Origin of the sequence: Providencia sp. 2024EL-00732 (genome assembly GCF_044006275.1) — a bacterium.
GTDB lineage: Bacteria > Pseudomonadota > Gammaproteobacteria > Enterobacterales > Enterobacteriaceae > Providencia > Providencia huashanensis.
The window spans coordinates 1-57,439 of sequence record NZ_JBIPDG010000002.1 but is presented as its reverse complement, the minus strand read 5'-3'; the positions used below and the strand labels follow the sequence as shown (position 1 = coordinate 57,439).

Genomic DNA, 57,439 nt, shown 5'->3' with positions numbered 1-57,439 from the left:
TGCATCATATAAACCAATGACGTCAGTATCACCCCAAAGACGAGTTTCTCCAGGTAGGGGCTCAAAAACAGGGGTATCATGGCTATCTTGAAAAGTGACGGATACCGCCCCAGTTTCGATGAGTTCATCGCCAAGAGCTTCTGCTTGTGGACCTGTTGAGTTGATGCGGATCTGTATCCAAGGCATATTTATCTCTTATGTTAAAATCTAATTTGTTGATGTCTTAATTGTGGGCAATTGTACTGGATTTTTGCCAAAAAAGTTACCTATCAAGAAGGCTATGAGGCTGAAAATTAGCGATGGAACGATAGCGTGAAAGCCCATAAGTTCTATCTTAAAGGAAGCAAAAATGGCATAACATACGCCACCGACAACCATACCGCAAATTGCCCCTGTACCATTGGCTTTTTCCCAATATAGCCCAAGAACTAATGGCCACAAGAAAACCGCTTCAAGACCACCAAACGCTAATAAATTCAGCCAAATAATCATTTGAGGTGGGTTCCACGCAGCGATCAAAAGCAAAGCCCCTAAGATCAAACTAGAACAGCTAGAGATCCGAGCCAGTTTTTTCTCATTTTTAATTTGCGTGGGCACTGCATTGAGGTAAATATCTTTTACGATAGTGGCTGAGGACTGCAAGAGCTGAGCATTAATAGTCGACATAATTGCCGCCATCGGTGCTGCTAAGAAAATCCCAGCGGCAAATGGAGGAAGGACTTGTACCATCAATGTTGGTATCACTTGGTCAGGGATGGTCAGATCAGGCAAAATTGCGCGCCCTAATGCACCCGCAAAGTGCATACCAAACATCAATATTGCCATCACGATAGTGCCTAAAATAATTCCTCGGTGAACAGCTTTGCTGTCCTTGTATGAAATACAACGCACCGCGGTGTGGGGTAAACCAATCACGCCAAAACAGACTAGAACCCAAAAAGAAGCTAAGAAAGGCCCACTCAGAATATCGTCAGCCCCTTCGGGCGACACTAATTTAGGGTCAATGGCATGCATTTTTTCGATGGCTGTAGGGAGCCCACCAGCATGGTAAATGATGGCAACAAGTAGGATCACTGTCCCGATAAGCATGACTAGCCCTTGCAATGCATCATTCAATACGCTGGCTCTGAAGCCACCAATAGCTGTATAGAGGGCGATAGATACCCCAAAAATTATCAAACCATAGGTATATGGGATACCAGCTGCTGTTTCTAATAGCCTTGCGCCGCCAATAAATTGCACTGTCATGGCGCCAAAAAAAGCAATGAGTAGGCTAACACTTGCAAACCAAACTAAGAAGCGGCTTTGATAGCGAGCGTAGAGCATATCGTTAAGGGTCACTGCATTATAGCGGCGCGCTAAAATAGCAAATTTCTTACCCAGTACGCCAAGGGAAAGCCAGATTGCCGGTAGCTGGATCATCGCTAAAAGTACCCAACCTAGACCATATTTATAGGCGGCTCCAGGGCCTCCAATAAATGAACTCGCACTGATATAGGTTGCGGTAATTGTCATTGCAAGGACAAAACCGCCCATGGAACGATTACCTAAGAAATACTCATTCAGAAATTCGCCTGTTTTCCGCTTTTTATAGGCATAAATTGATAACAGAAAGACGAGGGCAAGGTAACCGATTAATGGTAGGAGAACTTCAATCTGCATCATTCTCCTCCAGAGAGATATCTTTGAATATGAGCTTAACCATCATAATACACAGTAGAATAAAGATGACGGGCAAAATTAGGCATGACCATTCAAACCATAATGGTAACCCAGTAACTCCCATCGTATTGCTAGGAAGGTATGCACAAATAACCCAGCCTATCATATAGGCTATCGTTAAATAGAGTGACCAACGGGCCTCTTTATTTGATTGAAGAAAACGTTTGTCCATCCGTTATTCCTCCTCATTCTCACAAAAATAATCGGGGATTGTACGATAATCTGGGAGTGGAGTGTGAAAAATTCAGAGAAAAGCGATTAAAGGCAGTGATTTATTTAAGATGAACTTAGTTAAATATTGAGAGATAAAGTCAAATTAAGTAGATAAAATCTTAATAACCAGCATAAAAGACATAAAAATAAGGGTGTATGACGCAAAAAATAAGAATATAGAATTGTTTATTTTTAATCCTATTTTAGGGGAGGTAGATGCATTATGTCTTTTGAATGTAATGATCAAAAATAATAATGCGCCAGCCGCAGCTGCGGTTAGCATTAGGTATGAATGATTGAGTAACCCAGAACGCAGAAATAGCAATATATTTAGTGCTAAAACGAGTAGCGTTCGGCTCCAAGCTTGCTGTGTTCTTTCTGGTTGTAGTCCGGGGTCTCGCATTGCACTGCACTGCCTATAGTAAAATATATAAGAGTGCGAAAGAGGCTGCGGTCATGATAAACAATGTAATTAACAATAAAAAAGAAGTGTATTGAAGGGGTTTATCTTGCCGCATTGCTAATTCGTTTTGTTTCCAGCGATACAATGCCATCGCCGCAGTCAGCCCACCCGCCACAGCGAGCACTAATGCCAGTGCCATTTTTATCCATGGAAATTCGATAGATTGAAATAGTTGTTCGATGGCAATTGCACCAGCTAAAAAAGCCAACGCTGTTCTAATCCAGGCTAAAAATGTTCTTTCGTTAGCTAATGTGAATCGGTAATCCGGCGCTTTCCCAAGTATTTTCCAGTTTTCTTTTTTTATCGTCATTGGAATTCCTATCTTTTTTAGAAAAAGTGAGAAGAAAATCACAAAACATTAATGTAAGTGTGGGCTTTCTTTTTCTGATGATATATTAATCTAAATGTTATAACAATATAACAAAGCATTTTACCTTACTATACCGTAAGAGAGGATCTATGGATCTCGATAAAATATCAAAAAAAATTATAGAATTATCAGGCGGTTCTGAAAATTTCATTCACGTCACAAATTGTATGACTCGAGTGAGAATGACATTAAAAAATGAAGAAAAGGCGGATATTGCAGGTTTGAAAGCACTACCTGGCGTGCTAGGAGTGGTGAGTGATGAAACATTGCAAGTGATTGTAGGACCGGGAAAATGTAACAATATTGCTGACGCAATTAATCAACTACTATCTAACGGGGACTCTGAAAGCACTGTATTGCAGGATGATAAACCTGAAAGCGATGTATTAGCTAAAGCTGAAATCGCTAGAAATAAAGCAAAGAAAAAAACGCCAGTTAAAGCCGTGCTAAGAAGTATAGCGAATATTTTTGTTCCATTATTACCCGGCTTAATTGCTGCTGGTACTTTAATGGGGATCAATAACATTATTGTTAACTCGGCACATGCCGAGGCGCTAGCTCAGGGAATTCAAGCAACCGCTAATATGTCAGCAGCCCAAGTGGTTTTGCAACAACAAGGGTTGTTAGAAATAAGTACTATTATGGGGATTATTGCGAGTGGCTTGTTTAGCTTACTAGCTGTATTCACCGGTATTTTTGCTGCTAAAGAGTTTAAGGGAACTGAAATCTTAGGGGGGATTTTAGGGGCAATTACGATTGCGCCTCAAGTTGCTATTTTGGGACTAACTCCGGGACAAGGTGGGTTAATTGGGGTTATTTTTGCGGTTTGGATTAGCTGTTGGTTAGAAAAGCGGTTACGCCGCTATATCCCGAGTATGATAGATGTTATTGCAACCCCAACGTTGACAATCATCATTATGACTGCGCTTTTGCTATTTGGTATTATGCCAGTAGCTGGCGTTGTATCTAATGGTATTTTAGGCTCATTGTCCGGAATTTTACAGCATGGTGGCTTAGCGGCTGGTTTTATCTTATCTTCTTTATTCCCATTTTTAATTTCTCTTGGTTTACACCAAGGGTTAATTCCTATCCATTTAGAATTAATTCAAGCAACAGGAAGTTCGCAGTTATTTGCGATTCAAATCATGAGTAATTCCGGTATGGTCGGCGCTGCAATTGCCGTCTTGATAATGACAAAAGATCCGGTAATGAAACGTGTCGCTAAAGGGGCTATCCCGACCAGTATTTTAGCCGTAGGTGAACCGACTATCTTTGGGGTAAACATCCCAGCAGGCTTTGCATTTATCACAGGATCGATAGGTGCTGGTTTTGGGGGAATGATGATCGTCTTATTGGATGTAACAGCCAATGGGGTCGGAGCCGCAGGGCTATCCGCACTACCACTGATAGCGGATGGTAAATATCTCCAATACATTTTTAGTTGGTTAGTCGGTGCGAGTATTGCTTTCGTATTGACTTATGTTGTTGGACGTATCAGAAAGTACCAGTAAAAAGGAAATAACAATGAAAGCTGTAATGTTAATGTTTGATTCATTGAATAAACATATGTTGTCGGCTTATGGCTGCCAAACAACCATTACTCCTAATTTTGAGCGATTACGTAAACGCGCACTGAAGTTTGATAATTTTTATGTTGGCAGTATGCCTTGTATGCCTGCAAGGAGAGAATTGCATACCGGGAGATATAATTTCCTTCATCGTAGCTGGGGCCCGATTGAGCCATTTGATGAGTCGATGCCTGAAATACTGAAAAAACAAGGTATTCATACTCATTTAGTTACGGATCACAAACATTACTGGCGAGATGGCGGTGCAACCTACCACTCGCGTTTCTCAACATATGAATTTATTCGGGGGCAAGAGGGGGATAACTGGAAAGGTGTTGTGAATAAGCCAGTTGTTCATTATGAATCAGGTGAACCTGATGAAAATAAACAGCGTAAAATAGCCAGTCGTACCCAGCACCTGATTAATCAGCAATATATGCAGGATGAAAAAGATCATCCACTGGTACAAACAATTAGTCACGGTATTGAATTTATTGAAACTAATCACTCGGATGATAATTGGTTTTTACAGCTCGAGTGTTTTGATCCTCATGAACCGTTTTATGTACCTGAAAAATACCTACAACTTTATGGTTTATCCAATGCTCATTTTGATGGCTGGCCGCCGTATTATTTTGTCACTGAGGATGAGTCTAGGCAAAAAGTGATCCGTGGTTTTTATCAAGCACTAGTAACGATGGTCGATGCATATGTTGGTCAGGTTCTTGATATATTTGATAAATACAATTTATGGGAAGATACGCTATTAATTGTAAATACGGATCACGGTTTCTTATTAGGTGAACATGATTGGTGGGGGAAAAATATCATGCCACTTTATAACGAAATCGCGAATACACCATTTTTTATTTGCCACCCTGATTTGGATACCAATGGGGTATCAAGGCAGATGTTGGCTCAAACTATTGATATACCGGCTACGTTACTTGATTATTTTAATGCACCAATCCCTAAAAATATGCAAGGAAAAAGCATATTAGCTGGGCTTGCTAAAGATGAACCTATTCGCGAATATGCGCTGTTTGGCTACCATGGCTGTCAGATTAATATCACAGATGGTGAGTATGTTTATATGCGCTCTCCTGTTGTTCAAGGAACCGAGGGGCTTCATGATTATACTTTGATGCCAACACGTATAAACCGGCGGTTTACGCCTAAAGAGTTACAAGGAACAGAGTTATATGAGGGGTTTGATTTCACACAAGGTTGCTCAGTATTAAAAATCCCTGCAACGAGTGTGATGACAACAGACTCAGACCGTTTTGGACATCGCTTATACCATGTTAAGCAAGACCCGGCACAAACGTCACCAATCCTCAATGTGGCAATAGAACAGCGTTTACTCGAAAATATTCGTTTAATGATGTTACAAAATGATGCTCCTGAAGAGTTGTATGCTCGTTATGGTTTATCGAAAGAGCAACCAGTTTCCCTTGAGCAAATTGAACAAGAGCATAAGCAGGCTGGGGCAGCGAAAACTGCATTTGACCAATATCCGCTCACGCAGGAAGTTAAATATGGTGCGATGTCATTATTACAATATATCGAAACCCGTCATTTAAAGACGATAAAGGACAGGTTTATCAAACAATTAGAAGGTGGGTTAACACAAAAACAGCTAGTTGATTTCATTATTGATAATTTTCCAGTAGAAAACCATAATGAGCTTTTATACCGGGTAGCTCTGGAAATGCGATTAAAATAAATAAGAGCATTACCCGGTGGGCTAACATCGGGTAATTGTGATTAATATATGAAAAAACAACTAGATTATAGTACGCATTCAAAACCGTTATACGCGCAAGTGTATGATATTTTAGTCGATAAGCTAAATAAAGGTGAATATAGGAAAAACGATACTTTTCCGACAGAAGCTGAATTTCAAGAAATGTTTGGGATCAGCAGGATCACGGCAAGAAGGGCACTTTCGGAATTAGAAAAAGAAGGGTATGTAAAACGATCTCGAGGGGTTGGCACTCTCGTTATTCGAAATTCTAAAAAAGCCTATGCAACAATCCATACCCAAGTATTGGGGGCTGCAACACAAAGAGTAAAACGTAATATTATTTCGATAAACAAAGTTGCGGCAAATAAAGATATCAGTGAAATTATGAAATTGCCGGAAGGCTCAGTCCTGACCAAAGTGGAAAGGGTTATTACAAAAGGAAATAAACCGATTCAATACAATTGTTTTTATTTTCCACCTTGTATTGAAAGCATTACAGCAGAGGATTTAGAAGAGTCTATTTATCTTTTTTTAGAATCCAAAGGGCTAAATTCAAACCATTATACTGAAAAATTATCAGCACTTGTTCCAACAAAACAAGAAATGGAATTATTAGATATCGATGAGAAAACCCCCATATTTTCTCGTTGCCGTATTGACTACAACAAAGATAATGAAGCCATTTTATATATGGAAGGTAGTTATTTAAGCAACTATTACGAGTATAAAGTGAATGGCAGCTAAGATGTCCGTTGCCAAAACTTAAGAGGTTACTATGAAAAAAGCGTTTCACATAATGGCTAAGCCAACAAGTTATCAGTGCAATTTAAAGTGTGATTACTGCTTTTATCTAGAAAAAGAACACCAAACTGATTTTAATAGTAAAAAATTAAAATGTATGGACGACAATACATTACGTGAATATATTCGTCAGTACATTGAATTATCACCAAGCCATGAAATTGATTTTACTTGGCAAGGGGGTGAACCGTTAATGGCGGGGATGGATTTTTTCCAACGAGTGATCCAATACCAAAAGCGGTATGGAAAAGGAAAGCAAATCTACAATAGCATACAAACAAATGGGGTATTGTTAACCGCTGAATGGGCTAAGTTTTTAAAAGAACATCATTTCTTAGTCGGAATTTCCCTTGATGGCCCACAATGGCTACATGATATTTATCGAAAATCCAATTCAGGTAATTCGGTTTTTGATAAAGTTATCAATGCAATTCGCCTACTCAAAGAGTATCAAATTGATTTTAATATTTTGACGGTGATTAATAATGAGACGGCAAAATATCCAGAAGAAATCTACCGTTTTATTACCGAAGAACTTCAAGCTAATTACTTGCAGTTTATTCCTGTTGTCGAATATGAAATGAACAATAGTAAATTTCAACATTTGAGCTACCCACAAGAAGCGGGAGAGAAAACGCTAACCTCATGGTCAATAACAGGGAAGCAATACGGCGATTTTATTAATAAAGTCTTTGATATTTGGGTAAGAAAAGATGTTGGGAAGGTCTTTGTCCAGTTGTTTGATAACTCGCTTGCGGCTTGGTCTGGTGATATGCCTAGTTTTTGTGTTATGCAGCCGGCGTGTGGATACGGTTTAGTGGCTGAGCAAAATGGGGATATTTATAGTTGCGACCATTTTGTCTATCCCGAATTTAAACTGGGTAATTTATTAAGTAAGCCTCTCAATAAGCTAGTTTATAGTAAGCAGCAGCAACGTTTTGGCCAACAAAAACTCAACCTTTCTTCACTGTGCCAAAAATGTGAATTTAAGTTTGCTTGTCATGGGGGATGCCCAAAGCATAGGACAGAAAAAGTTGAGAATAAATGGCATAATCATTTATGTGAGGGCTATAAGGCAATTTTTAGCCACATTGACCCCTATATGCAATATATGGCGAATGAGCTACGTTTCCGTCGCCCCCCAGCCTCGGTGATGGATAATTTACACTTATTCCAGCGTGCTGCACCTATCGAAAATACAATCCCAATTCGCCATATTAATTAAATTCAATAAAAAATACCGCGCAGCTGAGCTTCGCGGTATTTTTTGACGATAAATAAAACGGGCTATTTCAAAAAATTATTCAGAAATACCCAGTTTTTTCTCCAGATAGTGGATATTAGTCCCACCTTTTTGGAAGTTTTCATCATTCATAATCATCTGGTGCAATTCAATATTGGTTTTAATACCATCGACGATCAGCTCGTTTAATGCATTTTTCATACGAGAAATGGCAATTTCACGAGTTTCACCGTAAGTAATTAATTTACCAATCATTGAGTCGTAATAAGGAGGTACAGTATAACCTGCGTAAATATGCGACTCCCAACGCACACCAAAACCACCAGGAGAGTGGAAACGGGTGATTTTACCTGGACTTGGAATGAATGTATTCGGGTCTTCAGCGTTAATACGGCACTCAACAGCATGACCGTGAACAATAATGTCTTCTTGTTTTACAGATAGCGGTAAACCAGATGCGACACGTAACTGTTCTTTAATTAAGTCGACACCAGTAATCATTTCAGTAACTGGATGTTCAACTTGAATACGGGTATTCATCTCGATGAAATAGAATTCACCGTTTTCGAATAAGAATTCGAAGGTACCCGCACCGCGATAACCAATTTCAATACATGCATTTGCACAGCGCTCACCGATATTACGGCGAATTTCAGGCGTGATACCTGGTGCTGGAGCTTCTTCTACCACTTTTTGGTGACGGCGTTGCATTGAACAATCACGCTCTGCTAAGTAAACAGCGTGACCCTGACCATCCGCCATCACTTGAATTTCAATATGACGTGGGTTTTCAAGGAATTTTTCCATGTAAACCATGTCATTATTGAATGCAGATTTGGCTTCTGCGCGTGTGAGGTTAATCGATGATTCTAAATCTTTTTCGTTACGAACCACACGCATACCACGACCACCACCACCACCTGATGCTTTGATGATTACAGGGTAGCCAATACGTTTTGCGATGGATTTATTCTTTTCTGCATCATTGCCTAGCGGGCCATCTGAACCCGGAACGCAAGGAACACCTGCTTTTTTCATCGCGTTAATAGCAGAAACTTTGTCGCCCATTAGGCGGATGGTTTCAGCTTTTGGACCGATAAAAATAAAGCCTGAGTTTTCAACTTGTTCTGCGAAATCAGCGTTTTCAGCCAAGAAACCATATCCCGGATGGATCGCTTGCGCGCCTGAAATTTCCGCTGCTGAAATAATCGCAGGGATATTTAAGTAACTTTTCGCGGATGCTGCAGGACCGATACAAATGGTTTCATCAGCCAGCAACACGTGTTTTAGATCGCTATCAGCCGTTGAGTGAACCGCTACAGTTTTGATGCCAAGTTCTTTACAGGCACGCAAAATACGTAGTGCGATTTCCCCACGGTTAGCGATAACAATTTTTTCCAGCATGGAGACGCCTCGTTATTCGATAACAACTAGTGGCTCGTCAAATTCTACTGCATCACCGTTTTGCAGCAGAATAGCTTTAACTACGCCTGCTTTATCTGCTTCTATTTGGTTCATCATTTTCATCGCTTCAACGATGCAAAGAGGATCACCAACGCTGACAGTTTGGCCAACTTCAACAAACGGTTTTGCTTCTGGGCTTGGTGCACGGTAGAAAGTCCCTACCATTGGTGAACGGACTTGGTGACCTGCAACTGCAGCTGGAGCCGCTGGTGCAGCCATTGCTTCTGATGGAGCAACAGCATTTGCTAATGCAGGCTGTTGTGCGACAGGTGCTGAGTAATATTGTTGCGGTGCTGCCATAGCCTGAGAAGCGGCAGAAATGCGGCTGATACGTACTGACTCTTCACCTTCAGAAATTTCCAGTTCAGAAATGCCAGACTCTTCGACCAGCTCGATCAGCTTTTTAATTTTACGAATATCCATGGATATGATTCCGTACTCTTATATTTGGATTGAATTAATTAGACGCACACGGTTAACTGCAGCCTGCAAAGCAAAACTGTAGCCATCCGCGCCTAGACCACAAATTACACCGACAGCTTGGTCGGATAAATAAGAATGTTGGCGAAATGGTTCTCTGGCATGCACATTCGAGATATGGATCTCGATAAATGGAAGACAAACTGCCAGTAACGCATCACGCAGAGCTACACTGGTATGTGTGAATGCAGCCGGGTTGATTAGAATAAAATCAACATCATTGCGGGAAGCATGAATTTTATCGATTAACTCATGTTCTGCATTTGACTGAAAATGGCTCAATTTTACCCCTAACTCATTGGCTTCCTGCGTCAGTTTGGAAACAATGTCTGATAGGGTTTTGCTGCCATAGGTACCTGGCTCACGCGTTCCTAGCAGGTTCAGGTTTGGCCCATTCAGGAGCAAAATGTGAATATCTTCTGTCATTATGCTGCTAACTCCGACGATATATCAATAGCCCGACAACATAACCCGATGTTGAGGGTTTGTCATCATTTATCATAAAAATAAATGTTTTTTTGGCTGACAAGGGGAGCCATTATAATTATTTCGTGGCATTTAGCAGCAAAATACTGGTCTTATCAGAGAAATTACCCGAATTTATTTTGTGAATTGTGCGGTAATCCTTATTTTTGGAGAATACCGCAGCAAATTTGTGATTAGGTACGTAGATTGACAAGGGTACGCCCTGTTACTTCATTTTTTAAGAGTTTTTGTGCAAATTCAGCAGAATCTTCCAGTTTAATCTCTGAACTGACGTGTTCATAGAATGAGGCTGGCAGTATTTGAGAAAGCCGTTCCCACACTTTAGGGCGGTTTGCCGCTGGGTAGTAAACAGAATCAACGCCCTGTAAACGCACATTACGTAAGATAAAAGGCATCACACTGGTTGGTAAGTTAAACCCACCGGCTAAACCACAAGCTGCTACTGCCCCGTTGTAATTGGTTTGAGCAAGAAGGTTGGCTAGCAATTCCCCGCCTACAGTATCAATGGCGCCAGCCCACAGTTGTTTATCTAATGGTTTGGCCGCGTGGGTGAAATCGCTGCGAGGTAATACCCTTTTAGCCCCTAAGCTTTGCAAGTAAGCGTTATTCTCTTCGCGCCCTGAAATTGCGACAACGTCATAGCCTAAAAGGGAGAGTAATTGCACGGCAGTGCTCCCTACGCCACCACTTGCCCCACTAACAATCACTTCGCCTTTATCTGGAGTGATGCCTGCTTCTTCTAACGCATTAACACATAGCATGGCAGTGAAGCCTGCCGTACCAATGACCATGGCTTGCTTCAAGGATAAATTTTCAGGTAATGGGGTTAAATACTTCGCAGGAACTCTCGCTTGGGAGGCTAACCCGCCCCAATGAGTTTCACCGACTCCCCACCCTGTTAATAACACATGCTGACCAACTTGAAACCTTGGGTCTTCACTGTGGTGGACTACCCCTGAAAAATCAATACCAGGGACCATCGGATACTGGCGTACTACGCCTGCTTTCCCACAAATGGCCAAAGCATCTTTATAATTTAACGTTGACCAGTGAATATCGACTATAATGTCTCCGGCTGGCAGCATTTCTGTTGTCAGAGATTGAATATTTGCGACAATTTTTTCATCTGCTTGATTTAGGACGAGAGCTTTCATCGTTCACTCCTAGTAAAATGATTAAATATGTCATGTAAAAATGCCGAAAATTTAACGGTATTTCATTGACGTAATAACGGTTCTTAAGCTATTAATAATGTAATTATTTTGTAAAAATTTATTTTTTTCTGGCATACATAGGCTTTTATCATGCAAAATAACGCATCGCGACTAATTCATTTTGCGTACTGATACAAATTTGCCTTATTTTTGGTAGATAATAGAGCTAACACTCGTGAAATTCATCTAATTTGTAGTGAAAATAACCAGTGAGTAGCAATAATAAAAAGATATCAATATTATTTGAACTTGTAGTCATAATTACTTGTCACACTGGGAATACAAACAATGGAGTATATAACAGCCAAAGAATAGGTTTTTTTACGTAATTTCATCTAATGATGGAAAAAGTAAAATAAATATCTATTTTTGGGGCTTTTATCTGCTTCGTTTTGATGAGAAGCATGTACAGTACAGTACGTGATAATAGATGAATTAACCATATTTTTAGAAGTCGCCCATTAACGCCTTGAGGCAGCTTCAAGTGGTTGGTAGAGTAGACGGGTTTATATTCGTCCCCAGCTTGCAGGATAACTCTTTCATTATGTTTAAAAAATTTCGTGGCATGTTTTCTAATGACTTGTCTATTGACTTGGGTACGGCCAATACCCTTATTTATGTTAAAGGACAAGGCGTCAAATTAAATGAACCCTCTGTAGTTGCTATTCGTCAAGACCGCTCCGGTTCGCCAAAAAGTGTTGCGGCGGTCGGTGGTGAAGCCAAGCAGATGCTGGGACGTACACCTGGTAATATTTCTGCAATCAGACCAATGAAAGATGGCGTAATCGCCGACTTCTTCCTGACAGAAAAAATGTTACAACACTTCATCAAACAAGTTCATAGCAACAGTTTTTTACGTCCAAGTCCACGAGTATTAGTTTGTGTACCAGTTGGGGCAACGCAAGTTGAACGTAAAGCTATCCGTGAATCCGCACTGAGTGCAGGGGCACGTGAAGTATTCTTAATTGAAGAACCAATGGCAGCAGCAATTGGCGCAGGTTTACCTGTATCTGAAGCAACGGGTTCTATGGTTGTTGATATCGGTGGTGGTACCACTGAAGTGGCGGTTATTTCTTTAAATGGTGTTGTTTATTCATCTTCAGTACGTATTGGTGGTGACCGTTTTGATGAGTCCATCATTAACTATGTGCGCCGTAATTACGGTTCACTGATTGGTGAGGCAACCGCAGAACGTATTAAACACGGGATTGGCTCTGCATTCCCAACGGATGAAGTTTATGAAATTGAAGTCCGTGGTCGTAACCTTGCAGAGGGCGTACCTCGTGGTTTCAAAATGAATTCAAATGAAATTTTAGAAGCATTACAAGAGCCACTGACTGGGATTGTCAGCGCGGTAATGCTAGCGCTTGAACAGTGCCCACCTGAACTAGCATCTGATATCTCAGAGCGCGGTATGGTATTAACTGGTGGTGGCGCGCTGCTTCGTAATTTAGATCGCTTATTGATGGAAGAGACTGGTATCCCAGTTATTGTTGCAGAAGATCCGCTAACTTGCGTCGCTCGTGGTGGCGGGAAAGCATTAGAAATGATCGATATGCACGGTGGTGACCTGTTTAGCGAAGACTAAATGGCCAGCTATAAGCAGCTAGTAAACCCTAGCTGCTTTGACTATTTTTGATCCTCTGACATTAGCGAAACTTAGCCACACATGAAGCCAATTTTTAGGCGAGGTCCATCCCTACAGTTACGCATTATTTTTGCGGTAATCATTGCACTTGTGCTGGTGGTGATTGACCATCGATTTGAGCCTTTCAATAAAATCCGTACTTACTTAGACACGGCGGTTAGCCCATTCTATTTTTTAGCAAATGGGCCACGTCAATTTTTGGATAACATCTCTGAAAGTTTCACCTCTCGCGAACAATTACAGTTTGAAAACAGGGCATTACGTCAAGAATTGTTGCTGAAAAAAGCGGATAATCTTTTACTAGAGCAACTTAAACAAGAAAATGCACGTTTAAGAGAGTTGCTAGGTTCGCCACTTCGTCAAGATGAACACATGATGGTAACGCAAGTTATCTCAGGGGCGAATACACCATATCGCGACCAAGTTGTGATAGATAAAGGCAGTAACGAAGGGGTTTACGAAGGGCAGCCTGTTATTAGTGATAAAGGTGTTGTAGGCCAAGTTGTCGGCGTCAGTAACTTCAATAGTCGTGTTTTACTCATTTGTGATACAACTCATGCATTGCCCGTACAAGTACTACGAAATGATGTGCGTGTTATTGCTGCTGGGTCTGGTTGTACGGATGACATACAATTAGAGCCATTACCTGAAAATACCGATATTCGCATAGGGGATGTATTAGTGACTTCTGGGTTAGGGGGGCGTTTCCCTGAAGGTTACCCAGTTGCCGTTGTTTCTGCGGTTAAACACGATACACAACGCGCTTATACGATTATTAGTGCCAAGCCGAGTGCAGAACTACAACGTTTACGTTATCTGCTCCTTTTATGGGGAAATGATAACGACCCTAAAACTCCGTTAAAGCCGTCAGAGGTATATCGTGCGGCTAATGAACGCTTAATGAAAGTACTGCCTCAAGTATTACCTAATCCAAGTGAAATTCAGGGGCCTCCACTGCCGCCGTCAATGTCTCCAGTATCAGAACCATAGAGAGGGGAATTGAGTATGGTGAGGAGGGGAAAATAGAATGGATGAGTATCGTGGTAACGGGCGCGCCATCATTTGGTTATCTTTTTTTATTGCCTTAATTTTGCAAGTCATGCCTTGGCCTGAACAACTAAGTTTTTACCGCCCTACATGGTTATTATTGATCCTCACTTATTGGGTCATGGCATTGCCGCATCGTGTTAGCGTAGGCACAAGTTTTATTTTGGGAATTATCGTTGATTCCATTCAAGGTTCTGCTCTGGGGGTTCATGCCCTTTCTTTTAGTATAATTTGCTATCTTGTTGCTTATAAGCACCAGTTATTGCGTAATATGGCTCTGTGGCAGCAAGCTTTAGTGATTATGTTACTGACAGTCATTCAGGATTTAGCTGTTTTTTGGGCTGAGTTTCTGTCTTCACAAGTATTATTTCACCCACAAGTATTCTGGAATAGCCTAGTGAATGGTATTCTGTGGCCATGGCTATTTTTGCTTCTACGAAAAATTCGCCGACAATTTTCAGTGTGTTAAGGCTTTAGGTATCCGTTCTGACAGGGAATACAGTTTATGAATTTAATTTATCTTGCATCTGGCTCACCCCGTAGGCGTGAACTAGTTCAGCAACTTAACTATACCTTTGAGGTTTTACGCCCAGAGGTAGAAGAACAGTGGCAGCAGGGTGAGTCCCCTCAAGATTATGTCCAACGCCTTGCGCGCGATAAATCATTGGCTGGTGTTGCAATTGCCCCTGAAGATTGTCCGGTATTAGGTGCAGATACGATTGTGGTGCTTGATGGGGAAATATTGGAAAAACCTCAAGATAACAAACATGCGGAAGCCATGCTAAGCGCGCTATCGGGGAAAACACACCAAGTAATGACGGGTATCGCATTATCTAACCGCCAACAGACTATACAGTCACTGATTGTGACAGATGTGACCTTTCGCGAGTTATCTTTACTTGAAATACGGGATTATATACAGTCAGGCGAGCCTATGGATAAGGCGGGAGCATATGCAATACAAGGAATTGGTGGGCGTTTTATACGGAAAATTAACGGTAGTTACCATGGAGTTGTTGGTTTACCACTGGTTGAAACAGATGAACTCATTCAGCGATTTTTAGCGTTAGGTGATGGTAAGGGGAAGTCATGACTGCGGAACTATTAGTAAATATTACACCATCTGAAACGCGTGTTGCTTATATTGATGGTGGGATCTTACAAGAAATACATGTTGAACGGGAAGCCAAAAGAGGGCTAGTAGGGAATATTTACAAAGGCCGTGTGAGCCGCGTGTTACCCGGTATGCAGGCGGCCTTTGTTGATATTGGTCTAGATAAAGCTGCCTTTTTGCATGCCTCTGATATTATGCCGCACACTGAATGTATTGCTGGCGATGAGCAAAAAAACTTTCATGTCAGAGACATTGCTGAATTAGTAAAACAAGGGCAGGACTTGATTGTCCAAGTTGTTAAGGACCCTCTAGGAACCAAGGGGGCTCGTTTGACGACAGATATTACATTGCCATCGCGCTATTTGGTTTTTATGCCTGGGGCATCCCATGTTGGTGTTTCACAACGCATTGAAAGTGAAGAAGAAAGAGAACGGCTAAAACAGTGCGTTTCTCAATATTGTGATGAAAATGGCGGTTTTATTATCCGTACCGCAGCGGAAGGGGTGGGCGAGGAAGAAGTTAAACAAGATGCCGCCTTCCTAAAACGGCTTTGGGCTAAAGTGATTGAGCGTAAAAAACGTAATGTTACTCGGACTAAAATCTACGGTGAACTGGCTCTCGCTTTTCGTATTATTCGTGATTTTGCAGGTGCTCATCTTGATCGTATTCGCGTTGATTCCCGTTTGACTTATACTCAATTACAAGAGTTTATTGCAGAATACGTACCTGAAATGACGGCAAAATTGGAACTCTATCAGGGGAATCAACCCATTTTTGATTTGTTTGATGTCGAAAATGAAATCCAACGCGCGATGGATAGAAAGGTCGAGTTAAAATCAGGTGGTTATTTAATTATCGATCAAACTGAAGCGATGACGACCATTGATATTAATACTGGGGCGTTTGTTGGGCATCGTAACCTAGAAGAAACCATTTTCAATACTAATATTGAAGCTACTCAAGCAATAGCAAGGCAACTTCGTTTACGAAACCTTGGTGGTATAATTATTATCGATTTTATCGATATGGTTGATCCAGAACATCGCCGCCGTGTGTTAGCATCATTAGAACAAGCACTGGTTAAAGATAAAGTTAAAACGACCATTAATGGCTTTTCTCAGCTTGGTTTAGTCGAAATGACGCGTAAACGGACAAGAGAGAGCCTTGAACATGTTTTGTGTGATGATTGCCCAACTTGCCAAGGTCGAGGTACAGTTAAGTCAGTAGAAACTGTGTGCTATGAAATTTTACGGGAAATAGTTCGAGTTCATCGCACTATCGATGCAGATAGGTTCCTTGTTTATGCATCTCAAGCGGTTGTGGATGTACTTAAAGGGGACGAATCTCACGCACTTGCCGAAGTTGAAATTTTTGTTGGTAAGCAGGTTAAAGTCCAGATTGAACCACTATACAGTCAGGAACGTTTTGATGTTGTCATGATGTAGCATTATTGTTTGAAGGAGAAATGAGTGAAACGACTACCACGTGTAGTACTAGTAACCACTGCGGTTATCTTATTGCTGTGCGCACTAGTGCTGACAGGCTTGCGTTTCCTCTTGCCGAATATTGATAGCTACCGCCAAGATATCATTGCTTACATTGAAAAAAATAATGATGTCACAGTGCAAATTGGCAAAATTGAAGGGGCTTGGCAGTATTTTGGCCCAACCTTCATGTTATCTAATGTGGAATTACAAAATGAAACCACAGATATAACCGCGAGCGTGATTGACGTCGAATTAGATATTTGGAGTTCAATATTATCGTTGCGTTGGCGCTTTCGTGATTTAACCTTCTATCAGCTCAATGTCGATTATAAGGTCCCTTTTAATTTCGAAGGTTCCTCTGAGGGGGAGTCATTAGACAGCATTGAAGAATTGTTTTTACGTCAATTCGACCACTTTATCTTAAAAGAAAGTCAGTTAACTTTTCTCACGCCCTCAGGGCAAAAAACCACCTTAATTTTACCTGAACTCTCTTGGCTAAATGAAAATGAACGTCATAGGGCTCAAGGTTTTGTCAGCCTCGAAACAATCAATAAACAACATGGTTATTTGCAAGTTAAATTAGACGTATCGGATAAAAACGGTGTCTTAAGTGACGGTATTTTTTACCTGCAAGCCGATAATATTGATATGCAACCTTGGCTTAGTCGCTGGCTACGAGAAAACACGTCATTACGAGATGCTAACTTTAGCCTCTCTTCATGGATTAGCTTGAAAAACCAGCAAATTGAAAGTGGGCTAGTTCAATTGCGTCAAGGGGAAGCTAACTGGGGAACCGGCAGTTTATCGCAAAACCTGCAAGTGAATGATTTATTGCTACGCATGAAAAGGCAGGGGAATGGCTGGCTATTTAATATCCCTGAACTTGATACGTTGAAAACCAATGAATATATTTGGCCGCAAGGTAATGTTTCTGTTTTGTATTTACCCGCTTCAAAAAAATATCAGGATAACGACCACTGGCGTATACGAGCAAAAAATATTGAATTAGAACGCTTAAGTGAAGTATTACCCACTTTTTCATTTCTAACGCCCGAGATGGTACAGGATTGGCAGCATCGCCAACCAACGGGTGTCGTCAGTGAGTTTGCCCTTGATCTCACACAGAATATGCCAGAACACATGCAAATTAGTATGGATTGGCAGGATGTTAGCTGGAAAAAATGGAAAGCGCTTCCTTCGATTAATCATTTTTCGGGTGTCTTAGCGGGTAGCATGCAAAGTGGGGGAGCCTCAGTTAGCTTACAAGATAGTCAGGTGGATTATCGTGACGAATTTAAAGCTCCTTTTGAGATAAAAACGGCTAATGGGCAGTTTTATTGGTTGGATAATGACAGTGAATTTAAGCTCTGGAGCCCATCTTTAGATGTACAAGCCAAATCACTTTGGGCAAACGGGGAGTTTCGTTATGCCAAAGCGAAGAAAGGGAATTATGCAGATTTAGCTATTTTAGCTGGCTTACGTTTGGATGATGCGGGAGACGCATGGCGTTATTTTCCACAAAAACTGATGGGGCAAGATGTTGCTGATTACCTAACAAAGGCGGTTATTGCAGGAAAGGTGGATAATGCAACCTTAGTGTATAAAGGTGACCCAGCAAATTTCCCTTATGATAATAATGATGGTCAATTCCAAGTTTATGTCCCGTTACGTGATGCAACGTTTGAGTACGATCATGAATGGCCAGCCTTATTGGATTTAGATATCGATTTGGACTTTAAGCGTGCTGGGTTATTCATGCATGTGCCAAGCGTCAAACTCGGCGATGCGACTGCAACTAACCTTGATGCCAATATCCCTGATTACACGAAAGAAATGCTGTATATCAATGCTGATGTCAGTGGAACTGGAAAACAAATCCAACAATATTTTACCCATACGCCGATGAAGCACTCAATTGGTGACACTCTAGAAGAGTTACAAATAGGTGGTACGGTGAATGGCCAGTTGGGGCTATCTATCCCACTGGTGGCCGGGAAAGATGTTGTAGCAACAGGAAGCGTTAACCTTAATAAAAATGATTTATTCATTCAGCCGATTGATAGCACAATTTCTTCTCTCACAGGAAGTTTCGTCTTTAATAATGGTGACTTACGAGGTGAGAAACTCCAGGGGCAGTGGTTTGGTCAACCTATTTCCGTAGATTTTAACACATCAGACGGGGCTAAAGATTATCAGGTAAACGTTGATATTGCGGGGAATTGGGCACTGAATAAGTTATCAATGCTACCTGAGGAAATAAAACAACGGGTTTCTGGTAATAGTGATTGGAAAAGCCATGTTGCTATCACAATACCCGAGTCGGCGAAACAACAGGTCGGTTTACAAATTGATGTCACCGCGGGCTTAAAACAACTCAAAAGCCAGTTACCTGCATTGAATAACCAATTACTGGCTGAGCTTGGGGAAATAAATGTACAAGCTAAAGGAACAACAGAGCAATTGACGGTAGGTGGTGATATTGGCAAGCGTCTTGGTTTTAACACGCTGTGGAGTTTGGGTGATGAGCCATTAAAGTTATTAAAAGCGCATGTTGCACCATGGCAAAATAAGCTCCCAGAGCTACCAAAACAGTCAGTTTTTGCGGTGGATTTACCGCCTATGACCGATGAGAATTGGCAGAGCCTTGCAGGGCTATTAATGTCATCTAATCGCGGCCAAGGGGATATGAGTATCCGTTTACCTGAATCACTTGATATCCATATTCCAACAATTAACCTTGGCGGGCAAGATTGGAAAAATGTCAATTTTACCTATGATTTGCAGCGTGCAGAGCAGCAAGTCAACATTGATAGCGAAAATTTAAAAGGGTCACTACAAATTTTTGCTAATCAACCATGGCAGGTCGCTATTGATTATTTGTATTACAACCCAAGTTCACTTGCAGGTAATCAAGATAGCTTAGCGGGGCCTGCTCAGTTTGATTTCAGCCAATGGCCACAATTGCACTTTAATTGTAAAGAGTGCTGGGTTGCAGGGCAGAAATTGGGGGAAATCAGCGCCAATATTCAGCCTATGGGGCACTCACTACGCTTAACGGGTGGTACATTAAATAATAGTGCGACACAGTTAAAATTAGATGCAATTTGGCACAGTCAGAACGGTAATAAAACAGAAATCGCGGGTTCTCTGACGGGGGCCGCATTTGATGAAACAGCAGCCTATTTCGGGATATTAGTGCCCATTATTGAATCACCTTATACCATACAATTCGATTTAGACTGGGCGAACCTTCCATGGTCACCGGATATTGCTACCTTAAATGGTAAGTTGTCAGCGAAATTAGGTAAAGGTGCAATAGCACAAATGGGCGGAGGTCGAGCTGGGCAAATTCTACGTCTAGTGAGTTTTGATGCGTTATTGCGTAAGTTACAACTCGATTTTCGCGATACGTTCAGTGATGACTTTAATTTTGACTCTATTAAAGGTGATGCCACTATTCATAATGGTGTGATGGCATCCAAAAATACTTATGTTGATGGGTTGGTCGCAGATATTGCGCTGAGTGGGGAAATCAACCTCGTTAAACGGCAAATTAACTTAGAAGCGGTCATCACTCCTGAAATTTCTGCTACAGTAGGTGTAGCAACCGCATTTGTGTTAAACCCTTTTGCAGGCGCTGCTGTTTTCGCAGCGACAAAAGTGCTCGGTCCATTATGGAGTAAAGTTTCTGTTATTCGTTATCGCGTGACAGGTAGCTTGGACGAGCCAAAAATTGATGAAGTATTACGCCAACTGAAGGAGACTCAAGAGTAATGAAAAATGGTAATGTTGCACTTTTGCAGTTATGTAGCGGAAATAATACTAAACACAATTTGGCACAAATAGAGCAACAAATCAAACAGTTACCTGACACTGTTAAGTTAGTACTGACACCTGAGAATGCATTATTATTTGCAGATGCAGCGGCTTACCGTAAACAAGCTGAAGTTCAGGGGAAAGGCCCGCTTCAAGATGCCGTCATTGCAATGGCTAAGCGTTATAATGTTTGGATTTTAGTTGGGTCTATGCCATTGATTAGCCGTGAAGACCCTGAGCGTATTACCAGCAGTAGTTTATTATTTGATTCCGAAGGAAATATTAAAGCACGCTACGATAAAATTCATATGTTTGATGTGAACATTGAAGATGAACAAGGTAATTATAACGAATCCGTAATTTATCAACGTGGCGAACATATTACGGTTGTTGATACCCCGGTGGGTCGCCTTGGCATGACGATTTGTTATGATTTGCGTTTCCCTGGTTTGTTCCAAGCGTTACGTGAGCAAGGCGCTGAAATTATTTCAGTTCCAGCGGCATTTACTCGTTATACCGGTCAGGCACATTGGGAACCTCTGTTACGTGCTCGTGCGATTGAAAACCAGTGCTACATTCTAGCGCCAGCCCAAGTTGGGGTTCATGGTACACGTCGCACATGGGGGCATAGCCTTGCAGTCGATGGTTGGGGTAAAGTTATCAAAAAGAATGTGGATGCGGTCGCATCTACCGTCTTGAATATAAAAACGGACAGCTTAGGTGTCATGCGTGAGCAAATCAGAGTGGTAAAACATAACCGCTTTAGGCCGCAACTGACATCATTAATTAAAAAAGAAACCAAAGAGTAACGAATATGAGTTTAGTTTCTGTCAGCGAACATTTGCTGGCCGCCAATCGCCTTGAACAAGAAAATCTGTATGACATCTTAGGGATGTTATCTGAACGCCATCTGGATTACGCAGATCTCTTCTTCCAGTCAAGTTTCCATGAGTCGTGGGTTCTTGAAGATAGGATCATTAAAGATGGCTCTTACAATATTGACCAAGGTGTTGGAGTCAGAGCAGTGAGTGGTGAAAAAACAGGTTTTGCTTACGCTGACCAAATTTCACTACAAGCGCTGGCACAAAGTGCGAAAGCGGCACGCAGCATTGTCAATGAACAGGGCTCTGGCAAATCACAAATTTTAACGGGTGTTGAGTATAAAAAACTGTATTCAGTGACCGACCCGCTACAGAGCCTATCTCGAGAGCAAAAAATTGATTTGTTGCACCGTGTAGATCAGGTCGCTCGTGCAGAAGATCCTCGTGTAATTGAAGTCAATGCAAGTTTAACGGGGGTTTATGAGCAAGTGCTGGTGGCTGCAACAGACGGTACACTGGCAGCAGATATTCGTCCGCTAGTTCGTCTATCGGTCAGTGTACTTGTTGAGCATGATGGTAAACGTGAGCGTGGCGCAAGTGGTGGTGGTGGCCGTTATGGCTATGAGTACTTCTTGGAGATCCATCAAGGGCAAGTTGTTGCTGAGCAATATGCACGTGAAGCTGTGCGTATGGCCTTGGTGAATTTATCTGCGGTTGCCGCACCAGCGGGTATGATGCCTGTTGTTCTTGGCGCTGGCTGGCCGGGTGTCTTACTGCACGAAGCGGTAGGGCATGGCTTAGAAGGTGACTTTAATCGCCGTGGTACCTCTGTTTTTTCTGGCCAAATTGGTGAGCAGGTGGCGTCGTCACTGTGTACTGTTGTAGATGATGGCACTCTTGTTGGTCGTCGTGGCTCTCTTGCAATCGATGACGAAGGTGTACCGGGTCAGTATAACGTTCTAATAGAAAATGGTATTTTGCGTAATTATATTCAAGATAAACTGAATGCACGCCTGATGGGAGTCTCTCCAACGGGCAATGCACGTCGTGAGTCTTATGCGCACTTACCAATGCCTCGAATGACTAACACCTATATGTTAGCGGGGTCTTCAACACCTGAAGAAATTATTGCGAGTGTTGACAAAGGTATCTATGCACCGAACTTTGGTGGTGGTCAGGTGGATATTACCTCGGGTAAATTTGTATTTTCTACATCAGAAGCTTATCTGATTGAAAATGGGAAAATTACTTCTCCAGTGAAAGGGGCGACATTAATTGGCTCTGGTGTTGAGGCTATGCAACAAATCTCAATGGTCGGTAATGACTTAGCCCTTGATAAAGGTGTCGGGGTTTGCGGTAAAGAAGGGCAAAGTGTCCCTGTTGGTGTCGGTCAACCCACATTAAAACTGGATAAACTTACCGTTGGTGGTACCGCGTAATTTTTCAGGACTATAATATAAAATAGGCTTTGTTCGCCCTAGTGACGCTATTGTGACTGGGGCGATTGTGTCTTTGCAAAGCACAAAATAACAGAGGTGTTATGAATAAACGTCTTTTATCCGTAGTGTTAATGGCTATTTTGATTGTGATTAGCCTCTATTTTAATGGCGGGGACAAAACGGCACCGGAACCACCGGCGACTCAAAATAACCCGGCTTCTCGTGAAGCGATAACGCCAAAGGAAGCTCCGCAAACCATCGATAAACTCACTGCGCAAGATAATGTAGTCAGTTTTATGGAAAAATACCAAAAGCTTCCAGCCTTTTATATGACGAAGAAACAGGCTCGTGAAGCAGGGTGGAATGCGAAAAAAGGTAATCTCTGCGAGGTTCTACCCGGCAGGGCAATCGGGGGAGATCGTTTTTCTAATCGTGAGAAAAGGTTACCTATTGCACAAGAACGCCAGTGGTTTGAAGCCGATATTAATTACCGTTGTGGGCATCGAGGGGCTGACCGTTTGTTATACTCGTCAGATGGGATGATTTTTATCACCCAAGATCATTATAAAAGCTTTAAACAAGTAAAATAAGACAAGGGGCGAATGATGAGTAAAAATGTCAGTTTTGACTTTAGGCACATTAATACATTTGACGATTTTTATCATCAGTTTGCCCAGCAATTTTCGTTACCAGATTGGTTTGGATATAACCTTGATGCCTTATGGGACATGGTTTCCGCAGGTATTGAATTACCTGTAACGATTACATTTTCACATATGACATCTGAACAGCGTATTCAATTTTCAGACATTATTGACGTTATGAATGATGCGCAAGATATGTGGGAAGAAGAGTTTATTTTTGCTTTAGATATAACAAAAAGCTCTAACTGATCTACCCATTACTCATGGTAAAGTTTAAGTAAGATAACTGAGTTGATAGGGATTTTAGAATGAGTGATTTCACATCAACACCATTACCACTGCAAAACAAAAAATTTGTTATTGTGCATGGTTATACTGCTTCACCTAAAAAGAATTGGTTTCCGTGGCTAAAATCTGAACTTGAAAATTTGGGCGCTTTTGTTCATGTTCCTGCTATGCCTGAGCCATTATCACCTGATCCGCTAAAATGGCAGCAAAAATTGCAAAGCTTACCTTTTGATATTGATGAGAATACTATCTTTATTGGTCATAGCCTTGGTTGTGTGACGGCATTACAATTTATTGATAGCCAAAACCAAGCTGTTGCCGGCTATATTTTAGTGTCGGGTTTTGATGAAGAGCAGCAGACGCTTCCTGAACTGCGCAGTCATACTACCAGCCCGCTCAATTACGCTTCATTGATTGGTGTGGCTGATAAACGTGTTTCAATCATATCAACCAATGATGAAATAGTGTCACCTCAGTCATCAAAAGCGCTGGCGGAACTGTTAAAAACGCAGGTGATTTTTGAGCAAAATGCAGGCCATTTCCTTGATAGGGAAGGTTATACAAAGTTTCCAACGCTATTAGAGACAATCAAACGCCATTTCAGCTAAAGGGAAAGCAAAGCAGACGGTGTTGTGCTTGCTTTGCTAACCTAATTAGGTGTCATCAAATGGCAAGCCTTTTAGCAATGAATCAAATCGTTGTTTAGTTTCCTGATTTGGTTCAACCTCGTAGCAATTAGCTAAAAATGCCTCTAAACCTTCCGGCCATGTTTCTCTTTTCCAACTGAATAAAGCCTTTAACGCCATATTACGGTTACGTACAACGGGGCTTTGCAAAGCGCACTGAATGAGTGGGAAGCCAATACCTGGAAAGCGATGCAGTTCTTGTAGAATAAAATCCAGTTGACCGTGTGGCAGGTAGTTGGACCCAATTCCTAAGTCATCACGAGGGCCTGTAGCAATTTCATCTAAAGCAAACTGCTCTTCAGCGAGTGCAGCTACTTGCTTAACTTTTTCAATATCATCAGTTTGCATTAACTCATACCATAGATTGTTTTCTGGTTGAGTATATTGTTTTTCATAGAGGTATGGAAAAACGTCTTGTTTGCGTGACTTTGCAACATAAGTGGCTTGGCGAAATAGTGAACTGTCATGACTGTTTAGACCATGATTGATTAAGGTATCCCAATATGGATTATCTAAAATTAATTGTGCTAATGAAATAATGTCAGAACTGTTGTCATATTGGTTATTATGTTTTTGGAAGAACTCAAGAATTCCTTGAACAGTAAAATAGTATTCTAATGAATAATCATGCTTTTTGACTTGCTGTAAATAATTTAAGCAGCAGCGTGGTGCATCTTCATAATCATGGATATCACGGGCTGGACCACCATCGAGTAGAGCTTGGATGATATGAGTCGCCGCGGTTAGCAATGTTATATTGCTCAATGTCTCAAGTTCATCTGCAAGGTGACAGTAAGTCGCACATTGCCAAGCTGTGTATTCAATCATTACCTGATTCATATAACCGTCAGTGAGTATCCACTGCCGCGTTTCTTCACTTAACTGTTCGGGCAGGCGTTCAATAAGCTGCACTCGTCCCCAACCTTCAACTCGCTTAGCCATTTTTATCCACATTACTTCATATTCTTCAGGTGACTCAATGATGGTGTGAATGGGAAAGATAGCATAAAGGGTAAATTCATCGTGTGCTGCAAGGGTATACAGCGTGTTTAGCCGCTCGTGGCTAGGAAAAAATACACAAAAGGCAATCGCCAGCTTCACTGTATTTTTATCGGGGCTATTGTGTAACAGCCAGTCGGTAAATTCGGCTAATTTAGCGGCAGGCAAGTCTTGTTTCTTGACGATAAGCTCAATTAAATCATCAATATAAGAAATTGGCGTGTTTTGAGCCACATATTGATAAAATTGATTAACAGAAGGTTTATCCCCTTTTTCAACGGCTGCCTTTAATAGCGAATAGAGTTCATGTATATCGGTTTCACTGTTACCGAAGCCGCCATGATGCCCTAATACCCCATCTTCTGCCCCATTTGCCCAGCGAACTTGGTTATCATCCACACTTGGTGTATTAGGAAGCTTAGAGAGGGATTCAGGTAAGGGAGAAAGTTGCTCTTGCCACGGGAGTAATTGTTGGTAAATCGACGGCTTATTTGTATCCCATACACATGGGTAACCAGATTGTTTTTGGCCAAAAATTGAGGACAACCATTTTTTCATAATATCAACCATTTCATTGATTATATTCATAATATATTGTTGAAATAGTGCAAAACTTGCAAAAAAATAATTGGCTAAGTTTACGCTACTAAGAAAGATAGCTCGGAACAGTGTCTTGTAATATTTGAACCAATTCAGGGTCCATATATTGATAATTGTCAGGGATATCAAGAATATGAAGTGGCTTGTATTCAAGTAAGCGTGAAAAATCAGCTTGTAAGCGGTTTTTATGTTTTTGTTCCATGACAAAAATCACATCTGCCCAGCGGATCAAATCCGCATTTACAGGGCACCTTGCATTACGGCTTGTTCCCGCTGAACGGGTGACCCAACTCTCATGGTTGCGCCAGATCTGTTCAGCGGTTGGACTACGCCATTGATTTTTACTGCAAATGAATAGAATATTCACTGGTTATTTTGTATCTCTTCAAGGCTGTTACGTACAAGTTGGCTACGACTAACTTGCGGGTAAGCCATGCCTAGTTGAGCTGCACGGACCATTTTTTCACTTCGACCGTACATTTGTTTCCAGTTTTTTTCTGGGGTATAACAGTCAACTAAGCGTGCGTTAAGTTGATCACGTGATTTATTGATGCGAGCTTTGGCTCTGCGCCATGCTCTATCTCGGGTATTATCCATATCTTCCTCATTATTTATCGTGGTTCAGCAGCCGCGATAATACGGGTCAGAGTATGACTAACAGGGGGATAATACGTGGCATTCGGCACGCTATCAATAGCAAGGAAGGGACTTTCAGACTATTGCTTAATTTCCCCTAGCTATAAGGTAGGCTAGGGGAAAAGGGGTTAAGAAATTTCAGATTGCTCTTTCAAATATTGAAATATTTGGCGAAACGCTTTTGGTGGTTTATTGGTTTCGCGTTCTTTTTTAGCATTACGGACTAATGCACGCAGTTGTTGCCTATCAGTACTCGGGAAAAGCGCAACAACATCTTCAATCACTTCATCACCGCCTTCTAACAAGCGGGTGCGTAGATCTTCTATTTTATGTAAGATCACGATCTGCTGGTTATGACGATTTTTAAGTTTATCTAGCGCCTCGGTAATCGGCTCAACTTCTCGTGAACGCAGTAATTTGCCAATAAGTTGTAATTGACGGCGGCGTCCCTCACGCTTAATTTTTTGAGCAAGCTCAATTGCTTCAAGGAGTTGAGTATCTAATGGGATGCGCTCTAATTCGCTTTTACTTAAATCAACTAGCTCAGCACCCAGTTTTTTGAGGATCTCAGCATCGCGTTTGATTTCGCTTTTACTGACCCAAATGATTTCCTCTTCTTCTTCGTCTTGCGGCGCTGGGATATCATCCAGCCAGTCATCAGGCTGTTTGGCCATATCAATTTTCCTTTTTACCAAACACAGTAATGTAATTACGAGTAATTAGCATGATTTACTGCGTTGTGAGTGTTAACATTTGACTATTATCTATTGTAACTGGGAAAACCCCTTTATGACTACCTAGCATTTGCTTGTTAGGGTAGAAAATCACTTTTCCCCACATTATTGGATTAATTGCATGAGTATAACTGAACAAGTCACTGAACAACGTAAAAAACTCGAAGAAGCGGTCGCACGCGCATTAGAATTTGCACAAACACGTTGCGATGCTGCTGAAGTGGCAGTGAATAAAAGTACAGGGATCAGTGTAAGCACTCGTCAAGGTGAAGTTGAAAATGTTGAATTTAACAGTGATGGCGCATTAGGGATCACCGTTTATCATCAACAACGCAAAGGGAGCGCGTCTTCAACCGATTTAAGCCCTGAAGCGATTGAGCGTACCGTACAGGCAGCAATTGATATCGCAAGTTTTACCTCGGAAGATTTATGTGCGGGACCTGCTGAAAAGTCATTATTGGCCTTTGATGCACCTGATCTCAAGCTATTTCAAGCTACTGAATTTTCACCTGAAGAAGCTATTCGCTTAGCCTCTGTGGCAGAAATGTCAGCGCTAAATGCAGACTCACGCATTGTAAATACCGAAGGTGGAAGTTTTAATGGTCACTACGGTGTCCGTGTATTTGGTAATTCCCATGGTATGCTGCAAAGCTATTGTTCGAGCCGTTATTCGATGTCTAGCTGTGTAATTGCGGAACAAAATGGTCAGATGGAACGGGATTACGCTTATACGATTGGCCGTAGCATAGATGCACTGCAATCCCCTGAATGGGTAGGTCAAGAATGCGCCCGTCGCACATTGTCACGTTTATCACCAAGAAAATTACCAACAATGAAGGCTCCCGTGATTTTTGCTGCAGAAGTCGCCACAGGGTTATTTGGTCACCTCGTTGGGGCGATTAGTGGCAGTAGCATTTATCGTAAGTCGTCATTTTTGTTAGACAGCCTAGGAAAGCAGATTCTGCCTAGTTGGTTAACCATTAATGAGCAGCCGCATTTAATTGGTGGGTTAGCCTCTTCGCCATTTGATAGTGAAGGGGTACGCACCGTTGAGCGCAATATTGTGGAAGATGGCGTTCTGCAAACTTGGTTGCTGACTAGCTATTCAGCAAGAAAACTGGGCTTACAAAGTACCGGGCATGCGGGGGGAATTCATAACTGGCGCATAGCAGGGCAAGGTCTTTCTTTTGATGGGCTACTCAAGCAAATGGGGACAGGCTTAATCGTGACCGAGTTAATGGGGCAAGGTGTGAGCGGCATTACCGGTGATTATTCGCGTGGTGCTTCAGGTTTTTGGGTAGAAAATGGGGAAATCCAATATCCTGTAAGCGAGATCACTATCGCCGGTAATCTAAAAGATATGTGGGCAAATATGGTGACTATTGCGGATGATATCGAAACTCGTAGCAATATTCAGTGTGGTTCAGTCTTGATCCCCGAAATGAGCATTGCTGGGGAGTAACACGCCTCTTATTACTAACGGTTTGACAATAAAACGCCTAATATATTTTATTAGGCGTTTTATTTTAGTATAAAGAATTCTGTTAATTAGTTGATTTTAAATTTATTATTTGAATAGCATCAGCGTGTCATATTGCAGTCGCTATTCTCAGCGCCTATTTTTATCACTGTTTAGCTATATAGGTTTAGTGGTTAAAGTAGGAAAGGGGGGTTACAAGTGTAACTTGCTCTGCAAAGTAGTCAGTACAAAAAAAGCACTCAGATGAGTGCTTGAATAGGTCAGAGGCTTTAGCCAACAGTGTGTTCCGCTAAACTCCCCTTAATTCTATTGCCATAAACATTAACGATGAAATTCACCGGCTGCTTCTGGCTGATAAACGATTTCTAGTACTCGAACTCGAGTTTGCACGCCGTTAGGTAATTCCCAGCTGATTTCATCATTAACATGTAAACCTAACAGTGCAGCACCGATAGGCGCCATTACTGATAATTGTTCAGCGCTATCTTTTAAGGAAGCCGGGTAAACGAGTGTACGCGTATGCTCTTCATTACTGATTAAATCTAAAAAGCGAACGGTACTGTTCATTGTGACGACATCTGCTGGGATTTCTTGTGGGCTAAGAATATCCGCACGGTCAAGTTCATCATTGAGTGCTTCTGCAACAGGTGTGCCCGCATAAGCCGGCTGTTCCATCAGTGCATCCAAGCGTTCAGCATCTAAATCATTGATAATAATTGTTGGCTTTGTCATACCACACTCCAATAGAGACGTACAAAGCAAACACCCCCCACCCAAAAGGTAGGGGGTGTCGCTGTAAATAAATTTGTTTAAAATATTAGGCGCTATACGCTTTAAAGGGAAGAGATCGCGATCACGATCTCTAAGCCTGCCTTTGTAAAAATACGCAGATTGAAATTTTATTGTTACAGCTTAGCTTGACTATTGTTTCTCAAATTTCATCAAACCCGCTTTCGAACAGGTTAATAATTGCGGATAAAGCCTGATTTTCATCGGGGCCGCTAACCTCAATATCAATCTTACTACCTTGTTCCGAGTCTAACATCAACATCGCAATAACGCTATCGGCCTCAGCCTCAATTTGGCTATTATTACGCAAAATAACCTTTGAGTTAAATTGTTTAACTAAATCATAGAGTAACATAGCCGGCCTTGCATGCATACCGAGCCGATTTTTTAGTGTAATAGTGGCTTTTACTGCCATTTATTTACGTTTTTCCAGTGTTCTGTGGCGAGATTGTACATTTTTGCCACGGGAACGGAAATAATCGGCAAGTTGCTCTGCAACATAAACAGAACGGTGCTTACCGCCCGTACAGCCAATCGCCACGGTCAAATAACTGCGGTTATTGGTTTCGAGCATAGGTAACCATAACTCCAAGTAGCTACGAGTCTGATAAATAAAGTTATGCACTTCAGTATGCCTATCTAAAAATGCGGCAACAGGGCGGTCAAGACCTGTCATTGGGCGCAATTTGGGGTCCCAGTGTGGGTTTGGTAAAAAGCGCACGTCAAACACATAGTCAGCATCGATAGGAATACCGTGCTTGAAGCCAAAAGACTCAAACACCATGGTTAGCTCACGCTCACGTTTGCCCATTAAACGTGTTCTTAGCATCTCAGCTAACTCATGGACTGACATCTCAGAGGTATCAATAACTAAGTCTGCTCGAGAGCGCAGTGGCTCTAGCAATTCATTTTCTTCATCTATCGCGCTTTCAAGAGAAAGGTTTTTACTCGAAAGAGGATGCAACCTGCGAGTATCACTGTAACGGCGAATAAGGGTGTTGCGATCGGCATCCAGAAACAATAGCTGAGGAGAGAAGCTTGATGGTAGTTTATCAATAGCCTCTTCGAAGATTTCTGGATTGTCGGGCATATTACGCACGTCAATGCTCACTGCTGCTGAAATATTACGATCAGCCAATGAATTAGCTAGCTCCGGTAGTAATACAACCGGTAGGTTATCCACACAATAGAAACCCATATCTTCCAGCGCACGTAAGGCAACGGATTTTCCCGAACCGGAACGGCCGCTGACAATCATCAGCACCATGAGCTTACTCCCTTTTGTTTCCTAATGATGTGTTTCTTGATAAGCGGTATCTTGCCATTTCTACATTAGAAATCATAATAATATCATTTAGCTATGACAAGAAACATAATTTATCATTTACTCTATAATTATACTGTATAGCTCATCATCGCTTTGTGCGCTGCGTAAGCGCTTGCACAATGTTTTATCTGCTAGTTTTTTAGCGATAAGTGACAATGTATGTAGGTGCGTTTTACATTGGTCAGATGGCACCAGTAACGCGAAAAGCAGGTCTACAGGCTGATTATCAATTGCATCAAAAGCAATTGGTTCCTCTAAGTGTAAAAATACACCGACAGCGCGTGCGCTATCACCTTCGCTTAGCTTTCCATGAGGAATGGCAATTCCACCGCCAATACCTGTCGTTCCTACTTTTTCTCTGGTTAATAATGCTTCAAATACCGTATTTTCAGGTAATTCCAATTCAACGGCAGCCAGCTCACTAATAATTTCTAAGGCTCTTTTTTTACTCGTGCACACAACATTATTACGTGTACAGGCTGATGATAAAACAACGCTTAACTGGATTTCTATATCACTATTCATTTTATTGTTCACTTAGGACTACAAAACCAGATGGTGTATGCCACCATCTGGTTCGAAACATTCATCGGCTCAGTTGCTAGCCGGATAAATGTATTAGTGTTGTCTCAGTTTTTCTTTGTGCTTAGTTAATTGGCGCGACAGTTTATCGACAAGTAAGTCGATAGCTGCGTACATGTCGTTTTCTTCCGCTGATGCATGGAGATCCGCTCCATTGACTTGCACGGTTGCTTCAGCAATTTGCTGAACTTTTTCAACTTTCAAGACAACTTGGATACTATTAATACGATCAAACAATTGCTCTAATTTTTTGAGTTTTTTCTCAACAGTTTCGCGCAATGCTGGAGTAACTTCAATATTGTGTCCAGTAATCTGAAATTCCATACAACCTTCCTTATTTTATCAATTAAACCAGTTGTTTACGCTGGTTTGAGGGCGGAATAGATAACGATTCACGATACTTAGCGACAGTTCTACGAGCCACTTGAATGCCTTGTTCGGCCAGCATACTCGTCAATTTACTGTCACTCAATGGTTTTGCAGGGTTTTCTGCAGCAACCAATTTTTTCACCAACGCTCGAATTGCGGTTGAGGAGGCTTCGCCACCTGTATCCGTACTGACATGGCTGGAGAAAAAATATTTCAACTCAAAAATGCCTCGCGGGCTATGGAGAAACTTTTGAGTTGTCACTCGAGAGATGGTTGATTCGTGCATATCGACCTGATAGGCAATATCAGCCAATATCATTGGTTTCATATACTCTTCACCCAGCTCAAAGAATTCTTGTTGCTGTTCCACAATACAAGTCGCCACTTTTAATAGTGTTTCATGACGGCTTTCTAGGCTTTTTATTAACCATTTTGCTTCTTGAAGATGGCTACGAATATACTGTGTGTCATCCTCATTCGCTGAATTATTAGCCATAGAAGCATAATGATTATTAATACTCAGTTTAGGGATGCTATCTGTATTTAGCTCAACTTGCCAGTGTCCTGCTATTTTTTTCACTAAAACATCAGGAATTACGTATTCTGATTCCCCAGTATTAATGGATTGGCCTGGTTTAGGGTTAAGCGTTAAGATCAAATCGATGGCGGTTTTTAACGCATCTTCTTTTAGACGCGTTAATTTACTGAGTTGCCTAAAGTCACGATTTGCAAGCAAATCAATGTGGTTGCTAATAATTAGTTTGGCTTCTTGTAGCCCGTTGGTTTCTTTGGGGTATAACGAAAGCTGAATCAGTAAACATTCTTTTAAATCTTGAGCGGCGACGCCTAATGGGTCGAAATGTTGAATTCGTTTTAAAACAGCGACAACTTCTTCTAAGCTAATTTCAGGGTTAGCAATTCCTTCATGTATATCAGAAATTGTAGTGGTGAGATAACCTGAATCATCAATTGAATCAATAATTGAGGTGGCTATCGCACGGTCTGTATCAGTAAAGGGCGTCAGCTCAGACTGCCATATTAGGTAATCTTGTAAAGTCTGTGTGGTTTCACCTTGATAAACGGGTAATTCATCATAACTGTAATCATTAGTGGTGCCTGAAGGCGTACCCGCTGTGTAGATTTCATCCCAATCAGCATCCAAAGGAAGCTCATTAGGCATGTCTTGGTTTTCAAGTGCGTCTTTGGTATCAAGTTCACTGCTGTCAGTATTATCACTCAGAGATTCAATAGATTCGGTTTCAGAATTTAATTCTTCTTGTTCAAGAAGCGGGTTAGTTTCTAACGCTAGTTGGATTTCTTGTTGCAGCTCAAGTGTAGACAGTTGCAACAGGCGAATAGCCTGCTGCAATTGGGGTGTCATTGCAAGTTGTTGACTAACTCTAAGCTGCAAACTTTGCTTCATGAAAGTGTTTTATTCTCCTTGAAAAAGAAAGCTGACACGTAATTTATAACCGGAAACCTTCACCTAAGTATACCCGTTTCACTTGTTCATTTTCTAAGATCATGGTTGGCGTACCATGAGCAATCAGGTGCCCTTGGCTCACAATGTAAGCTCTTTCGCAGACATCTAATGTTTCGCGTACGTTATGGTCTGTAATTAGAACGCCAAGGCCATAATCCCTTAAGTGCTGAATAATCTTTTTGATATCGAGCACTGAAATTGGGTCAACCCCAGCGAAGGGCTCATCTAATAAAATAAATTTGGGGTTCGCTGCCAGTGCACGCGCTATTTCTACACGACGGCGCTCACCTCCTGATAGAGACTGCCCTAGGCTGTCACGAAGATGGGTGATACTGAATTCTTCCATCAGTTCTTCAGCACGCTGTTTGCGTTGCTGTGAATTCAAATCTTCGCGGATCTCTAATACAGCCATCAGGTTATCATAAACGCTTAGGCGACGGAAAATAGAGGCTTCCTGAGGAAGGTAGCCAATACCGCGACGCGCACGTTCATGTAGCGGTAGGAGGCTGATGTCTTCGCCATCAATCAAAATTTTGCCTGCATCCCGCTGAACAATGCCGACCACCATATAAAAGGTTGTTGTTTTACCAGCACCATTTGGCCCTAGTAAGCCAACAATTTCGCCTGATTTAACTTCAAGGCTTACATCTTCAACAACCTTGCGTTTTTTATAGGCTTTTGCCAGATTTTCCGCGGTTAGTGTCGCCATAACGATTATTTACTCTTACTCGTAGTTGCTGATGAATTTTTCGCCGCTGGGCCTTTTTCTTGCAATTGTGCTGGGAGTAACACGGTTGTTACGCGTTTGCCCTTATCACTAAATGCTTCCATTTGTTGCGTCGGCACCAAATAGGTGATTTTATCACCTTGGATATTGCTATCTAATTGCTCGAGGTATGCATTACCCGTTAGTGTAACGAGCTGCTTATCAACCTCATAGCGTGCCTTACTTGCATGCCCTTTAATTGGTTTACCATCATCTTGTAATTGATAAAACGTGACTGGGCTACCAAACGCTTCAACAATTATTTTATCAGAGTCACTGCTTGGACGAGTCACAACCACTTTATTGGCTCGAATATCAATTGAGCCTTGTTTAATGATCACGTCATCTGTAAAGGTGGTGACGTTTTTTTCTAAATCAAGAGATTGTTTGACCGAATTAATCGTCATTGGCTGCTGTGTATCGCTTTTCAGTGCTACCGCAGGTAGGCTAAGAGCTAACATTGCACTGGCAACAGCCCCTTGAATAAAACGCTTCTTAGTTACTTGATTCATTTTAATGCTCTTCTGGTTGTAACACATAATGAGTTTTTACATCTTCGATTAATTCAGCCGTTCTTGTACGGAGGTTCCCCTTCATTTTCAAGCCCGTTGAATTTAGACCGTGTCCAATAATGGTCACTTTATCGTCAGATGAAACGTCTTGTGTTGTCAAATTGACAACTGCACTTTCAGTTGTAATTCGTTGGATCTGTGACTCTTTAGTTAAGCTATCGACCTGAACATCACTATATAGATAGAGAATTCTATCGTTTGTTAATCTGGCTTTGAAGGCTTTGACCGTCCATGTAGGCTGACCTGCCTCGTTATAAGTGGTTAAAACAGGTTTTGAAAACCAAGTGATTTTCCCTTCAGTGTAGTTATCTATTTTATCTGATACGAGCTTATAAGCTAAATTTCCCGCTGGATTATAGACAAAAGTCACCGAATCATCAGTTTGATAATTAGGTTGCCCATCATTAATTACTTTATCCTCTGGGTTAATAGCATCATTACCGGCTAAGTTCCAGCCAATAAGCCCTAATGCAATCAAGGATAAAATAATGATTAACCACTTCTTCGCATTGCTCATGAATTTAATCTATTCGTTATATTGATAAACCTTTCGCTTCTTCCAATTTACCTTGAGAAAGAAGAATAAGGTCACAAAGTTCGCGGACTGCACCTTTGCCACCACCAAGTCGGGTGATGTAATCAGCTTTTGGCAGTAACAACGGATGTGCATCCGCTACGGCGACAGATAAGCCTACTTTTGCCATAACTGGCCAGTCGATCAGATCGTCCCCAATATAAGCTATTTGTTCATCTGATAGTTGTAGTGTATCTAACAGTTGCTGATACGCCAAAAGCTTATCGCTTTGCCCTTGGTAAAGATATGTAATGCCTAGTGTTTGTGCTCTATCTTCAAGGAGTTTGGCTTTTCTACCTGTGATAATGGCAACTTCAATATTTGATGTTAATAGGCAGCGGATACCATAGCCATCACGAACATTAAAAGCTTTAAGCTCTTCGCCATTATTTCCCATATAAATCAAACCATCAGACATTACACCATCCACATCGCAGATCAGTAATTTCACTTTTGCTGCTTTTGTGAGTATGGCGTTGGCAACAGGGCCATAGCAGGTTTCTATATTTCCCGAACTCATTGTATTTCCTTATGTTATACAACACCCGCTTGAAGCAAATCATGCATATGTAGCACACCCACTAATTGATTACCATCGGCAACTAATAAAGATGTAACATGTTTAGATTGCATTAAATTAAGGGCTTCAACAGCCAACAGATTTGGAGAAACGCGGATACCTCCAGGGGTCATCAAGTCGGCAATTTTAGCATTATTTAAGTCAATACCCATATCAAATATACGGCGTAAATCCCCATCAGTGAAAATGCCTTCAATATTCATGTTGTCATCACAAATAACGGTCATTCCAAGTTTTTTGCGTGTAATTTCGACTAAAGCCTCACGCAAAGACGCGCTTTTAGGAATATGGGGGATATCATCACCCGTATTCATTAAATCACGAACTAAGAGTAAAAGTTTGCGCCCTAGTGCGCCGCCTGGGTGAGAAAGTGCAAAGTCATTAGCTGTAAAACCTCGAGCGGTTAACAAGGCTATCGCGAGTGCATCACCCATGACCAGTGTTGCAGTCGTACTCGTGGTTGGTGCAAGTCCTAGAGGGCACGCTTCTTGTGGCACTTTTATACACAAATGGACATCAGCATATTTCCCCATATTACTATCAGGGTTGTTGGTCATACAGATTAAGGGAACCTTAATTCTTTTTAAAACAGGAAGTAAAGCTAAAATCTCCCCTGATTCACCGGAGTTGGAAATAGCTAACACGACATCTTTATGGGTAATCATCCCGAGGTCACCATGGCTGGCCTCTCCGGGGTGAACAAAAAACGAAGGTGTCCCTGTACTTGCGAGTGTAGCGGCAATTTTACGGCCAATATGCCCCGATTTTCCCATCCCCATAACGACGACTTTCCCTTCACAGCCAAAAATAAGCTGGCAAGCGCGGTCAAAGTCTGTATTGATGTATTGCTCAAGGTTTTTTATACCTTCGTGTTCGATATGGAGAACTTCTTTACCTACTTTCTGAAAATCGAAGTTTGACATTTCTAGTTCCATGCGTAGCTTTTAAGTTAATCGGATAAGCGGAATTAAATTGTATAACGAATACTTAGTATCAGTAAGTATTTTGTCTGTTAAGCTATCTTTAAGGATAGTTTTGCGTCTAATTGTTATTTCATTGCGAGACGATGTTTAATTGGTATGTAAAGTGAGATCCCATAGCATCTTGGACCAAAAAAACATGGGTAAATTCGCGTATTCTTAAGTACAATAAATTACGGAATTCTAAGAGCTGTCTGCTGTTTTTACTGATAATTTTTACTGATTATAAGTAAATACTATTGTTTATAGCCTGTTTCATTTATATAAATATACAGTTGTAACACTAAAAGTCACATTTTCGACGCTATAATACTATAAATTCTATTTGGTTGTGATATTTGACGATTTTCAGTTTATCTTTCGGTAACATCTGAACGGATAAAAAATATTCAAGCACGATGTATAACGAGTTATTTAACAATGCAAGCACAGACAGACAACTTAATTGAAGTTCGGAACATGTCCTTTACTCGAGGAAGTCGGAAAATATTTGAAAATATTAACCTAACAGTTCCTCGTGGGAAAATTACGGCGATTATGGGGCCATCAGGGATCGGTAAAACCACACTGCTGCGCTTGATTGGTGGTCAATTAAGACCAAATGAAGGTGAAATTTGGTTTGATGGTGACAACATTCCTAGTTTGTCACGTTCAAAGCTGTACCAATCACGTAAAAAAATGAGCATGTTATTCCAGTCAGGTGCTTTATTTACGGATATGGACGTATTTAATAACGTCGCTTTTCCACTGCGTGAACATACTAATTTATCGGAATCTTTGATTCATACTACGGTAATGATGAAATTAGAAGCCGTCGGGTTACGTGGCGCAGCAAAGCTAATGCCGTCTGAGTTATCTGGTGGTATGGCGCGACGTGCGGCTTTAGCTCGGGCAATTGCTCTTGATCCTGATTTAATTATGTTTGATGAACCTTTTGTGGGGCAAGATCCGATAACAATGGGGGTTTTAGTCAAACTGATCGATGAGCTTAATCAAGCACTTGGGGTAACATGTGTCGTTGTATCCCATGATGTTCCAGAAGTGTTGAGCATCGCTGATAAAGCATATATTGTTGCGCAGCAGCATGTTATTGCACATGGCTCAGGGGATGAATTACGTGAAAATCGAGATCCCCGTGTGCGGCAATTCCTTGATGGTATTGCCGATGGTCCGGTACCATTCCGTTTTCCCGCCAATGATTATCTGGCTGATTTATTAGGGTAAAATAAGATGATAATAAAGGCGATCGCAGCCTTCGGACGCCGATGGATTGATATTTTTTCTGCGTTTGGTCGAGCTGGTTATATGCTGTTTCGCGCTTTACTTGGCAAACCAGAGTTTCGTAAACAGTGGCCATTATTGATGAAACAATTGTATGCCATTGGCGTACAGTCTTTACTGATAGTTGCTGTTTCAGGTTTGTTTATTGGAATGGTTCTTGGGTTACAAGGTTACCTTGTCCTGACAACATTTAGTGCAGAGGCAAGCTTAGGGATGATGGTGGCGCTTTCCCTATTACGTGAACTTGGTCCTGTTGTGACAGCTCTATTATTTGCTGGGCGGGCAGGGTCAGCATTAACGGCCGAAATTGGTCTAATGAAAGCAACTGAACAAATCTCTAGCCTTGAAATGATGGCAGTTGACCCTTTAAGGCGAGTCATTGCTCCGCGTTTTTGGGCTGGCTTTATTAGTATGCCATTGTTATCACTGATTTTTGTTGCTGTCGGTATCTTAGGCGGCGCATTGGTTGGGGTTGATTGGAAGGGTATCGATGAAGGTTTTTTCTGGGCGTCAATGCAATCCTCAATTGATTGGCGGCTAGATTTGGTTAACTGTGTGATTAAAAGCTTAGTTTTTGCTTTAACAGTAACTTGGATAGCGCTATTTAATGGCTATGATGCAATCCCCACTTCTGAAGGGATAAGTCAAGCAACAACACGAACCGTTGTGCATGCATCATTGTCTGTTTTAGGACTGGATTTCGTACTTACCGCACTGATGTTTGGGAACTAAGTCATGCAAAGTAAAAAAAGTGAAATATGGGTGGGTTGTTTTATGTTGCTGGCGATAGCCGCAATCATTTTTTTGTGTTTAAAAGTTGCTGATTTGAAGTCGATTGGGAGCCAATCTACCTACCAAATCTCTGCCTCTTTTGAAAACATTGGAGGTTTAAAAGAAGGCTCACCAATTAAAGTCGGTGGGGTGGTTATTGGTCGAGTTGCCAGTATCACTTTAGACAAAAAAAACTATATTCCCGAAGTTAAAATTGATTTATTGAGCGAGTACGACAATATTCCTGACTCTAGCTCACTTTCAATTCGTACTTCTGGGTTACTAGGGGAGCAATATATCGCAATGAATATTGGCCCAGATGATGAAGAGTTAGGTATTGCAATATTGAAAAATGGCGGGCGTCTAGAAGACACTAAGCCTGCCATGGTGCTAGAGGATCTCATCGGACAGTTCTTGTATAAGAGTGGTGATAGTCAAGGTACAGAGCCAGCGACAGAGTAATTTGAAGCTCTCTTTGAATAGTAAAGGAATTAATTATGTTTAAACGTTTAATGATGGTTGCCATGCTTGTTATTGCTCCATTTGCTATGGCGGTAGACCAAACCAACCCTTATAAATTAATGGATGAAGCGGCAGCGAAAACTTTTAATCGATTAAAAGCAGAACAGCCGAAAATTAAGCAAGATCCTGAGTATTTAAGAACGATTGTTCGTGAAGAGCTTTTGCCTTATGTTCAAATTAAATATGCGGGCGCTTTAGTGTTAGGCACCTACTATAAAGGTGCAACCCCAGCGCAGCGTGAAGCTTACTTCAAAGCATTCGAAGCTTATCTAGAACAGGTTTATGGCCAGGCATTAGCGATGTATCATGGGCAAACTTATCAGATTGCACCAGAGCAACCTACCGGGGATAAAAACATTGTTGCTATCCGTGTAACAATCGTTGACACCAATGGTCGCCCACCTGTACGTCTAGATTTCCAATGGCGTAAAAATAGTAAAACAGGTTACTGGCAAGCGTACGACATGATTGCAGAAGGCGTGAGCATGATCACCACCAAACAAAATGAATGGGGTGATATTTTACGTAAGCAAGGCGTTGATGGCCTAACAAAACAGTTAGAAGCTAGCGCAAAAGCCCCGATTACTTTAGAAGAGAAAAAGTAATATGAGCCACCCGTTAGCATGGGAACAAACAGAAATGACATTGCATCTAACGGGGACGTTAGACCGCGATTCTTTAATGGTGTTTTGGGATAAAAAGACGGTATTACTAGAAAGCATAGGTAATATCAATGTATCCGGTTTAACACATGTTGACTCTGCAGGTCTTGCGATGCTAGTTCGTTTAAAAGGCGAGTTCCAAGCTAAGAACCGCTCGCTGAGTATTACTGGTATTAGTGAGAACTTGAAAACATTGATTGAACTATATGGGGTTCAAACGGTGATTGCGAGTTAGGTTAAATGTCCTAAACTAAGTCAAGTTATGTAAAAATAAGCGCCTCTATGTGCTTTTCAGCTCGAGAGGCGTTTTCTTTGGTTTAAGTGTTAAGCTTAATCCTTTAGGATAGGGTCTTGCCTTGACTGCTCCGATTACGATGTTTTGATATAGGCAACGAAACATGGTGAGTTAGGGTAATATTATAAATCACAAATAATTAATAAAATTGAGTCATTATGGATACCAACGAAATTAAGCAAGTATTGATGGATAAGCTGTCTCTGGATGAGGCTATTGTTACTGGTGATGGCAGCCACTTTCAGGTTATTGCCGTCGGTGACATGTTTGACGGCATGAGCCGTGTTAAGCAACAGCAAGCAATTTATGCGCCTTTGATGGAGTATATTGCGGATAACCGCATTCATGCTTTATCAATTAAAGCGTACACCCCTGCGCAATGGGAGCGCGATCGTAAACTTAGTGGTCTTTGATTTCAAAGCCTAAGCGAACAGCCTGTAAAATTCGACATACGAGAACACTTGAATGGATAAGTTTTTAGTTAAAGGGCCAACCCGGTTAGAGGGTGAGGTGACTATATCTGGCGCAAAAAATGCGGCATTACCAATCTTGTTCGCTGCTTTATTGGCTGAAGAGCCAGTAGAAATTCAGAATGTCCCTCATTTAAGGGACATTGATACCACCATTAAATTACTGAATCAGCTTGGTACGAAAGTTAAGCGTAATGGTTCTGTGTATGTCGATGCCAGCACTGTGACAACTTATTGTGCACCTTATGATTTGGTTAAAACGATGCGTGCTTCTATTTGGGCATTGGCACCATTAGTCGCGCGTTTTGGTCATGGTGAAGTTTCTTTACCAGGTGGTTGTGCTATCGGTGCGCGCCCTGTTGATTTACATATCTCTGGTTTAGAACAATTAGGCGCAAATATTGTTCTAGAAGATGGTTATGTAAAAGCAACAGTAGACGGCCGTTTGAAAGGCGCATGCATTGTGATGGACAAAGTCAGTGTGGGTGCGACTGTTTCTATTATGACAGCAGCAACGTTGGCTGAAGGTACGACAACGATTGAAAATGCGGCTCGTGAGCCAGAAATTGAAGATACTGCTAATTTCCTTAATACCCTTGGTGCCAAAATTACAGGTGCAGGTACTGACCGTATTGTGATTGAGGGGGTTAAGCGCTTAGGTGGCGGTGTCTACCAAGTTCTACCTGATCGTATCGAAACAGGGACATTTTTAATCGCCGCCGCAGTTTCTCGTGGGAAAGTGATTTGTCGTAATGCACGCCCAGATACACTTGATGCTGTATTAGCTAAATTACGTGAAGCTGGTGCGAAAATCGAATTAGGGGATGACTGGATTAGCTTAGATATGGAAGGTAAACGCCCGAAAGCAGTTACTTTACGTACAGCACCACACCCAGGTTTCCCAACGGATATGCAGGCACAATTTAGTTTGCTCAACCTTGTTGCTGATGGTGCAGGGATGATCACCGAAACGATTTTTGAAAACCGTTTCATGCATATTCCAGAGTTGATCCGAATGGGCGCTCATGCTGAAATTGAAAGTAATACTGTGTTGTGTCATGGCGTTGAAAAACTGACCAGCGCCCAAGTGATGGCAACAGATTTACGCGCTTCAGCAAGTTTAGTTATTGCGGGTTGTATAGCCGAGGGGACTACGACGGTTGACCGTATCTACCATATTGACCGCGGCTATGAGCACATTGAAGATAAATTACGTGGTTTAGGTGCCGATATTCAGCGAGTACATTCTGACGATTAGTCATATTGTTAGCACAGGTCGGTAGTAAACCTATTGACTTAGTTAAACCCAAAAAAGGTTGTTCTTCGAATGGAACAACCTTTTTTATTACAAAGAGAATGAATAAATTAACCCGCTTGGCCTTCAGGGATTTCCTCAATAATAACATCAATATTTTTGACTTCGCCATCCCGTAATATTTGTACTGCGGCTTTACTTCCGGGGCGAATTTCAGCCACTAAATCCATGGTTTCTGCCGCCGAAATGGCAGGCTTACCATCAACGGATAAAACAATATCACCTTGCAAAATCCCCGCTTTGGCGGCAGGCCCATTCGGAGCCACTTGGAAAACACGTAAACCTTGTATTTGATTGATATTATTATTGTTTGACCTAATTTGTGGTAGTTCGCGGGCGGTGATCCCAATGTAACCACGGATCACCCGACCATCACGGATTAGTTTATCCATGATTTTAGTCGCTAGTGCCGTTGGAATAGCAAAACTTAGCCCTTCAGAGCTAATACCTTGGCCTGCGGTAAATGAAAGCGTGTTAATACCAACTAATTCCCCTTCAGTATTGATTAATGCACCACCTGAGTTACCTGAATTAATTGAAGCATCAGTTTGTAGGAAGTTTTGTCGGCGTGTTGAGCTTAGCCCTACACGGCCAGTTGCGCTAATAATACCTTGGGTGACGGTTTGACCAATATTATAGGGGTTACCAATAGCAAGAACGACGTCACCAACATGGGTAACACGCTTGGTGTTAATGGGGATTACAGACAGGTTGTCTGCGTCTATCTTAAGCACTGCGAGGTCAGTTAATGAATCCGAACCGACTAACAAGGCATCAAAGATAGCGCCATCTTGTAAGGCTACAAGGATTTGGTCTGGGTTATCAACAACATGTTTATTCGTAATGATATAGCCATTTGGGCTCATGATTACGCCAGAACCGAGAGATTTTAGTTCACGACCAGATTGGGAAAAACTGCCCTTGGAACTACTATACACATACACTACAGCTGGAGCCGCACGGCGCACAGCTTTATTATAACTGACGGGTTCGCTATTTGTTTTACCATACAGTAAGTCAGCTAAGCCTTGAGGACGCAACGAAGGAACCGCAACGATAATAATCAATGCAGTTAACAGGCCAAGCATGACGGATAAAGTTAGCTTCTTAACCATAAAATATCGAACATTCAGTTATTTTTTCAACGTACCCTTGAGCATAACATAAAAAAACAGGCACAGCAGAGTGATACTGTACCTGTTTTATTGATTTTAAGATGGAGTTTAATAAATTAATTTTTCATTAATAGATACAAGGTTTCCCCATCACGCAATACTTTCATTGCCAGCACTGGTGGCTTACCGTCAATAATTTTACGGAATTGGTCAATGGTCTCCACACGTGAGTCATTGACACCAAAGATTAAGTCACCTTTCATTAGGCCAATTGCAGCCGCAGGTGATTTTGGAGCCACGCTATCTACTTGGACACCTTTGGTATTACTGATAATTGCATTAGAAATAGTTGCACCTAATAAGGATTCACTTAGTTTTTCTGCTTTAGTTGCCGTACCTTCATCGTTCTCTAATACCACTTTGACATCAATTGGTTTACCAGAGCGGATTAAGCCAATGGTAATTTCTTTACCTATTTGGCTAGTACCAATTTTAGCTCTCAACTCAGCGAAACTGTTAATACGTTTACCATCAACTGAGACTAAGACGTCACCAGATTTAATACCCGCTTTAGCAGCAGATGATTTAGGAATAACTTCACTTACAAAGGCACCGCGTTGTGCATCAATGTTAAATGCTTTTGCGATATCGGAGTTCATCTCCGTACCTTTAATTCCTAAAATACCGCGTTTAACTTCCCCATGTTTAATCAGTTGTTCACTTAGGTTTTTAGCCATATTACTTGGGATAGCAAAACCGATACCGATATTACCGCCACCAGGGGCTAATATTGCAGTATTAATACCAATTAGCTCACCATTTAGGTTAACTAATGCACCACCTGAGTTACCACGGTTAATTGAGGCATCTGTTTGGATAAAGTTTTCCAAACCTTCAAGATTTAATCCACTACGACCTAATGCTGAGATAATCCCTGAAGTTGCCGTTTGGCCTAACCCAAATGGGTTACCAACTGCGACAGCAAAATCACCAACACGTAGTTTATCTGAATCTGCAATGCTAACAGCCGTTAAGTTTTTAATATCTTTGTTATTCGTGATTTTCAGTAATGCGATATCTGTTTGTGGGTCTTTACCAATCAATTTTACCGCGATTTCACGACCATCATTTAATTGGATTTGAATTTTGTCCGCACCATCAATTACATGGTTATTAGTTAAAATATACCCTTGTTCTGCATCAATAATTACACCGGAACCAAGCCCTTCAAATGGGCGCACGCTTTGTTGTTGTGATGGAACATTTGGGCCAAAAAAGAATTTTAGCTCTTCAGGAATTTGTTGATTTTGTACACGAGTCCCTGATACATGAATATTGACCACTGCGGGTAATACTTTTTCAAGCATTGGGGCTAGGCTTGGTAAATTTTGACTTTGTGCTGTTACGGGTAATGAAGCGGGTAATGCTGCACTGCTAACGGCAGGAATAGCGGCTAATGATAACCCTAGGCTCATTGCTACAGCGGTAAGAAAAAAGTTTTTTCTTTTCATAATTTAGTCGATTCTCTCAAAAATAATTATCAATTCACTGTGGATACATTTTTGGGAGTAACACAATGAGTTGAGATATTGGTTGGTATCAGATTCAATTTTACTGAAGACTATGACTATAGATTATGCGCAAAAGTTCCCTTTACGGGTAGCGAATATCCATTCTTTTACATCTATTTACATGCAACTTAAGTGAAACTTTAACTTCTATACAGTTGCTAAATAAATCATTAAGTTACATTTAGATGGAAATTTTGTTCAGATTTATTAAATGAGTATTTAAAAGCAGAAGATACAGGTGGAATAATAAAATTCAGTGAATGTTATAAGGAATCACCAGTAAGTGGCACTTACTGGTGATAAACGAAGAAAATTACTTTTCTTTCTCTTCAAGAGGGCGGAACAAGCCTGATGCGCCATCAGAGTAATCTCTTGGTGGCATTTTAACTGGTGCTTGGTCGTTATCTGCCTCAGACTCCGTTAAGCGATAGTTAAATGGGTTATCTTGTGCAGGCATATCAGGCATCAATTCAGACGAACTTTGTGCCATGTGTTGATACAGTTGACGGTAGTCACGCGCCATTTTATCCAATAGTTCTGCGCTGCGAGCAAAATGGCTAACAAGCTCTTTACGGTACTCTTCAAGTTCAGTGCTTTTTTTGTCTAACTCAGCTTGCGCTGTTTTTTGTTGGCGAAGTTTTGGGTTACCATAACGGACAACTAGTGCGCCGATGATAAAACCAACAATTAATCCTATTAATGCATACTCCCAGGTCATGCTGACTCCTTCATTACTTCAATGTTCACAGATTCAATGTTCGCAGAAATTAAGTGTCGTTACCGTTACTATACCTTAAATAATTCAAGTTGCATGTAAGCGTCAAGTAAAGCATTTCAACATATTGTAATTTGACAATTAAGTGATGAGAAAACCCACAAAACTTGAACTAGCTAAACTAAAGTTATTCAGAACTTAAAGGTAGAATCTTAAGTTGAATTTCCTTACTCTATATCGATTCGTTAACCGAAAGTTAAATGATAACTGAATCTGGTTATAATAAAGGCAGTGTATATCAAATAACGGTAAAAAAACCGAAATTTTTAAGGATTATTCAGTTAATGTCACCAATGAGCCCTACAATGCGTTATCAACAAGCGTTAGCTGATGGGAATTATCAGCCTGATGACGTACAAAAGCTTGCTGTCGAACGCCTAGATAAAATTTATCAGAACCTCGTTAATGCACCTTCAATTGTTCCTAGTGAAAAACCTTCTGGTTTAAAGCAACGTTTTAGCCGCTTATTAGGCAAAACTCCGACTACATCGATAGTGCCTGTACAAGGGTTATATATGTGGGGGGGAGTGGGTCGTGGAAAAACATGGCTAATGGATATGTTTTACGAAAGTTTACCAGGAACACGTAAACTTCGTTTGCATTTTCATCGTTTTATGAAAAAAGTACAAGAAGATTTAATGGCGTTACAGGGGCAAGAAAACCCGTTAGATATTATTGCCGATGAATTTAAAAAACACACTGACGTGTTGTGCTTTGATGAGTTTTTTGTCTCTGATATTACTGATGCAATGATTTTAGGTACTTTACTTGAGGGGTTATTTGCTCGGGGTATAACGTTAGTGGCTACCTCGAATATTATTCCTGATGATTTGTATCGTAATGGTTTGCAGCGTGCTCGTTTTTTACCTGCGATCGAGCAAATTAAAAAGTATTGCGATGTAATGAACGTCGATGCAGGGATTGACTATCGCTTACGGACTCTAACTCAAGCTCACCTATTCTTGTCGCCAATTAATAGTGAAAATCGTCAACATTTGGATGACATTTTTGTTAAATTGGCCGGGAAGCAAGGTGAACAATCACCGGTGTTAGAAGTTAATCACCGCAAAATGCAGGCGATCCGTACCGCGGAAGGGGTTTTAGCAATAGAGTTTAAGGTGCTTTGCGAAGAGCCTCGTAGCCAAAACGACTATATCTATTTATCGAACTGTTACCATACTATCTTGTTATATAATGTACCTGCCATGGGTACGAACGATGAAAACTCCGCTCGCAGGTTTTTGGCCTTAATTGATGAGTTTTATGAGCGTAAAGTTAAATTAATTATTAATGCAGCAGTACCGATGGAATCGCTTTATCAAGGGCAATTACTGGCGTTTGAATACCAACGTTGTTTGTCCCGTTTACAAGAAATGCAAAGTGAAGAATACCTTAAAATCCCACATTTGGCTTAAGTGGACAAACCCTTAAGTCGATAAACCATTGGTATTTTATCGAGTAAACGCCTTGGAATGCACAATTTAAGTACAAATTAGGGTGTTTATTCGAATAAACGTAAAAAAAATGCATTTGGGGTCGATTTTTGTTGCTGACTTCTCTATAATCTTGCGACCCCACGTTACAGCATTGTTTTTTATTTCCCAAAAAATAATGCATTAATGCCAGTTAGGCTGCTCGAAGGGGTAGGTTTACTGGACAAAGAGTCGTGTGAACCTCAGAAAGCTTATGAACATGAGTGTTCACCAACGTGTAACTTCAATATTGGGTAAGTTTTAATGAAAACTTTTACAGCTAAACCAGAGACCGTAAAACGCGACTGGTATGTTGTTGATGCAGATGGCAAAACTTTAGGCCGTCTTGCAACTGAAATTGCTAGCCGTTTACGCGGTAAGCATAAAGCGGAATACACTCCGCACGTGGATACTGGTGATTACATCATCGTTCTGAATGCAGAGAAAATTGCTGTTACCGGCAATAAACGCGAAGACAAAATCTACTATCGCCACACTGGCCATGTAGGTGGAATCAAGCAAGCAACTTTCGAAGAAATGATTGCTCGCAGTCCTGAGCGTGTGCTTGAAATCGCGGTTAAAGGCATGTTGCCAAAAGGACCTCTGGGTCGTGCAATGTACCGTAAACTGAAAGTTTACGCAGGTAATGAGCACAACCACGCGGCTCAACAACCGCAAGTTCTTGACATTTAATCGGGATTATAGCAATGGCTGAAAATCAATACTACGGCACTGGTCGCCGCAAAAGCTCATCTGCTCGTGTCTTTATTAAGCCGGGTAGCGGTAACATCACAATCAATCAACGTACACTGGAACAATACTTTGGTCGCGAAACTGCGCGCATGGTTGTTCGTCAGCCGTTAGAGCTGGTTGAAATGTTAGAAAAACTGGATCTGTACATCACTGTTAAAGGTGGTGGTATTTCAGGTCAAGCAGGCGCAATCCGTCACGGTATTACACGTGCACTGATGGCTTACGACGAGACTCTTCGTTCTGATCTGCGTAAAGCTGGTTTTGTTACCCGTGATGCGCGTTCTGTTGAACGTAAAAAAGTGGGTCTGCGCAAAGCACGTCGTCGTCCGCAGTTCTCCAAACGTTAATTTATTGCCCTTTGGGCATGAAATTAATGAAAAAACCCGCCTTTATGGCGGGTTTTTTTATTGTCTGTTGTTTTTGATTAATTAATATTGGTAATACTTGATTAAATATAGCGATTAAAAAGAAATTGATATAATTTGTAGAAAAAAGAATTATTTAGTTTAGAATTTAAAATTATTATTAGTTGGGTGTTATTTAGTTCATTTATTTATTATTAAATAACCAAAGTATGGATTCAACTCCAAGGATTTAAATCCATATATAAGTATATTTTTAGTTAATAAAACTATTTTTTTTTGTGATTTAACCTGTCATTGAAATATACTTATGATTTTTTCGATGCTTCCCCCCTAAGCTGTACAAAATCTGTTAGAATATGTGCCTGTTTTTTATTTCGGATTTCTCGCCTTTATTGTGCGGGAGGGTTGTGTTGGCTTTCAGTATGGATAAATGAAAGACGGACACTGGGGATTTTAAAATGGGTAATCGGTAATTAAATACTTAATTACATTTCGTCCATTTTGTATTTTGGAGGTTTTAATGGCTGTCGCTCCTAATAAACGTTCGGTAATGACATTGTTCTCTAGCCCAACTGACATTTTTAGCCATCAGGTACGTATTGTTCTGGCTGAAAAAGGAGTTAGTGTTCAAATTGAATATGTTGAACCTGGTCAGCAACATAAAGATTTGATTGACCTCAACCCATACCATAGCGTTCCAACGTTGGTTGATCGTGATCTAACGCTTTATGACCCACATATTATCATGGAATACCTTGATGAGCGTTTTCCTCATCCACCATTAATGCCTGTTTATCCAGTTGCACGTGGTACAAGCCGTCAATTAATGTATCGCATTAAAAATGACTGGTATTCATTGATGGACAAAATTGAGAAAGGCACGGCACAAGAAGCTGCAAATGCCCGCCGTCAATTATCTGAAGAGCTGATCGCAGTTTCTCCTGTTTTTGCTGAAATGGACTTCTTCATGAGCGAAGAATTTAGCATCGTCGATTGCTATTTGGCTCCATTGCTGTGGCGCTTACCTGTACTCGGTATTGAAATTAACCCATCAATCAGCAAATACTTACATTTTTATATGGATCGCGTTTTTGACCGTGACGGATTCAGCGCGTCATTGACGGATGCTGAAAAAGAAATGCGCGAGTCTAGACAGCCTATTAGAAGAGGCTAAAAATGATGGAAATGACACCAATGTCACCACGTCGTCCTTATTTGTTACGTGCCCACTACGAGTGGTTACTTGATAACGATATGACTCCGCATTTGGTGGTTGATGTCACCGTTCCCGATGTAAACGTTCCTATGGAGTTTGCTCGGGATGGGCAAATTGTTTTGAATGTAGCGCCTCGAGCCGTCGGTAATTTCGAAATCACCAACGAAGAAGTGCGTTTCAATGCCCGTTTTGGTGGTGTGCCGCGTCAAGTGTATGTTCCAATGTCAGCAATTATGGCGGTATATGCACGTGAAAATGGGGCTGGTATGATGTTTGAACCTGAGACTGCTTATGATGCAGAGTTATCCTCAGGGGTCGAAGATATTGAAGAACCAGAAGATAATATTACTTTAGTTCATGAAGCTGACCTTCCTGATGAAAGTTCGCAAGAACCATCAGGTGATGAGCCACCTAGGCCTCCGAAAGGTAGACCTGCACTAAGAGTTGTCAAATAACAGGCTTATCAGTTTTCATTACTTTAGAAATCAAGTAATAACGATCAACAGAGGGGATAGTCCCTCTGTTTTTCTTTTCTTTAAAGTATTATTCGGTAATTAAACACCGAGAAAAAGCAAAATTCCTTCAGCTGCTCCGCGGCCATCAGCAATCGCAGTGACTACAAGGTCAGAACCCCTAATGGCATCTCCCCCTGCAAATATCTTTTGATTGGATGTTTGGTATGGAAAACCCGTATGATGACTAGCTAAGATATGACCGTGCTGATTATGCTTAACATCTTGCTCTGCTAACCAAGATTGAGTGTATGGGTGAAAACCAAAAGCAACAATAACCACATCAGCTTCGATAAAAGTATTTGAATTTTCAATGAGTTCTACTTGATAACGCCCATCTTTGAGTTCACCTTTTTGGGTTCGAGAAGCATAAATGCCAGTAATCTGACCATTTTCATTGGTGGCTACTTTGGTCGCTTGGGTATTAAAATAAAATTGAACACCTTCGTCTAATGCATTCGTTATTTCTTTTTGCGACCCGGGCATGCTTGCTTTATCTCTACGATAGACACAATTAACCTGTGCAGCGCCTTGACGAATAGCACTCCGAGTGCAATCCATCGCGGTATCCCCCCCACCTAAAACAACCACGCGTTTTTTATGTAAATCAATGTAGGGTTGGTCTGTAGATGCAGGTAGTGCCATTAAATGACGGGTATTCGCGATTAAATAGGGCAGAGCCTCATACACGCCTTGAATTGATTCAGTTGAGAGGTTCCCTTTAATTGACTGATAGGCACCTGTAGCAATAAAAATAGCGTCATAGGTGCTAAGAAGCGCATCTAACGAGAGGTCAACACCTATTTCAGTATTAAGCTGAAACTGTACCCCCATTTCTGCCAAAATTTCATGTCGCTGCATCATAACGTGTTTTTCTAACTTAAATGCTGGGATACCAAATGTCAGTAGTCCCCCAATCTCGGGATGTTTATCAAAAACGATAGCCTCGACACCATTACGAACAAGAACATCGGCACAAGCTAGCCCAGCGGGGCCAGCCCCAATAATAGCAACACGCTTATTGACTGGAGAAACATGAGAAAGGTCGGGGCGCCAGCCTAATGCAAAGGCAGTATCATTAATATAGCGTTCAATGTGGCCAATAGTCACTGCACCATGGTCGTCATGTAGTACACAAGCGACTTCGCATAACTTATCTTGGGGGCAAACACGGCCACATATTTCGGGTAAACTATTGGTGTGATGGGACAATTCAGCGGCTTCAATGATACGCCCTTCAGCTGCAAGTTTAAGCCAACTAGAGATTGGGTTATGTAAAGGGCACTTCCATTCACAAAAAGGGCTACCACAAGACAGACAACGACTTGATTGTTGTTGAATATCAGAAACGTTATCAGGCTCATAAATTTCAACAAACTCTATTTTACGGGTTGCCAGTGCTTTTTTGTGTGGCTCGCGGCGTTGTAGGTTGAAACTGTTAGAATTCATGGTGTTCCTTAATGAACTTTGTCTGATTTCACTTGGTAAAACTTGGCGTTTTCTTTTAAGTTTATCGCCCATATTTAAAGATAAACAGCATTAATATTTTGTTTTTCAATTGATTGTGATTAAGATTTACTCAGAATGAGTTTTTACCCGAGTAGAAGCAAAGAAAATTCCTGATTGTTATTTATCATTAATAATAAAAAATGGCTATTGAATGAGCAGGATCGACATTTTGTATTAATAAACATCCGAAACTGTCCTGTTTGATATATGATTCAAAGAGAATTTAACTAAGGGGTGGTTATGAAAGTACTTCGCGGCCTTGCGCAATACTATGTCGATTTGATGATGAAACTAGGGCTGGTGCGGTTTTCACTATTACTAGCATCCGCGCTGGTTGTTCTTGCCATGATAATGCAGATGGCCGTGACAATCTTTTTGCGAGGGCATGTTGATAGCCTCGATATGGTCGGGTCGATTTTCTTTGGCTTAATCATTACCCCTTTAGCGGTTTATTTTCTTTCGGTTGTTGTTGAGCAGTTAGAAGAGTCGCGGCAACGTTTGTCGCGCATGGTCGATAAACTTGAAGTCATGCGTAAGCGCGATGCGGAATTAAACATTCAATTACATGGCAATATTGAGCAACTAAATCTTGAAATACAAGAGCGCGAAAAAGCTGAAAGAGCGCACTTGGAACTGCTTGAACAACTCAAACAAGAAATGAAATATCGAGAGCAAACACAGGTTGAACTTGAACAACAATCGGTGTTGCTGCGCTCATTCCTTGATGCATCACCGGATTTAGTTTATTACCGCAACGAAAATAACGAGTTTTCAGGTTGTAACAGAGCAATGGAACTGTTGACTGGTAAAAGTGAAAAACACTTAGTTGGGTTAACACCTCTAGATATTTATGATGTCGAAATTGCATCTAAAGTAATGGAGACTGATGAAAAAGTTTTCCGCCATAATGTTTCCCTCACTTATGAACAGTGGCTGGTTTACCCTGATGGCAGAAAAGCCTGTTTTGAGTTACGAAAAGTCCCATTTTATGACCGAGTAGGTAAACGGCATGGCCTTATGGGCTTTGGTCGCGATATAACAGAGCGTAAACGCTACCAGGAGGCGTTAGAGAACGCGAGCAGGGAAAAGACTACCTTTATCTCAACGATAAGCCACGAGCTTCGTACGCCGCTTAATGGCATCGTTGGTCTTAGTCGTATTTTACTCGATACGAATTTAACTTCAGAACAATCTAGCTATTTAAAAACGATTCATGTCAGTGCAGTGACATTAGGGAATATTTTTAATGATGTCATTGAGATGGATAAAATTGAGCGTCGTAAAGTCCAACTAGATAACCAACCCGTCGCATTACCTGAGTTTGTGAATGATTTAGAGAATCTAAGTGGGTTATTAGTTCAGCCCAAAGGGCTTAAATTTGTTATGGATGTGGCACCTACTTTGCCAAAAACGGTGTTAACTGATGGGACGCGTTTACGGCAGGTATTATGGAATTTAATTGGGAATGCGGTTAAGTTCACGCAACAAGGTGAGGTCAAAGTAAGTATTTGGCAAGAGCCTGAAAACAAAATCTTTTTTAGGGTAAAAGACAGTGGTATTGGCATACCTCAGGATGAGTTAGATAAAATCTTTGCGATGTACTATCAAGTAACAGATTCTGCTGGTGGTAAACCTGCAACAGGGACGGGGATTGGTCTTTCTGTATCACGTCGGTTAGCACAAAATATGGGGGGCGACATACAGGTTGAGAGTGAAATAGGCCAAGGTTCTACTTTTACTTTATCAATTACAGCGCCTGTGGTTGAAGAAGAAGTCGCTGAACATCAAGACAGTGATGATGATTACCCACTACCAGCCTTGCATATTTTATTAGTGGAAGACATTGAACTCAATGTTGTTGTTGCGTGTTCTGTATTAGAAAACCTTGGCAATACAGTTGATGTAGCGATGAATGGTAAAGATGCATTAGCAATGTTTGCTCCCGGTGAATATGATTTAGTGTTATTAGACATTCAATTACCAGATATGACAGGTTTAGATATTTCTAGGCAGCTTAAACAACAGTATGACAAAGAAGATTTACCGCCATTAATAGCCTTAACGGCAAATGTCCTTAAGGATAAAAAAGAATATTTTGATGCGGGAATGGATGGCGTATTGAGTAAACCGTTGTCGGTTCCTGCTTTAACTCAAGTTATAGAACAATTTTGGGGGGAGCATACTTCCCAAAATGAGGAAGTTGAAAACCGCGATGTCACATCACAAGTTGATGAGTCTATATTAGATTGTGACATGTTAGAGCAATACATTGAATTAGTCGGCCCCAAACTGATTTATGATGGGTTAGATGTTTTTGAAAAAATGTTGCCGGGTTATTTAGCTATTCTTGATTCGAATATGGTGGCTAAGGACCAAAAAGGTATTGTTGAAGAGGCCCATAAAATTAAAGGTGCCGCTGGCTCTGTTGGTTTAAAGAATTTACAGAAAATCGCACAGCAAATTCAATCTCCTGATTTACCAGCATGGTGGGATAATGTTCAGGAATGGGTTGATGAATTAAAACAAGACTGGAAAGCAGATATAGAAACTTTAAGAAACTGGGTTGATGAGCGTACAAAAAAATAACCCCAACCGAAGTTGGGGTGCGCGAATACTGCGCCAACACCAGGGAAATCGTTGATCTGCATGTATTTTTTGTTCTTGGCAAATCATTAAATTAGGTATATCACCGTAAAGGGCAACATCAAGATACCAAAATTTAGCGAATCTGTTACAAGATTCATTAAAATCTGTGATGAAGATTGATGTTTCTACCCTTTAGCGCTTGAGAGATAATTTACTACAAATGGAGGAAGATATGAAATCAATTGCGGTTATTTTAAGTGGCTGTGGTGTTTTTGATGGAAGCGAGATCCATGAGTCTGTATTAACTATGTTGGCTTTGAGTCAAAATAATGCTGAAGTTCATTTTTTCGCTCCTGATGATAATCAACCTACTGTTATTAATCATATAACTGGTGAAGAAAAATCAGAGAAACGTAACCAATTAGAAGAATCTTCTCGTATTACTCGTGGGAAAATATCGCCTTTGTCGTCAGCTGATGCATCAAAGCTAGATGCCCTCATAATTCCTGGTGGTTTTGGTGCTGCAAAAAACTTATGTAATTTCGCAGTTAAAGGAAGTGAGTGTGAAATTAATAAAGAACTATTAAGTTTAGTACGAGAAATGCATCAGCAGAAAAAGCCGCTAGGGCTGATGTGTATTGCTCCTGTCATGCTTCCTAAAATGTTAAATACATCAGTAGAACTAACTATTGGTGATGATAGTGAAACGATTGCTCAGATAGAGAGCATGGGAGGGAAGCACGTCAAATGTACTGTAGATGACATTGTAGTTGATGAGGTTAATCGAGTTGTTACAACACCTGCTTATATGCTGGCTCAATCAATTTCTGAAGCAAATATAGGTATTAACAAGCTCGTTAAGAAAGTATTGGAAATGGCGTGATTATTTAAATGCTAACTTTTGTTTCTAGATTGTGGCACTGGTTAAAGAAGATCACAATTTCATTACTTGTGGTGTGGCTTTTTTCCGTCATTCTTTTTAAATATGTACCAGTGCCATTTTCAGCAGTAATGGCAGAAAGACAAATTACCGCATGGTTAAACTTAAACTTTTCTTATGTATCTCATTCTAAATGGGTAGATGAAAATCGTATTTCTCCGTATGTTTATTTGGCTGTAATTGCCGCTGAAGATCAAAATTTCCCTCATCACTGGGGTTTTGATCTTGATGCAATTGAGAGGGCTTATCAACATAATATGATCAATAAACAGTCAGTCAGAGGGGCATCTACCATTTCTCAACAAACTGTAAAAAACGTATGGTTATGGGATGGAAGAAGCTGGATAAGAAAGGGGTTTGAAACAGCAATGACTCCAGTTATGGAGCTCTTCTGGTCTAAAAAAAGAATACTTACTGTTTATTTGAATGTTGCTGAGTTCGGAGAGGGGGTTTTTGGGGTAGAAGAGGCTGCAAATAAATTCTTTAATAAGCCTGCTAGCAAGCTTACAATGAATGAAGCTGCATTATTAGCAGCAGTTTTACCTAATCCTCATAGGTATAGCGTAAAATCACCCTCTTCTTATGTTTTAAAAAGGCAAGCGTGGATCTTGAATCAGATGCGCTTATTAGGCGGTAAGAATTTTCTGAAAATAAACCAATTGGCTTCGGAATAAGATAAAAGCCATGGTTTTTAACTCATGGCTTTTATTTTTATACCAATATATTATTGTTTATGATTAATTGAGATAAGTGAATGCTGTGGTTACTCGGCGAACACCGTCTGTTTCGCTCGCAATTTTTGCTGCTGCATCACCTTCTTGCCTTGTTAATACCCCCAATAAAAAGACTTCACCATTTTCTGTGATGACTTTTACACTGCCCGATTTAACACTGTCACTGGCAAGAATTTTGGATTTTACTTTGGTTGTTAACCAAGTGTCTTTTGAGGCTGTGCCTAAATCAACAGGTTCACCACTACGAACCTCATTATAAACAGCAGTAGTTCCTTCAACATTCGAGGCGATTTGTTTCGCACGCTCAGCCCAAGCCATGTCAGGGCTTTGCCCCGTTAATAACACATTTCCTTTATACGCAGTCGCGATAATGCGTGCTTTACCTGTTATTTCCTTATCTTTATTAAGTTGTCCACTAACACGTGCTTCTAAGGTGCCATCGTCAACTTGCTGACCAACTGTGCGAGGATCTGTAGCGCTTTTCGTTGCAACAGCAGCAGAGCCGACAACAGCAGCACCAATACAACCTTGTAAAAGAATAGTACTCATGATTATGGCAAAAACTGGTATTAATCGCATTTTGTCTCCTTAATCGTCCTGATGAGGGAAAAGGGTATTATCTATGAGGTCGCACAGACAATTTACAGTAAGTAAATGAACTTCTTGGATACGAACACTTCTTTGAGATGGGATCCTAATTTCAACATCTTGTGGGCCAAGTAACCCTGCGAGCTCTCCACCGTCATAGCCAGTGAGAGCGACAATGGTCATATCTCGCGTTACCGCCGCTTCAACAGCTTTAATTATATCACTGCTATTACCATGAGTAGATATTGCCATTAGAACATCACCATGCTGCCCCAATGCCCTAACTTGTTTAGCATAAATTTCGGACGGTTGTTTGCTGCCTGAGATAGCGGTTAATACAGCATTATCGGTATTAAGTGCCAATGCAGGCAGGCTAGGACGTTCAGTTTCGAAACGGTGGATCATACTCGCGGCGAAACGTTGTGCTGTGGCAGCAGAAGCACCATTACCACAACATAAAATTTTGTTACCATTTAGCAATGATTGAACCATCATCATTGCAGCTCTGGATATAGCATCCGGCAGCGCTTCAGCAGCTGCTATTTGAGTTTGAATACTTTCAGTGAAACAAACTTTTATACGGTCTAGCACTGGTTTTTTCCTATCAAAATTTACCCGTCATACTTCGTGCTGTAGCGGTGTTGGCTACGCTCGCTAACCCTAATCACATACTTATGTATGCTCATAGGGATTAGCTTACTTGCCGCCTTGCTACAACACGAATTATTTAGGGTAATCCCGTCATATCCCATGCT

General features: G+C 41.1%; 61 protein-coding genes (1 of these 61 cut by a window edge). 31 read left to right on the top strand and 30 right to left on the bottom strand.

The window, feature by feature from the left end:
* From prmA to ACHB7C_RS05335, 5 genes are all read right to left on the bottom strand, one after another.
* On the bottom strand, positions 1-186 hold the 5' end (the start) of the coding sequence (gene prmA / locus ACHB7C_RS05355) for a 50S ribosomal protein L11 methyltransferase (protein WP_042846272.1). The gene continues 699 nt to the left of window position 1, outside the view; 186 of the gene's 885 nt are visible here — the first part of the coding sequence; its start codon is at positions 184-186; the stop codon falls past the left edge of the window.
* Between the two features lie 21 nt (positions 187-207).
* Complete coding sequence (gene panF / locus ACHB7C_RS05350) at positions 208-1,662, bottom strand: sodium/pantothenate symporter (protein WP_042846270.1); 1,455 nt, start codon at positions 1,660-1,662, stop codon at positions 208-210.
* Complete coding sequence (locus ACHB7C_RS05345) at positions 1,652-1,894, bottom strand: YhdT family protein (protein WP_042846269.1); 243 nt, start codon at positions 1,892-1,894, stop codon at positions 1,652-1,654. Before ACHB7C_RS05345 ends, panF begins: the two co-directional genes overlap by 11 nt.
* 144 nt (positions 1,895-2,038) lie before the next feature.
* A complete protein-coding gene (locus tag ACHB7C_RS05340) occupies positions 2,039-2,338 on the bottom strand; it encodes a DUF202 domain-containing protein (RefSeq protein ID WP_042846268.1) in 300 nt (99 codons plus the stop codon).
* Between the two features lie 13 nt (positions 2,339-2,351).
* The gene (locus ACHB7C_RS05335; RefSeq protein WP_042846266.1) at positions 2,352-2,708 is read right to left on the bottom strand and encodes a YidH family protein; all 357 of its coding nucleotides are present in this window, start codon (positions 2,706-2,708) and stop codon (positions 2,352-2,354) included.
* 149 nt (positions 2,709-2,857) lie between these two features.
* On the opposite strand from ACHB7C_RS05335, the gene ACHB7C_RS05330 reads away from it, so the two are divergent.
* Genes ACHB7C_RS05330 through ACHB7C_RS05315 form a run of 4 tightly spaced genes read left to right on the top strand, consistent with a single transcriptional unit; the run spans position 2,858 to position 8,109 of the window.
* Positions 2,858-4,279, top strand: a complete 1,422-nt coding sequence (locus ACHB7C_RS05330; protein WP_042846264.1) for a PTS transporter subunit EIIC — start codon at positions 2,858-2,860, stop codon at positions 4,277-4,279.
* Between the two features lie 13 nt (positions 4,280-4,292).
* The gene (locus ACHB7C_RS05325) at positions 4,293-6,062 is read left to right on the top strand and encodes a sulfatase (RefSeq protein ID WP_042846263.1); all 1,770 of its coding nucleotides are present in this window, start codon (positions 4,293-4,295) and stop codon (positions 6,060-6,062) included.
* A gap of 48 nt (positions 6,063-6,110) precedes the next feature.
* Complete coding sequence (locus ACHB7C_RS05320; RefSeq protein ID WP_048606178.1) at positions 6,111-6,827, top strand: GntR family transcriptional regulator; 717 nt, start codon at positions 6,111-6,113, stop codon at positions 6,825-6,827.
* 31 nt (positions 6,828-6,858) lie between these two features.
* Complete coding sequence (locus ACHB7C_RS05315; RefSeq protein WP_129466436.1) at positions 6,859-8,109, top strand: anaerobic sulfatase maturase; 1,251 nt, start codon at positions 6,859-6,861, stop codon at positions 8,107-8,109.
* A gap of 75 nt (positions 8,110-8,184) precedes the next feature.
* Here ACHB7C_RS05315 and accC read toward each other — a convergent pair whose 3' ends face one another.
* The 4 genes from accC to ACHB7C_RS05295 form a co-directional block, all read right to left on the bottom strand.
* Positions 8,185-9,531 carry an acetyl-CoA carboxylase biotin carboxylase subunit gene (gene accC, locus ACHB7C_RS05310; protein ID WP_042846261.1) on the bottom strand — a complete coding sequence of 449 codons (1,347 nt, stop codon included), beginning with the start codon at positions 9,529-9,531 and terminating at the stop codon, positions 8,185-8,187.
* Positions 9,532-9,543: 12 nt separating this feature from the next.
* Complete coding sequence (accB, locus tag ACHB7C_RS05305; RefSeq protein ID WP_129466435.1) at positions 9,544-10,014, bottom strand: acetyl-CoA carboxylase biotin carboxyl carrier protein; 471 nt, start codon at positions 10,012-10,014, stop codon at positions 9,544-9,546.
* 18 nt (positions 10,015-10,032) lie between these two features.
* Positions 10,033-10,497, bottom strand: coding sequence for a type II 3-dehydroquinate dehydratase (gene aroQ / locus ACHB7C_RS05300; RefSeq protein ID WP_042846258.1), 465 nt, complete (start codon positions 10,495-10,497; stop codon positions 10,033-10,035).
* A gap of 233 nt (positions 10,498-10,730) precedes the next feature.
* On the bottom strand, positions 10,731-11,711 hold the full coding sequence (locus tag ACHB7C_RS05295; RefSeq protein ID WP_042846256.1) for an oxidoreductase: 981 nt from the start codon (positions 11,709-11,711) through the stop codon (positions 10,731-10,733).
* A 604-nt stretch (positions 11,712-12,315) separates the two neighbouring features.
* On the opposite strand from ACHB7C_RS05295, the gene ACHB7C_RS05290 reads away from it, so the two are divergent.
* From ACHB7C_RS05290 to ACHB7C_RS05240, 11 genes are all read left to right on the top strand, one after another.
* Positions 12,316-13,359 (top strand): rod shape-determining protein, encoded by a 1,044-nt coding sequence (locus ACHB7C_RS05290; RefSeq protein WP_004908213.1) that lies wholly within the window; start codon positions 12,316-12,318, stop codon positions 13,357-13,359.
* A gap of 81 nt (positions 13,360-13,440) precedes the next feature.
* Positions 13,441-14,409 (top strand): rod shape-determining protein MreC, encoded by a 969-nt coding sequence (gene mreC / locus ACHB7C_RS05285; protein WP_042846254.1) that lies wholly within the window; start codon positions 13,441-13,443, stop codon positions 14,407-14,409.
* Between the two features lie 37 nt (positions 14,410-14,446).
* Entirely contained in the window at positions 14,447-14,935 is a 489-nt protein-coding gene (mreD, locus tag ACHB7C_RS05280) for a rod shape-determining protein MreD (protein WP_042846252.1), read from the top strand.
* A 36-nt stretch (positions 14,936-14,971) separates the two neighbouring features.
* Positions 14,972-15,559, top strand: coding sequence for a nucleoside triphosphate pyrophosphatase (locus ACHB7C_RS05275; RefSeq protein ID WP_129466433.1), 588 nt, complete (start codon positions 14,972-14,974; stop codon positions 15,557-15,559).
* Positions 15,556-17,025: a ribonuclease G gene (gene rng, locus ACHB7C_RS05270; protein WP_042846247.1), complete on the top strand. Its 1,470-nt coding sequence runs from the start codon at positions 15,556-15,558 to the stop codon at positions 17,023-17,025. Before ACHB7C_RS05275 ends, rng begins: the two co-directional genes overlap by 4 nt.
* A 24-nt stretch (positions 17,026-17,049) precedes the next feature.
* Positions 17,050-20,841, top strand: a complete 3,792-nt coding sequence (gene yhdP, locus ACHB7C_RS05265; RefSeq protein WP_395346646.1) for an AsmA2 domain-containing protein YhdP — start codon at positions 17,050-17,052, stop codon at positions 20,839-20,841.
* Positions 20,841-21,692 (top strand): deaminated glutathione amidase, encoded by an 852-nt coding sequence (gene nit1, locus ACHB7C_RS05260; RefSeq protein WP_048606184.1) that lies wholly within the window; start codon positions 20,841-20,843, stop codon positions 21,690-21,692. The genes yhdP and nit1 overlap by 1 nt, the downstream gene beginning before the upstream one ends.
* 5 nt (positions 21,693-21,697) lie before the next feature.
* Positions 21,698-23,143: a metalloprotease TldD gene (tldD, locus tag ACHB7C_RS05255; RefSeq protein ID WP_071548617.1), complete on the top strand. Its 1,446-nt coding sequence runs from the start codon at positions 21,698-21,700 to the stop codon at positions 23,141-23,143.
* Between the two features lie 101 nt (positions 23,144-23,244).
* Positions 23,245-23,733 (top strand): ribonuclease domain-containing protein, encoded by a 489-nt coding sequence (locus tag ACHB7C_RS05250; protein ID WP_210855291.1) that lies wholly within the window; start codon positions 23,245-23,247, stop codon positions 23,731-23,733.
* A gap of 15 nt (positions 23,734-23,748) precedes the next feature.
* Positions 23,749-24,036, top strand: a complete 288-nt coding sequence (locus tag ACHB7C_RS05245; RefSeq protein ID WP_042846241.1) for a barstar family protein — start codon at positions 23,749-23,751, stop codon at positions 24,034-24,036.
* A gap of 59 nt (positions 24,037-24,095) precedes the next feature.
* Positions 24,096-24,683 carry an alpha/beta hydrolase gene (locus tag ACHB7C_RS05240; protein WP_173424814.1) on the top strand — a complete coding sequence of 196 codons (588 nt, stop codon included), beginning with the start codon at positions 24,096-24,098 and terminating at the stop codon, positions 24,681-24,683.
* Between the two features lie 45 nt (positions 24,684-24,728).
* Here ACHB7C_RS05240 and ACHB7C_RS05235 read toward each other — a convergent pair whose 3' ends face one another.
* The 4 genes from ACHB7C_RS05235 to yjgA all read right to left on the bottom strand — a co-directional run bounded on the left by ACHB7C_RS05235 (position 24,729) and on the right by yjgA (position 27,670).
* The gene (locus ACHB7C_RS05235) at positions 24,729-26,318 is read right to left on the bottom strand and encodes a hypothetical protein (RefSeq protein WP_349483641.1); all 1,590 of its coding nucleotides are present in this window, start codon (positions 26,316-26,318) and stop codon (positions 24,729-24,731) included.
* 88 nt (positions 26,319-26,406) lie between these two features.
* Positions 26,407-26,727 carry a low molecular weight protein tyrosine phosphatase family protein gene (locus ACHB7C_RS05230; RefSeq protein WP_042846239.1) on the bottom strand — a complete coding sequence of 107 codons (321 nt, stop codon included), beginning with the start codon at positions 26,725-26,727 and terminating at the stop codon, positions 26,407-26,409.
* Positions 26,724-26,957 carry a hypothetical protein gene (locus ACHB7C_RS05225; protein ID WP_042846238.1) on the bottom strand — a complete coding sequence of 78 codons (234 nt, stop codon included), beginning with the start codon at positions 26,955-26,957 and terminating at the stop codon, positions 26,724-26,726. Before ACHB7C_RS05225 ends, ACHB7C_RS05230 begins: the two co-directional genes overlap by 4 nt.
* A gap of 167 nt (positions 26,958-27,124) precedes the next feature.
* A complete protein-coding gene (gene yjgA, locus ACHB7C_RS05220) occupies positions 27,125-27,670 on the bottom strand; it encodes a ribosome biogenesis factor YjgA (protein WP_042846237.1) in 546 nt (181 codons plus the stop codon).
* A 181-nt stretch (positions 27,671-27,851) separates the two neighbouring features.
* Here yjgA and pmbA point away from each other — a divergent pair, with 181 nt between their 5' ends.
* Positions 27,852-29,192, top strand: coding sequence for a metalloprotease PmbA (gene pmbA, locus ACHB7C_RS05215; protein ID WP_042846236.1), 1,341 nt, complete (start codon positions 27,852-27,854; stop codon positions 29,190-29,192).
* Between the two features lie 339 nt (positions 29,193-29,531).
* Here the strand turns inward: pmbA and rnk are convergent, their stop codons facing one another.
* The 11 genes from rnk to kdsD all read right to left on the bottom strand — a co-directional run bounded on the left by rnk (position 29,532) and on the right by kdsD (position 37,175).
* Positions 29,532-29,942 (bottom strand): nucleoside diphosphate kinase regulator, encoded by a 411-nt coding sequence (gene rnk / locus ACHB7C_RS05210; protein ID WP_042846235.1) that lies wholly within the window; start codon positions 29,940-29,942, stop codon positions 29,532-29,534.
* Positions 29,943-30,141: 199 nt separating this feature from the next.
* Positions 30,142-30,414: a PTS phosphocarrier protein NPr gene (gene npr, locus ACHB7C_RS05205; RefSeq protein ID WP_042846234.1), complete on the bottom strand. Its 273-nt coding sequence runs from the start codon at positions 30,412-30,414 to the stop codon at positions 30,142-30,144.
* On the bottom strand, positions 30,415-31,266 hold the full coding sequence (gene rapZ, locus ACHB7C_RS05200) for an RNase adapter RapZ (RefSeq protein ID WP_042846233.1): 852 nt from the start codon (positions 31,264-31,266) through the stop codon (positions 30,415-30,417).
* Between the two features lie 117 nt (positions 31,267-31,383).
* Positions 31,384-31,851, bottom strand: a complete 468-nt coding sequence (gene ptsN, locus ACHB7C_RS05195) for a PTS IIA-like nitrogen regulatory protein PtsN (protein WP_042846232.1) — start codon at positions 31,849-31,851, stop codon at positions 31,384-31,386.
* 93 nt (positions 31,852-31,944) lie between these two features.
* Positions 31,945-32,232, bottom strand: a complete 288-nt coding sequence (hpf, locus tag ACHB7C_RS05190; protein ID WP_042846231.1) for a ribosome hibernation promoting factor — start codon at positions 32,230-32,232, stop codon at positions 31,945-31,947.
* Between the two features lie 22 nt (positions 32,233-32,254).
* Positions 32,255-33,700 carry an RNA polymerase factor sigma-54 gene (rpoN, locus tag ACHB7C_RS05185; protein ID WP_129466429.1) on the bottom strand — a complete coding sequence of 482 codons (1,446 nt, stop codon included), beginning with the start codon at positions 33,698-33,700 and terminating at the stop codon, positions 32,255-32,257.
* 43 nt (positions 33,701-33,743) lie between these two features.
* Positions 33,744-34,469, bottom strand: a complete 726-nt coding sequence (gene lptB / locus ACHB7C_RS05180; protein WP_042846227.1) for an LPS export ABC transporter ATP-binding protein — start codon at positions 34,467-34,469, stop codon at positions 33,744-33,746.
* 5 nt (positions 34,470-34,474) lie between these two features.
* A complete protein-coding gene (gene lptA / locus ACHB7C_RS05175) occupies positions 34,475-35,038 on the bottom strand; it encodes a lipopolysaccharide ABC transporter substrate-binding protein LptA (RefSeq protein WP_042846225.1) in 564 nt (187 codons plus the stop codon).
* Position 35,039: 1 nt separating this feature from the next.
* Entirely contained in the window at positions 35,040-35,615 is a 576-nt protein-coding gene (gene lptC, locus ACHB7C_RS05170; RefSeq protein WP_042846223.1) for an LPS export ABC transporter periplasmic protein LptC, read from the bottom strand.
* A 16-nt stretch (positions 35,616-35,631) separates the two neighbouring features.
* A complete protein-coding gene (gene kdsC, locus ACHB7C_RS05165; protein WP_042846222.1) occupies positions 35,632-36,192 on the bottom strand; it encodes a 3-deoxy-manno-octulosonate-8-phosphatase KdsC in 561 nt (186 codons plus the stop codon).
* Positions 36,193-36,206: 14 nt separating this feature from the next.
* Complete coding sequence (kdsD, locus tag ACHB7C_RS05160) at positions 36,207-37,175, bottom strand: arabinose-5-phosphate isomerase KdsD (protein ID WP_042846220.1); 969 nt, start codon at positions 37,173-37,175, stop codon at positions 36,207-36,209.
* 477 nt (positions 37,176-37,652) lie between these two features.
* Here kdsD and mlaF point away from each other — a divergent pair, with 477 nt between their 5' ends.
* The 7 genes from mlaF to murA all read left to right on the top strand — a co-directional run bounded on the left by mlaF (position 37,653) and on the right by murA (position 42,491).
* The gene (gene mlaF / locus ACHB7C_RS05155) at positions 37,653-38,456 is read left to right on the top strand and encodes a phospholipid ABC transporter ATP-binding protein MlaF (protein ID WP_042846218.1); all 804 of its coding nucleotides are present in this window, start codon (positions 37,653-37,655) and stop codon (positions 38,454-38,456) included.
* A 6-nt stretch (positions 38,457-38,462) separates the two neighbouring features.
* The gene (gene mlaE / locus ACHB7C_RS05150; protein ID WP_042846216.1) at positions 38,463-39,245 is read left to right on the top strand and encodes a lipid asymmetry maintenance ABC transporter permease subunit MlaE; all 783 of its coding nucleotides are present in this window, start codon (positions 38,463-38,465) and stop codon (positions 39,243-39,245) included.
* A gap of 3 nt (positions 39,246-39,248) precedes the next feature.
* Complete coding sequence (gene mlaD, locus ACHB7C_RS05145; protein ID WP_042846214.1) at positions 39,249-39,746, top strand: outer membrane lipid asymmetry maintenance protein MlaD; 498 nt, start codon at positions 39,249-39,251, stop codon at positions 39,744-39,746.
* 35 nt (positions 39,747-39,781) lie between these two features.
* Positions 39,782-40,411, top strand: a complete 630-nt coding sequence (mlaC, locus tag ACHB7C_RS05140; RefSeq protein ID WP_395346633.1) for a phospholipid-binding protein MlaC — start codon at positions 39,782-39,784, stop codon at positions 40,409-40,411.
* A 1-nt stretch (position 40,412) separates the two neighbouring features.
* On the top strand, positions 40,413-40,703 hold the full coding sequence (gene mlaB / locus ACHB7C_RS05135) for a lipid asymmetry maintenance protein MlaB (protein ID WP_042846211.1): 291 nt from the start codon (positions 40,413-40,415) through the stop codon (positions 40,701-40,703).
* 218 nt (positions 40,704-40,921) lie between these two features.
* Positions 40,922-41,176 (top strand): BolA family iron metabolism protein IbaG, encoded by a 255-nt coding sequence (gene ibaG / locus ACHB7C_RS05130; protein ID WP_042846210.1) that lies wholly within the window; start codon positions 40,922-40,924, stop codon positions 41,174-41,176.
* A 52-nt stretch (positions 41,177-41,228) separates the two neighbouring features.
* Positions 41,229-42,491, top strand: coding sequence for a UDP-N-acetylglucosamine 1-carboxyvinyltransferase (murA, locus tag ACHB7C_RS05125; protein ID WP_042846209.1), 1,263 nt, complete (start codon positions 41,229-41,231; stop codon positions 42,489-42,491).
* 107 nt (positions 42,492-42,598) lie between these two features.
* On the opposite strand, the gene degS is transcribed toward murA, so the two are convergent.
* The 3 genes from degS to zapG form a co-directional block, all read right to left on the bottom strand.
* Positions 42,599-43,663, bottom strand: a complete 1,065-nt coding sequence (gene degS, locus ACHB7C_RS05120) for an outer membrane-stress sensor serine endopeptidase DegS (protein WP_395346628.1) — start codon at positions 43,661-43,663, stop codon at positions 42,599-42,601.
* Positions 43,664-43,779: 116 nt separating this feature from the next.
* Complete coding sequence (locus tag ACHB7C_RS05115; protein WP_042846207.1) at positions 43,780-45,174, bottom strand: Do family serine endopeptidase; 1,395 nt, start codon at positions 45,172-45,174, stop codon at positions 43,780-43,782.
* A gap of 373 nt (positions 45,175-45,547) precedes the next feature.
* On the bottom strand, positions 45,548-45,952 hold the full coding sequence (gene zapG, locus ACHB7C_RS05110; protein ID WP_042846206.1) for a Z-ring associated protein ZapG: 405 nt from the start codon (positions 45,950-45,952) through the stop codon (positions 45,548-45,550).
* A gap of 341 nt (positions 45,953-46,293) precedes the next feature.
* Here zapG and zapE point away from each other — a divergent pair, with 341 nt between their 5' ends.
* From zapE to sspB, 5 genes are all read left to right on the top strand, one after another.
* Positions 46,294-47,424, top strand: coding sequence for a cell division protein ZapE (zapE, locus tag ACHB7C_RS05105; protein ID WP_042846205.1), 1,131 nt, complete (start codon positions 46,294-46,296; stop codon positions 47,422-47,424).
* A 321-nt stretch (positions 47,425-47,745) separates the two neighbouring features.
* On the top strand, positions 47,746-48,174 hold the full coding sequence (gene rplM / locus ACHB7C_RS05100) for a 50S ribosomal protein L13 (protein WP_004258237.1): 429 nt from the start codon (positions 47,746-47,748) through the stop codon (positions 48,172-48,174).
* A gap of 14 nt (positions 48,175-48,188) precedes the next feature.
* Entirely contained in the window at positions 48,189-48,581 is a 393-nt protein-coding gene (rpsI, locus tag ACHB7C_RS05095) for a 30S ribosomal protein S9 (RefSeq protein WP_004258235.1), read from the top strand.
* 538 nt (positions 48,582-49,119) lie between these two features.
* Positions 49,120-49,773: a stringent starvation protein SspA gene (gene sspA, locus ACHB7C_RS05090; RefSeq protein WP_042846204.1), complete on the top strand. Its 654-nt coding sequence runs from the start codon at positions 49,120-49,122 to the stop codon at positions 49,771-49,773.
* A 5-nt stretch (positions 49,774-49,778) separates the two neighbouring features.
* Positions 49,779-50,270 (top strand): ClpXP protease specificity-enhancing factor, encoded by a 492-nt coding sequence (sspB, locus tag ACHB7C_RS05085; RefSeq protein WP_042846406.1) that lies wholly within the window; start codon positions 49,779-49,781, stop codon positions 50,268-50,270.
* A 99-nt stretch (positions 50,271-50,369) separates the two neighbouring features.
* Here sspB and ACHB7C_RS05080 read toward each other — a convergent pair whose 3' ends face one another.
* Positions 50,370-51,776, bottom strand: a complete 1,407-nt coding sequence (locus ACHB7C_RS05080) for an FAD-dependent oxidoreductase (protein ID WP_042846203.1) — start codon at positions 51,774-51,776, stop codon at positions 50,370-50,372.
* A gap of 300 nt (positions 51,777-52,076) precedes the next feature.
* Here ACHB7C_RS05080 and arcB point away from each other — a divergent pair, with 300 nt between their 5' ends.
* From arcB to mtgA, 3 genes are all read left to right on the top strand, one after another.
* Entirely contained in the window at positions 52,077-54,422 is a 2,346-nt protein-coding gene (arcB, locus tag ACHB7C_RS05075) for an aerobic respiration two-component sensor histidine kinase ArcB (protein ID WP_042846202.1), read from the top strand.
* A 232-nt stretch (positions 54,423-54,654) separates the two neighbouring features.
* Positions 54,655-55,305 carry an isoprenoid biosynthesis glyoxalase ElbB gene (elbB, locus tag ACHB7C_RS05070; protein WP_048606189.1) on the top strand — a complete coding sequence of 217 codons (651 nt, stop codon included), beginning with the start codon at positions 54,655-54,657 and terminating at the stop codon, positions 55,303-55,305.
* A gap of 8 nt (positions 55,306-55,313) precedes the next feature.
* Complete coding sequence (gene mtgA, locus ACHB7C_RS05065; protein ID WP_071548612.1) at positions 55,314-56,036, top strand: monofunctional biosynthetic peptidoglycan transglycosylase; 723 nt, start codon at positions 55,314-55,316, stop codon at positions 56,034-56,036.
* Positions 56,037-56,099: 63 nt separating this feature from the next.
* Here mtgA and dolP read toward each other — a convergent pair whose 3' ends face one another.
* Together dolP and diaA are read right to left on the bottom strand one after the other, a co-directional pair.
* Positions 56,100-56,675, bottom strand: coding sequence for a division/outer membrane stress-associated lipid-binding lipoprotein (dolP, locus tag ACHB7C_RS05060; RefSeq protein WP_042846198.1), 576 nt, complete (start codon positions 56,673-56,675; stop codon positions 56,100-56,102).
* 9 nt (positions 56,676-56,684) lie between these two features.
* The gene (gene diaA, locus ACHB7C_RS05055; protein WP_004908326.1) at positions 56,685-57,275 is read right to left on the bottom strand and encodes a DnaA initiator-associating protein DiaA; all 591 of its coding nucleotides are present in this window, start codon (positions 57,273-57,275) and stop codon (positions 56,685-56,687) included.
* Between the last annotated feature and the right edge of the window lie 164 nt (positions 57,276-57,439).

Coding starts and splice junctions, on each gene's coding strand:
- panF (WP_042846270.1), bottom strand. CDS start 1,662: ATGCAGATTGAAGTTCTCCTACCATTAATCGGTTACCTTGCCCTCGTC.
- ACHB7C_RS05345 (WP_042846269.1), bottom strand. CDS start 1,894: ATGGACAAACGTTTTCTTCAATCAAATAAAGAGGCCCGTTGGTCACTC.
- ACHB7C_RS05340 (WP_042846268.1), bottom strand. CDS start 2,338: ATGCGAGACCCCGGACTACAACCAGAAAGAACACAGCAAGCTTGGAGC.
- ACHB7C_RS05335 (WP_042846266.1), bottom strand. CDS start 2,708: ATGACGATAAAAAAAGAAAACTGGAAAATACTTGGGAAAGCGCCGGAT.
- ACHB7C_RS05330 (WP_042846264.1), top strand. CDS start 2,858: ATGGATCTCGATAAAATATCAAAAAAAATTATAGAATTATCAGGCGGT.
- ACHB7C_RS05325 (WP_042846263.1), top strand. CDS start 4,293: ATGAAAGCTGTAATGTTAATGTTTGATTCATTGAATAAACATATGTTG.
- ACHB7C_RS05320 (WP_048606178.1), top strand. CDS start 6,111: ATGAAAAAACAACTAGATTATAGTACGCATTCAAAACCGTTATACGCG.
- ACHB7C_RS05315 (WP_129466436.1), top strand. CDS start 6,859: ATGAAAAAAGCGTTTCACATAATGGCTAAGCCAACAAGTTATCAGTGC.
- accC (WP_042846261.1), bottom strand. CDS start 9,531: ATGCTGGAAAAAATTGTTATCGCTAACCGTGGGGAAATCGCACTACGT.
- accB (WP_129466435.1), bottom strand. CDS start 10,014: ATGGATATTCGTAAAATTAAAAAGCTGATCGAGCTGGTCGAAGAGTCT.
- aroQ (WP_042846258.1), bottom strand. CDS start 10,497: ATGACAGAAGATATTCACATTTTGCTCCTGAATGGGCCAAACCTGAAC.
- ACHB7C_RS05295 (WP_042846256.1), bottom strand. CDS start 11,711: ATGAAAGCTCTCGTCCTAAATCAAGCAGATGAAAAAATTGTCGCAAAT.
- ACHB7C_RS05290 (WP_004908213.1), top strand. CDS start 12,316: ATGTTTAAAAAATTTCGTGGCATGTTTTCTAATGACTTGTCTATTGAC.
- mreC (WP_042846254.1), top strand. CDS start 13,441: ATGAAGCCAATTTTTAGGCGAGGTCCATCCCTACAGTTACGCATTATT.
- mreD (WP_042846252.1), top strand. CDS start 14,447: ATGGATGAGTATCGTGGTAACGGGCGCGCCATCATTTGGTTATCTTTT.
- ACHB7C_RS05275 (WP_129466433.1), top strand. CDS start 14,972: ATGAATTTAATTTATCTTGCATCTGGCTCACCCCGTAGGCGTGAACTA.
- rng (WP_042846247.1), top strand. CDS start 15,556: ATGACTGCGGAACTATTAGTAAATATTACACCATCTGAAACGCGTGTT.
- nit1 (WP_048606184.1), top strand. CDS start 20,841: ATGAAAAATGGTAATGTTGCACTTTTGCAGTTATGTAGCGGAAATAAT.
- tldD (WP_071548617.1), top strand. CDS start 21,698: ATGAGTTTAGTTTCTGTCAGCGAACATTTGCTGGCCGCCAATCGCCTT.
- ACHB7C_RS05250 (WP_210855291.1), top strand. CDS start 23,245: ATGAATAAACGTCTTTTATCCGTAGTGTTAATGGCTATTTTGATTGTG.
- ACHB7C_RS05245 (WP_042846241.1), top strand. CDS start 23,749: ATGAGTAAAAATGTCAGTTTTGACTTTAGGCACATTAATACATTTGAC.
- ACHB7C_RS05240 (WP_173424814.1), top strand. CDS start 24,096: ATGAGTGATTTCACATCAACACCATTACCACTGCAAAACAAAAAATTT.
- ACHB7C_RS05235 (WP_349483641.1), bottom strand. CDS start 26,318: ATGAAAAAATGGTTGTCCTCAATTTTTGGCCAAAAACAATCTGGTTAC.
- ACHB7C_RS05225 (WP_042846238.1), bottom strand. CDS start 26,957: ATGGATAATACCCGAGATAGAGCATGGCGCAGAGCCAAAGCTCGCATC.
- yjgA (WP_042846237.1), bottom strand. CDS start 27,670: ATGGCCAAACAGCCTGATGACTGGCTGGATGATATCCCAGCGCCGCAA.
- pmbA (WP_042846236.1), top strand. CDS start 27,852: ATGAGTATAACTGAACAAGTCACTGAACAACGTAAAAAACTCGAAGAA.
- rnk (WP_042846235.1), bottom strand. CDS start 29,942: ATGACAAAGCCAACAATTATTATCAATGATTTAGATGCTGAACGCTTG.
- npr (WP_042846234.1), bottom strand. CDS start 30,414: ATGGCAGTAAAAGCCACTATTACACTAAAAAATCGGCTCGGTATGCAT.
- rapZ (WP_042846233.1), bottom strand. CDS start 31,266: ATGGTGCTGATGATTGTCAGCGGCCGTTCCGGTTCGGGAAAATCCGTT.
- ptsN (WP_042846232.1), bottom strand. CDS start 31,851: ATGAATAGTGATATAGAAATCCAGTTAAGCGTTGTTTTATCATCAGCC.
- hpf (WP_042846231.1), bottom strand. CDS start 32,232: ATGGAATTTCAGATTACTGGACACAATATTGAAGTTACTCCAGCATTG.
- rpoN (WP_129466429.1), bottom strand. CDS start 33,700: ATGAAGCAAAGTTTGCAGCTTAGAGTTAGTCAACAACTTGCAATGACA.
- lptB (WP_042846227.1), bottom strand. CDS start 34,469: ATGGCGACACTAACCGCGGAAAATCTGGCAAAAGCCTATAAAAAACGC.
- lptA (WP_042846225.1), bottom strand. CDS start 35,038: ATGAATCAAGTAACTAAGAAGCGTTTTATTCAAGGGGCTGTTGCCAGT.
- lptC (WP_042846223.1), bottom strand. CDS start 35,615: ATGAGCAATGCGAAGAAGTGGTTAATCATTATTTTATCCTTGATTGCA.
- kdsC (WP_042846222.1), bottom strand. CDS start 36,192: ATGAGTTCGGGAAATATAGAAACCTGCTATGGCCCTGTTGCCAACGCC.
- kdsD (WP_042846220.1), bottom strand. CDS start 37,175: ATGTCAAACTTCGATTTTCAGAAAGTAGGTAAAGAAGTTCTCCATATC.
- mlaF (WP_042846218.1), top strand. CDS start 37,653: ATGCAAGCACAGACAGACAACTTAATTGAAGTTCGGAACATGTCCTTT.
- mlaE (WP_042846216.1), top strand. CDS start 38,463: ATGATAATAAAGGCGATCGCAGCCTTCGGACGCCGATGGATTGATATT.
- mlaD (WP_042846214.1), top strand. CDS start 39,249: ATGCAAAGTAAAAAAAGTGAAATATGGGTGGGTTGTTTTATGTTGCTG.
- mlaC (WP_395346633.1), top strand. CDS start 39,782: ATGTTTAAACGTTTAATGATGGTTGCCATGCTTGTTATTGCTCCATTT.
- mlaB (WP_042846211.1), top strand. CDS start 40,413: ATGAGCCACCCGTTAGCATGGGAACAAACAGAAATGACATTGCATCTA.
- ibaG (WP_042846210.1), top strand. CDS start 40,922: ATGGATACCAACGAAATTAAGCAAGTATTGATGGATAAGCTGTCTCTG.
- murA (WP_042846209.1), top strand. CDS start 41,229: ATGGATAAGTTTTTAGTTAAAGGGCCAACCCGGTTAGAGGGTGAGGTG.
- degS (WP_395346628.1), bottom strand. CDS start 43,663: ATGGTTAAGAAGCTAACTTTATCCGTCATGCTTGGCCTGTTAACTGCA.
- ACHB7C_RS05115 (WP_042846207.1), bottom strand. CDS start 45,174: ATGAAAAGAAAAAACTTTTTTCTTACCGCTGTAGCAATGAGCCTAGGG.
- zapG (WP_042846206.1), bottom strand. CDS start 45,952: ATGACCTGGGAGTATGCATTAATAGGATTAATTGTTGGTTTTATCATC.
- zapE (WP_042846205.1), top strand. CDS start 46,294: ATGTCACCAATGAGCCCTACAATGCGTTATCAACAAGCGTTAGCTGAT.
- rplM (WP_004258237.1), top strand. CDS start 47,746: ATGAAAACTTTTACAGCTAAACCAGAGACCGTAAAACGCGACTGGTAT.
- rpsI (WP_004258235.1), top strand. CDS start 48,189: ATGGCTGAAAATCAATACTACGGCACTGGTCGCCGCAAAAGCTCATCT.
- sspA (WP_042846204.1), top strand. CDS start 49,120: ATGGCTGTCGCTCCTAATAAACGTTCGGTAATGACATTGTTCTCTAGC.
- sspB (WP_042846406.1), top strand. CDS start 49,779: ATGGAAATGACACCAATGTCACCACGTCGTCCTTATTTGTTACGTGCC.
- ACHB7C_RS05080 (WP_042846203.1), bottom strand. CDS start 51,776: ATGAATTCTAACAGTTTCAACCTACAACGCCGCGAGCCACACAAAAAA.
- arcB (WP_042846202.1), top strand. CDS start 52,077: ATGAAAGTACTTCGCGGCCTTGCGCAATACTATGTCGATTTGATGATG.
- elbB (WP_048606189.1), top strand. CDS start 54,655: ATGAAATCAATTGCGGTTATTTTAAGTGGCTGTGGTGTTTTTGATGGA.
- mtgA (WP_071548612.1), top strand. CDS start 55,314: ATGCTAACTTTTGTTTCTAGATTGTGGCACTGGTTAAAGAAGATCACA.
- dolP (WP_042846198.1), bottom strand. CDS start 56,675: ATGCGATTAATACCAGTTTTTGCCATAATCATGAGTACTATTCTTTTA.